The organism is Burkholderia sp. LMU1-1-1.1 (assembly GCF_040675865.1).
Classification (GTDB): domain Bacteria; phylum Pseudomonadota; class Gammaproteobacteria; order Burkholderiales; family Burkholderiaceae_D; genus Rugamonas.
In genome coordinates this window covers 170,725-226,521 of record NZ_JBEGHG010000004.1, presented here as the reverse complement: position 1 = coordinate 226,521, position 55,797 = coordinate 170,725, and the positions used below count along the sequence as shown (strand labels likewise).

Below are 55,797 nucleotides of genomic sequence, written 5' to 3'. Positions count from 1 at the left end.
AGCTCGAAAGACTCGATAGTATGAGGCGATGTGGAGGGCGCTGCCAGCGCCACACCGCAGTTGTAGCCCATAAGCAACAAAGGCGTTCCACTCTCTAAACCTTGCGCGATACGCAAAATTTATCGATTGGAACGCCTTGTTGCACCGCCGGCGGCGGCGCGGTTGCGCTTACAGCTTGCCGTTCAGGGTGACGAAGATCTGGCGCGGCGCGCCGGTCAGCAGGGTCTGCGCGGTGCCGTTCGGATCGCGGGCCTGGAAGCCGTTGGTGCCGATCGTGCTGATGTATTCCTTGTCGAGCAGGTTGGTCACGTTCACCTGCAGCGACAGTTCCTTGAGCATGCCCAGCGACTTCATCTTGTAGCCGGCCGACAGGTTGGCCAGCCAGAACGACGGCACGCCGTTGTCGTTCATGTAGGTGTAGTAGCGCTTGCCGGTGAGCTTGCCGCCCAGGCGGGCGAACCAGCTGCCGGTCTCGTACGAGGCCTCGGTGCTGAACAGGTTGCGCGGCGCGTTGACCACGGTCTTGCCGCTGACCGGCACCAGGGTGCTGCCGTCCATGTAGTCCGACTTGTACTTGGAATCGTTGAAGGTGTACGAGTTGAACCAGCTGATTTCGCGGTTCAGTTTCCACACGGCGATCGCCTCCACGCCCTTGGTGTCGACCTTGCCGACGTTGACGAAGGTCGACGGGCAGCCGACGATGCCGGCGCAGGTGGCCACGCTCAGTTGACGGTCGTCGAAGCGGGCGTTGTAGACCGCCAGCGAACCCTGGATGCCGGCGCGCTTGAAGCGGTAGCCGAGGTCGACGTTGGTCGAGGTTTCCGGCTTCAGGTTGGCGACGCCGGCGTCATAGGCGGCCTGGGTTTGCGAGAACGGACCGCCGACGCCCGGCTGGTGCGCGCGCATGTTTTTCGAGGCCGAGGCGAACACCTCGTCGTCGGCGCTGAGCGCGTAGTTGACGCCGGCCTGCGGCAGGAAGTTCTTCTCGGCCGACAGCTTGCCGGCGGCGCGGGTGCCGACGATGTTGCGGGCGGCGATGTCGACGCTCATGCTCTTGAAGCCGGCGTTGATCTTGAGCTTGCCGTCCATCAGGCTCAGGCTGTCCTGCACGTAATACTGCGCGGTGGTGGTGATGAAGTTCTGCGCCCAGTCGGTGCGGAACGGGTTGCGCAGGTAATACATCGTGTCGGCCGGGCCGGTGGCGGCGTAGTAGTTGCGGCTGCCCGTGTGGTCGTTGCGCTCGCCCCAGGCGCCGGCGGTGATGGTGTGGTTGCCCAGGTCCCAGGTCAGGTCGGTCGTCACGCCGTGGCGCTTGATCTCGTACTCGGTGGTGCGGACCGAGATCGGGTTGGCGGCGTTGGTGGCGACGTACGGCGTGTACCAGTGGCCCTGGCCTTCGTTCTCGTGGTTGTAGACGGTGGTCTTCAGTTGAAGCGTCGGCGTGAAGTTCAGGTCCAGGGTCAGGCCGCCCAGGGTGTCCTTGCGCAGGCCGCCGGCCGAATAGTAGGCGTCGTCGAGGCTGTTGACGGCGCCGCTGAACTGGCCCTTGGCGGCGTTGACCGCGCGCTGCCAGTCGGGCTGGTAGTTGTCCCACTCGTAGCCGAGGCGGTTGATCATTTCCTTCGACATGTCCTGGTAGTCGACTTCCTTGCGGTCCGAATGGTTGAGGAAGCCGGTCAGGCTGTTCTCGCCGAAGTTGAACACGAAGCGCGAGTTGATCTGGTCCTGGTCCTGGGCGCCCTCGCCCTTGGTCTTGTCGGTGCGCTGGCGGGTGCCGCTGATGAAGGCCTTGACGGCGCCGTTGATCAGGCCGGTGTCGACGCGCACGAAGGTGCGCGAGGTCGAATCGCTGCCCAGGGTTTGCGAGGCGGTCAAACCGAACTCGTCGGTCGGGGCCAGGGTGAAGAATTGCACCGTGCCGCCGAGGTTGCTGGTGGAGGCGGTGCCCAGCGAGCCGGCGCCCTGCGACACCTGGACGCTGCCGATGTTTTCCGACGAGATGGCGCGGCTGATGTGCAGGCCGTTGTTGTTACCGTAGCTCATGTCGCCCAGCGGCACGCCGTCCAAGGTGAAGCCCAGCTGGCTCTGGTTGAAGCCGCGGATGCTGAACGAGGTCGACCACTCGTAGGCGCCGAACGGATCGGCGGACTGGAAGTTCACGCCCGGCAGCTTGTCGAGCACTTTCAACGGGCTGGTGCCCGGCAGCGCCTCGGCCAGATCGGCCTTGTTGATGTTCTGGACCTGGCGCGACTGGCCCCGGCCGGTGATTTCCACCGTTTGCATCGGACCGGCCAAGGCGCCGGCGGCGGCTGCGCTGTCGGCTGCGTCGGCGGCGGCATCGGCCGCGTAAGCCTGGAAGGCCAGTGCTTGCAGGACCACCAGGCACAAAGGTTTCAGAGGGAAGCGCTGTTGCATGAGTGTTCTTCTTTCTTGCGGTTAGTGGAATGATCAACTCGCAAGATTGTAGGAACAGCATGTGACGTTACGATGACGGCGACATGACATCTGGATGACATGACAACAATTTGCGTAGGGAATCGGGTAAGCTGCCATTTTGGTGTGATTTGGAGGCTGCCATGTTGCGGATGATCACGTTGCTTGGAGCGTTGCTGACCGCGTCGCTGGCGCCGCCGGCGCTGGCCTTCGAGCGCCCCTTCCCGCCCGACGTGTTGCGCGGCAAGATGACGCCGGGGTATTTTCCCGACGTGGGCATCGACGGCAAGGCGCGCAAGCTATCGCCTTCCGCGCGCATTTTCAATCAAGAGAATACGATCGACATGCCGAGCTCCGTGCGCGGTAAAGATATCGTGGTCAACTACACCGTCGACGCCATGGGCGAGATCGACCGGATCTGGATACTGACCGGCGACGAGGCGGCGCGGAAGATACCGACGGCGGCGGAGGCCGCCGCGGCGGCCAAGTCAGGAAGCCGATAGCTGCCGCTCGCCGGCAAAGCGCAGCAGTTCGTCGGCCGGGATCGGGCGGGAAAAATGGTAGCCCTGCAGATAGTGGCAACCCATGGTTTCCAGGATCGCCGCCTGGCCGGCGGTCTCGACGCCCTCCGCCACCAGTTGCAGCCCCAGGCTGTGTCCCATGGCGATGATGGCGTTCACCAGGCTATTGCTGCGCTCGCTGTGCTCGATATCCATGACGAAGGCGCGGTCGATCTTCAGCGTGTTCAGTTGGAACCGGGTCAGGTAGCTGAGCGAGGAATAACCGGTGCCGAAGTCGTCGAGCGAAATGCTGACGCCCAGGGCGCGCAAGCGCCGCAGCACCGCGCTCACCTGGCCGCCGTCGTCGATCAGCACCCGCTCCGTCAACTCGAGCTCCAGCCGGTGGCCGTCGAGGCCGTTGCTGGCGAGCGCCCGCTCCACCAGGGTCACAAAGGCCGGGTCCGCCAACTGCCAGGCCGAGACGTTGATGCTGATCGTCAAACCGTCCAGCGGCCCGTCGCGCCATCGCGCCATCTGGCGGCAGGCCTCGTCGAGCACCCAGGTGCCGATGGCGACGATCATGCCGCTGTCCTCGGCGACCGGGATGAAGCGGTCCGGCGGCATCCACCCCAGTTCGGCGCTATGCCAGCGCAGCAGCGCCTCCACCTTGGTCAGCTTGCCGGTGCGGGCGTCGACGATGGCCTGGTACAGCAGCTTGAACTCGCCGGCCTCGATGGCGCCGCGCAAGGCGCCGTCGATCACCAGCGCATCCTTGGCGGCGGCGTTCATGGCGTCGTTGAAAAACCGCAGCTCGCCCCGCCCGGCTTTCTTGGCCTCGTACATGGCGATGTCGGCGTTGCGTATCAGCATATCGCTATCGCTTCCGTGCAATGGATAGCAAGCCACGCCGACGCTGGCGGACACGGCGATCGCGTGGTGGAACAGCTCGAAGCGGCCGGCCATGGCGCCGATGACGCGCTCGCCGCACTGCGTGGCCATCTGCGCGGCCGCGCCCGGCGCCAGATCGGGAATGACGATGATGAACTCGTCGCCGCCGAAGCGGGCCAGCATGTCGTTCGGGCGCAGCACGCCATGCAGGCGGCGGGCGGTCTGACGCAGCAATTCGTCGCCGATGGCATGACCGAAGGAATCGTTGACCCGCTTGAACTTGTCCAGGTCGAGGAACAGCACCGCGCATTCGCGCCCGGCCGCCGCCCCGCGCGCGACCTCCTGCGCCAGCGACGCCGACAGCGCGTGGCGGTTGAAAAAGCCGGTCACCGGATCGATGCGCGCGGCCCGGTACAGCATGTCGTCCTTTTTCTTGCGCTCGCTGATGTCGAGCAGCTGGACCAGGCAATACAGGCGGCCGCGCTCGACATAGGGCGAACCCATCATCTCCACCGGCAACCGTGTGCCATTGTTTAATCTAAACGTTGCCGTTTCGGTCATCGGGTACTGAACGTCCTTGGCGTCGAAGCGTTGGAAATATTCGTCGGCCATGGCCGGCGTGAGGTCCGGCAGCAGCTGGCATACATGCTTGCCGATCAGGTCGGAGGCGCTGTCGAAACCCAGCAGGCGGGCGCAGCGTTCGTTGGCGACATGGACATAGCCGCGCCGGTCGCGTATCAAAAAACCATGACTCAGGCTGTCGATGGTGCGCACGTAGCGCTGCTGGATCTCGTCCTGGACCGCATAGATCAGACCGAGCATCGACAGCGTTTTGAGGATCGAGGTGCCGGCGAACCAGAGCACATACAGTTCCGGCCCCAGGGTGATGGAAGAGACGACATTGAATATGCCGCGCGCCACCAGCGTATATCCCAGCCAGCGGTAACGCTGTTGCGCGCGGATTAATTCCGCGCCCATCCACAACATCACGAGACCGATAACCGACGCGGTGGCGGGTGCCACTATGTGATAAAACGCATTCCACAGCAGATAAAATACGCCGGTTAATACGGCCGCGACGATCAATATCCAGCGCAAATGACGCCGGCGCAAATAACCGAGAAAATACTGGGTCCCGCCCCAATAACCAATCATTCCCACGGTCAGCATCAGCGCGCATATAAACAGGCGGATTTGATGTGGCAGTAATTCCGCGCCTTTGAACCAGGTGATCAAACCAGCCATTATCGCCACCTGGCCCACGCCCCAGAACAAGGCATGTTTCTCTTTACGCTGCGATAGCCAGAGAAAGATAAGCAAGGCGCTCAGAATGGCATCCGCCGCCAGGGCCGCGGCCATCGTCGACTCGCTCAAGTAATTGCCGGGTTCCATGCTCATTATTCCCACTGATCGGCGCGCCACATCTGGGCAACTTTCAGCATTGTATGCGAACCGTTGGCGAATACGTTCTCAATGGAAATAAATTTACAACTAGATGAAGTTACATACCAAAAAAACTACGCGATCCAAGGGGATCGGTGTGGTTTTCATGCCAAAAATCGGCATGATCCCGCCATTTTCCAGCTTGAGCCCATGCGCACAGTTATAGAAACAATGTGCACGCCAATACCCACATCACCACGGCGATCACGCCATCCAATATTTGCCAGGCGCGCGGACGGGCGAATACCGGTATCAAAAACCGCGCGCCAAAACCCAGGCTGCAAAACCATATAACCGAGGCCAGCATCGCCCCCACGGCAAAATACATCCGTCCATCGCCTATTTGCTGGCCACCTATGGAGCCCAGCAACACAACCGTATCGAGATAAACATGCGGATTCAATAAACTAAAAGCCAGCATCGCCGCAACCACCGCATACCGGCTGGTGGCGGGTTTATCCTCGCCGGTTTCCATCGCGGCCGGATTCAACGCGGAACGCGCCGCCCTCAGCCCGTACCAGAATAAGAAGCCGGCACCGGCGACTTTAATCCAAAGCAGTAGCGCGGGCGCCTCGACAATTAACTTCCCCATGCCGGCGACGCCGGCGCCGATCAGCATCACGTCGCAAACGATGCAAATGGCGATGCAGGTCAGCACATATTCGCGCTTCAAAGCCTGCCGCAACAAATAAGCGTTTTGCGATCCGATGGCGACGATCAGTCCGCCGCCCAGCCCCATACCTTTTAAAAATGCCGTCACTTCCATGCGTCCTCCCCGGGTTCAAGAACGACAGCTTAGACGGCGCCGAAAGATAAGTATAATTAATATTACTGACCAAATATTAGGAACGCTAATGAGCCGAATCGACTATCGCGGACTGGCGGCGCTGGACGCCGTGATCGACTATGGAAGTTTCGACAAGGCCGCCGCAGCGCTGTCGATCACCCAGTCGGCGGTGTCCCAGCGCCTGCGCATGCTGGAAAACAGCGCCGGCGAGTTGCTGATCGTGCGCAGCCAGCCGCCGGTGGCGACCGAGGCCGGCCAGCGGCTGATCGCCCATTACCGTCAGGTGCAACTGCTGGAAGCCGCCTTGACCGAATTCCGGCACGCCGGTCCCGGCGCCCCGGCCCGGCCGGAAATCGCCATCGCCATCAATGCCGACAGCGCCGCCACCTGGCTGCAGGAAGCGGTGGCTCCGTTGATGGCTTCGGGAGACTGCATGTTGCAGATCCGTCTCGACGACCAGGACCACACGATGACGATGCTGCGCGAAGGCCGGGTTTTCGGCTGCGTTACCAGCGAAACGGCGCAGGTGGCCGGCACTTCGGCCACGCCGCTGGGGGCGATGCGGTATCTGTGCGTCGCCAGTCCCGCCTTCGCCGCGCGCTGGTTCCCGGACGGATTTACCGCCGAGGCGGTGCGGCAGGCGCCCGCTTTGTACTTCGACCGCAAGGACGCGCTGCAAACGCGCTTTATCGCCCAGCAAACCGGCCATACGGGACGGGTGCCGCACCATTCCTTATCCAGTTCGGAAGGTTTCGTGCGCTTTCTGGAAGCGGGATTCGCTTATGGCATGCTGCCGCTGCTGCAGTGCGACGCGCAACTGAAGGCGGGAACATTGGTGGATCTGGCGCCGGGCCACGTGCTGGACGTGCCGCTGACGTGGCACACCTGGGATATCCAGACGCCATTTACCCGCACGCTGTCGGACAATATCGTCGCGGCCGCGCGCAAATGGCTGCTCTAGCCTAGGCTTTGCCCGCCCGCGCGTCCAAGGCGTCGAACTCCTGGCGCGCGCGCGCTTCCCACTCCGCCGGGTCCGGCTGATGCGGATGCGTGATATCCGCCGGCGGCAGCGACTCCAAGGTGCCGGTGCGTTTATAGAGCATCACGTTGGTCCAGGCGACCGTGCCGGCCGGGAAATAATGCAGCAAGGTGAAAGCGGGATGCTTGAGCGCGTAGGTGGTCGTCACCACCAGCGCGCCCTCCTGCAGCTCGCGCGCCAGTTTGTCGGCAAGCGCGTCCATCAGCGGGCCGAAACAGGTGCTGTACAAGAACACCAGGCTGGCGCCGCGCACGTCCACCTTGAACATGTCGCTTTCGACAAAGGCGATCCGCGATGCCAGGTCGAGCAGATGGCTGCCGGTGGTGGCGTCGCCGAAAGGCAGGGTCAACGGGGCATCGGGCGTCAGCGGCGTCGGCAGGTGCGCCACGCCGCGCTCGGCCAGCACCAGCAGATTGTGCAACCGCTGCAAGGCCATGCGATGGCGGTAGCCCATGCATTCGACACCGATGCAGCGCTGGAACGGAAACGCCAGCGCCGCCGACATCACCACCTTGCCCAGTCCGCTACCGAGATCGACCATGACGCCGCCGGGGCGCACCGACGGCGCGATCGCGTCGAACAGGTTATCGAGCTCGTAGCGGGCGAACTCCCCATAGATCAGGCCGCCGTCTTCGATCAGCCAGGCGCGGATCTCATCATCGCCGATGTGTTGCAGATCGCGGAAACCGGGCGGCGCCGGTTGTTTGGGCAGCATGCCGTGCGGCTGTATGCTCGCCGGCAAAGTGCCGATCATCACGCCCAGATGCGGGCGCAGGCGCTGCAACAGGTAATCGCGGCGTGATTTGTCCTCCAGGCAGGCGCGCAGCGCGTAGCCGACCTCGATGAAACCGAGAAAATGCGAATCGGGCATCAGGTCCAGCAGCGGCCGCACGTGCTTTTCGCCGCCTTGTATGCTTTGAAACAGCGCTTCAAAGATATCGGCGGGCTGCTTGAAGCTGGCGACCGGTGTGACCGGCCCGTCTTCGGTGCGGAAAACTGGCGGCATCGTATGACTGTTCATCGGCGGCTTCAGGTGGGTGAATCTCATCAGTATTTTAGAACAGATCGATCCCGCGTGTGGTCACTATCTCAATAGTTTCAGCTTGACCATGAATGAAACAGGTGTCAGCCCCGCAGGCCGACCAGCAGCCTGGCCACATCCTCGTGCGCGGCCTGCCAGCCGGACGCGGCCAGCGCGGGCGCGCAGACCGGGCACGCCTCGAACGGATTGCAGTCGTGCGGCAATTCCTGATACAGCTTGCCGATCACCGATTTGCCGACATAGGAGTCGACCGAGGCCGGCTTGGCCTTCGGCGCGGCGGCGGCCTTGGCGGGAACGAAATCGGCGCCGCCCGGCGGCAGCCAGCGTTCGAACGCCTCGGTCGGCTTACCGTCCGGCACGTACCACGATTTGCGTTCGCCATTCCAACGGGCGCCCAGCGCCTTGGCCTCGTCTTTTTCCGCAAACGGAACTTTAAGAAACATCATCTTCGCTACTCCGCTATGGGAAGGCGCCATTTTACCGCCTGCCACGCGCGCCATGTTGACCGCGCGGCGCAACGGCGCTATAGTCGCCAAAATACTTGCCAAAGGCAACCAAATAGCAACCTTGTGGAGTGACATGGATCAGCATATGCGGCAACAGGCCGAAGTGGTACGGCAATTCAACCGTTTTTACACCGTGCATCTGGGATTGTTGCGCGGGCGCTACCTCGACACCGACTACTCGCTCAGCGAAAGCCGGATGATGTACGAGCTGTCGCAAAGTCCGGGCTGCACCGCCAACCATCTGCGAACCAAGCTCGGCCTGGACGCCGGCTACCTGAGCCGCATGGTGCGCTCACTGACCGAACGCGGACTGATCGAGGGAGTGCGATCGGCGCAGGACAAGCGCGCCACCTTGCTGAGCCTGACCGCCAAAGGCCAGGCCGTGATCGCCGACATCAATCACCGCGTCTCGTCGGAAACGGTGCGCATGCTGGACCAGCTGGGCGAGGCGCAACGCGCGGAGCTGCTGGCGGCGATGAGCAAGGTGCGGGAAATCCTGTCGCCACCGTCCACCCGCCTGGTGCGCGCCACCGCCGCGCAACTGGACGACGCGCGCCACCTGCTGTACGAATACTTCGACGTCATCGGCGTGGTGCTGCGCGACGACGACGATGCCATCCGCGCCTTCCTCGATGACGCCAGCTCGGCGATGTGGATCGCGTACGTGGACGGCGTCCCGGCCGGTTGCGTGGCGATGCGGCCGCTGCCCGGTGTCGACACAACCGGCGCCGGGGGCGGCGCGGTCGAATGCAAGCGCCTCTATGTTGCCGACCGCTTCCGCCGGCGCGGCCTGTCGCAGGCGTTGATGCGGGCGCTGGAAGACCACGCCGCGCAGGCCGGCCACAGCGCCGTGTATCTGGACACCAAGGACGACCTGCACGCGGCGATCAGGCTGTACGATCAGCTGGGCTACGAGCGCTGCGAACGCTACAACGACAATCCGCAGGCGACCATCTTCATGCGCAAGCGGCTGGGCTGAGCATCGGCCGGCTTCACTTGGCGACGGCGCGCGCCAGGTAATCGCCGACGTACGGCATCGCGGAGACCTTTTGAATGATGCCCGCGCGAACCTGGGCCATGTGCGCTTGCAAGGCGTCCCTGTCCATCGCGGCGACAAACGGATCGTCGACCTTCGGCACCACGCCCAGCCCCAGCAACATCGAGATGAACGACGGATCGCCGAAACCGTCCTGGTCGTAGATGACCACCCTGCCGGTTTCGCGGAACAGCTCGATCTGGTGCCTCACGCTGTCCGGGATCGGCATGTTGGCGCAGTAACGCCAGAACTCGGTGTCGGTGCGCTGGGTCAGCTTGTAATGCATGATGATGAAATCGCGCACGGACTCGTAGCGATACGCCATGTAGCGATTGAACTCGGCGGTCGATTCGGGCAGGAAATCGCGATCGGGGAAACACTCGATCAACTTGCCCACCGCGTTCTCGATCAGGTTGATGCTGGTCGATTCCAGCGGCTCGATGAAACCGGCCGCCAGGCCGAGGGCCACGCAGTTCTTTATCCACGACTTGCGGCGGCGCCCGGTCACGAAGCGCAGTTGCCGGGGGTCGTCGAGCGGCGCGCCGTCGAGGCCGTCGATCAGCACGCGGGCCGCCTCGTCGTCGGTGGTGAAGGCGTTGCTGTAGACGTGGCCGTTGCCGGTACGGTGCTGCAACGGAATGCGCCACTGCCAGCCGGCGGGTTTGGCGGTAGCGGTGGTGAACGGTTCCAGCTTTTCGGCCTTGGCACACAGCATCGCCAGCGCGCTGTTGCACGGCAGCTGGTCGCTCCAGTCGTCATAGCCGGCCTTGAGCGCGCCCTCGATCAGCAAGCCGCGGAAGCCCGAGCAATCGATGAAGAAATCGCCATCGATGCGGCGGCCGTCCTTCAACTTGACGGCGGCGATGTAGCCGTCCTCCGGCCTGAGCTCGACATCGTTGATGGTCGCCTCGATGCGCGTCACGCCGCGCGCGATGGCATACTCGCGCAGATGGATCGCGTAGAGGGCGGCGTCGAAATGGAAGCCGTAGGAATACGGATCGTCGGGGTTGGCCGGCGCGAAGCGGTGGTTACGCGCCATCACCGTCGATATCGACCAGTTCTCATACGAGGGAATGTTCTTGTCGACGCGCGCCAGATGCAGCCAGTGCATGTGCGGCGAACGGCCCGCTATCTTCGGCCCGAAGTCGCCGAAGCCGTGGAAGAAACGGTTGCCGATATAGCCCCAATCCTTGAATTCGATCCCCAGTTTGAACGAGGCCTGGGTTTTGCGGAGGAATTCGGCGTGGTCCAGGCCCAGCGCGGCGTTGAAATAACGGATGGTCGGCAGGGTCGCCTCGCCGACCCCGACGGTGGCGATGTCGGGCGACTCGATCAGCACGATCTCGCAGTCCTTGCCGAGCCGCTGGGCCAGGGGCGCGGCCGCCATCCATCCTGCGGTGCCGCCGCCCACGATCACTATCTTCCTCAACCTTCTGTCCGTCATATCGTCTCCTGGGTCTGGACAGTCGAACGCTGTCTCGCAGGAAAGTATAACAATGACTTCGTCGACAATAGCCGGGCTGGGCAAAATCAGCAGGTCAAAACGTCAAAATCGTAATTGCCGGCACAACAAATGAACGCGGGATGCAAGCGACTGTGAGAAAATGGCGCCCAACAATTGACGATTCGACTAGCGCCCATCATGCCCACGATTGAACCCCTGACACTGACCTTGGCGGAACTGGCCGCCCGCTGGAATATGACGGCAAAACAAGTTCTGGAATACGCCCCGGCGCATGGCTTGCCGATGTATTTTTACTTCGACGGCCTGGTGTTCAACTTCGGCGACAAATGGCACCGCGCCAACGGCGACGCCAGCGTCGCCCAAGACCTGGACTCGCACCAGACCCGCGCCGCCGCGATCGAGATCGACCTGCAACGGCAGACCTTGCACAAGCGCGGCCTGCTGAAACTGACGCAATGGGAAGAGGCGCTCAGCGACGACGAGCTAAGCCATCAGCAAGCGGAATCCGACCGCCTGACGGAGGAGATCGTCCGGCTGACGGCGCTGCTCAAGCAACGAAGCGAAGACCGCCAGAACCATGTGCGCAACGGCCTGTTGCGCGCCGCGCCGAGGACCTTGCACGAAATCGCCGAGCACGGCAAAACGCGCTTCCCGCAATTCGCCTTCATGCCACACACGCCGCCGGGCGGCGAGGTGGAGGAAAAGGTCACCGCCGGCGCCGTGATCGCGATGGAGGACGGCTTCCCGCTGAAGGAACTGCTGACGGAGGACGACCTCGTGATCTCGATGCTGGACATCAAGATCGCCGAGGAAGCCGGCCATCATAAATCCAAAAACTGACCTACAACACGATCCGCTTCTGCTCGCGGGCCGACTTGTAAATCGCCTCGATGATGCGCATGTCGCGCAAGCCCTCTTCTCCGGGAACGATGGGCTCGCGGTTGTCGATCACGCAAGTCGACATGTGGTCGAGCTGGCCAGCCCACTGGGTCTTGCCCGGCCCCGGCGGCGGCGTGATCTCGTTGCTTCGGCCATTTCCCACCCACATGCGATGGCCGCTATAAGAGGTCCCCGGCTCCAGCTCGATGCGGCCCTTGTCGCCCATCAGCAGGATATGGTTTTGATTCGCGCTGTACATCGACATGCATGAACCGATCACGCCGGAAGGAAACTCCAGCTGGAACTCGATCATGTCCTCGACCTCGCGGAAACGCGGATCGGAGCGATCCGTGGTCTCCTTGGCGTACACGGCGACAGGCTCCTCGCCGGTCATGTAGCGCGCCGCCTGCAGCGCATAGATACCGATATCCATCAGCGAACCGCCACCCGACATCGCCTTCTTCAAGCGCCACGATGACGTCCCGCCCGTCGTGAAACCATGCTCGGAACGGAAATAGCGCAGCTTGCCGATCTCGCCCGCGCGCGCCCGGCGGATCGCCTCCAGGTTGTACGGCTCGAAGTGGCTGCGGTAGCCGATCATCAATTTCTTGCCCGCCTTTTTGCAGGCCGCGATCATCGTCTCGCACTCGGCGGCGGACAAGGCCATCGGCTTCTCGCACAGGATGTGTTTGCCGGCGGCGGCGCCACGGACCGTGTATTCCTTGTGCATGAAAACGGGCAGGCAAATGTAGATGACATCGACCTCGGGATTGTCCTTCAGCTTGTCGTAGCTGTTGTAATCGTAGATGCCGCTTTCCGGTACGCCGTACTCGGCCGCCACGCGCTTGGCCTTGGCGGGATCGCCGCTGACCAGCGCGACCAGCTTGCTGTGCTGGCAGTTTTTGAACTGGGGAATGATGATGCCAAGGCCGTAACCACCCAGGCCGACAATCGCATAACCGAGCTTGCGTTCGGGCGTCGCGGCCCACACCGGAGCGCCGACCGCCGTCGCCGCCAGAGCGCCGCCAGCGGCAAGAACAAGACTACGCCGATCCAGATCTATCATCCCGTTTCTCCTCATTAGCGTTAATTGGCGTTTATTTTGAACGGCAATTTTAGTATAGAAGCAACGCGCGCGATTGGATGGGAGCGGAAAAATTCCGGCCTGTCCGGCGTGGTTCTCAGCGAGCGGATGCCAGCAACGAAACGAACATCGACCCCGAGAACGCCAGCAGCACGCCGGCCGCGATGCGATGCACCAGCGGTTGGCGCGGCGTCGCGCTCGGGTAGGCCAGCACGGCCGAACCCATCGCGATCCACAGCGCGGCGATCGGCAGCAACAGGCTACTGAACAGCAAGTAAGCCTGCGACAGCGCGGCGGCGCCATCGGCCAGCGGAGGAAACACCACGGTGGCGAAGAAGAACGCCTTCGGATTCAGCAAGGTCACGAAGAACAGCTCGCGCGGACCGATGGCCGCGCTGCCGGCGGCGCCGGCCTGGGGCGCGGTGCGCCACAATTTGATGGCCGAGTAAGCGATGTAGGTCGCCGCGCAAGCCCGCGCCACGGTGGGCGCCCAAGGCGCGATGGCGGCGGCCAGCGCCAGGAATGCGCACCAGACGCTGATCGCGATCATGTACCCGCCCCACTCCGCAGCGATCAACCGCAGCGACCGGCGGAAGCCATCGCGGCTGCCCGCCAGGAACAGCAGCGTGTTGGTGGGACCCGGCGTCAACAACACGGCGGCGATGGTCAACGCCATCAATGTGGTGCCGTGCGGCGCGAGTTGCGACAGTGAAGGGAAATTCATCGGTTATCCTTTTTGTGGAGTGCGCTTGCGGCGGTAATTTTGCCATGTATGCAACTAGATGCCCAGCGAAATATACGCTGGATGAACTGCCGTCGGAATGAGCGTATATTTATAGTTCACAGAATCAGGTCGTCGCAAAAGGATAGGTCATTCATGAGTAAGTTCATCCGTAATGTCGGAACGGTCGCCGCGTTTCTGCTGTCCTGCGCCAGCGCCTCGGCTGCGGCGACGGTCACTTACATCAATCCGGAAAAGATGACGGATGTGCCGCGCTTTTCTTCCGACCGCGAATCGATGGAAATGATTTTCCGTGAGCACCTGAATCTGCTGGCGTCCCAGCTGCCGGCGGGACAGGAATTGAAGGTCGAATTTATCGATATCGACCTGGCCGGCGATGTGTTCCCGAGGGTACCGGTGCGCGATATCCGCGTGATGAAAGGCCAGGCGGACTGGCCCAGGATGCATCTGCGCTACAGCATCGAGCAGGACGGCAAAGTGCTGCGCAGCGGCGACCGCGAGTTGTCCGATCCGAACTACCTGATGGGTTCGCGCAGCTATAACCAGGATCTGTACGGGCACGACAAACAAATGCTCGATGACTGGTTCAGGAAAGAAATCATGCCGGCACGCTAAGGGGCGGCACTCGGCTGCTAGATGGTGATACGTAAAAAAGCGCGCTGGAGCGGGCCGACTCCTACATAAGTCCAAACTTCTTCAGCAGGCCAGGCAGTATCTGCGCAAGTATGATGGCGGTGACAACCCATAAAATAATGGTTGTCTTGGCCTCGGCGAGGTCCGACTTGGTCGCGGAAGTGGCCTTTAGGATTCCAAGGTCCAACTTTATCGCGGCAAGCTCGGTTTCAAGTTTCTCAATGCGCTTTTCCATCCGCCCATGATCCCCGCTGCCTGATACCTTGTCAATCGGGTACCAATGGCCGCAACGCAGTCATGTGACGCTCCGCGATCCCTTTAAAGTCATCCGATATTCGGGAATCGTTCAGTACGTCGCGCCAAAATTGAATCGCCATGTCGAGGCACTTGGATAGATGCCGCAATTCCAACCGGCCCAGGTAGTTTGCCGTCCACTCGCGCGCCACAATCTCGCCGTGGGCATTGGGACGGTAGAGCATTGGCAGCATGTCATAGGCATCAAGCAGACGATGTTTTCGCTCGAACGTCCAGGCGACGGCGATGTTTCCATGATGCTTATCGGTGTTGCCGATGAGCGCGCCGAAAAGGTCGAGGATCTCGACCGTCACGATGTCTTTCTCGGCCAGTTCGCCAAGACGGCCAAGCTCCCGCGCGACGGCGGTCCAACTTTGATCCATCATCCCGAGGTCGCCGTCCAATGCGGAAAAGGTAGCCATCGGACGCCGCCCTTTTAATCCCACTCGGTCGAATCGGACAACCTCCAGGAAAACGCGCTCTTTAAATTCCAGGATCGAGGTTTTGGCTGCGGCGATACCATTGCGGGCGAGAACTTGTAAGGCGAGATGTTCACATACAAGTAAATCTCCCCAACGTCGCCCGGAAGGCATATCGAGCGGCGGAGAGAATTTGACGATGACATGTTCGATCAACCCGCCATTAGCGTCGCGTCGAATCACCGCAGTAAATTTAGGCTGCTCGCCGCCGGCTGACGACCCTGGGGCCTCCCCTTGCATGGACTCTTCGGCCATCCCTGGATAGCGTTGGGCGCGCTCTTCATCCGATATGACGGAACGTTCTTCGACTGCGGATGACTCGATATACCGCGCATACGATTCGTTCCCGAGAATGAGGTCACCAACGGCGTTCTCGCTACGCCTTGAGACGTACTTGAGAACTTGCTCATCGGTCCAATGCAAAATATCCGCAGGCAGATCCAGATCCCTGTGCCTTCCGGGCTCCATACGGCCCAAAAACCCTTGGGGACGGAGATCGCGCACAAAAAACGGCAAGCCTTGGTACACGTCGTAGCTTGTCCCCTCAAGCGGCATCATGGCGTAGAACTCACCTTGAAGAACATCGAGATATCCTATGGGCTCAGGCCGCCCCTCTTCGGAAACACGAAATACGGGGATAGGGGCATGGACTCCCTGGACGAAGCGCCGCAATCCATACAGTCGTGCCTTACTCGCGCCAAGTGCGACACCGTCTCGGACGGCCGCCCATAGACGGGAGAAGGTCGGCTGACTGACATCCAATTCTTTCAGGATGACGGCCGTTTTACTGGGCCCCCGCTGCAGGAGACTGAGCAGCTTGGCCAGGTTGTCTGCTTTAGCCACAATATAGGACGGTAGTGAATAGGAATATTTAGCAGATTCCCATAGTAGCGAACCGCTTTTTGAATGCCATAATGAATAGCATCACGAATAGAACAATCGTATCATAGCATTGCTATGGAAGTCTCAACCGATGTCGAAGCAGCTGATGGAAAGGGGTTTCAAAGCCACAAATAAAAAAGGGTTAGCGCGATCGCCAACCCTTTGTGTCCCTGCATTGTGTCACTACCGAATTTGGTGGCCTCCCGTGAGTCGAACACGGCACCAACGGATTATGAGTCAAACCAAGCTAACCACAGATCACCTGTAGTGCCTGGACTTTACAGGAAATCTCATCACCAGAGAACACCTGGGATGACTCGTATCAACATGATGGTTCCGGCAAAATTCCAGCAGCTTATTCGTTAGTAGAATTTCTCGACAACAAATGGGCAATAGTCCTCGTCGTCATTCGAGTAAGTTCCATCGCCCAAGCGAATATCCATGTTGACCGCCGGCGCGCCGGCTTCGTACCTTATGTGAAAAGGCTGTCGCCTCAAAGCTTCTCGTACTTCCGCAGCCTGAGACGGAGGAAGTGCCGCATACAATTCATTGAGACGAGCCTCGTCGAAGTCCAACGTTGCAGCAAGCCATGTCTCATCCATAAGCACGCTTACGCAGATCGTATAAAGGCCATCTTCGACTTTCGCAATCAATGGAACACCCATCGGAAGAAACGAAAGGACCTGCTCAGACCTATATCCCATCTTCCACATGTATAGGCCCATGTCGGGCTTGAAGCGAAACACATGAGGCTTGGTAAATGCTCTGGGACTTAGTAGCTGCTCGACCTCCACAAACTTACGCTCCAAGTCAATCAATTCCAACACAAGCAGTGGCTCAATTCTGCTTACGTCGAAGATGCTGAGCTGCCGGCCGTTGCAGAGTGCGTATCTAGATGCCCGAACTTCAGGGTGGATTGCGTAGCTAAAAGCCTGCTCAGGGTTCCGCCCTTTTAAAATATTTTCGCCAGGTGCCTTTGCGTCTAGAATCCAGCGGTGATCGGCCGACGCATGTAGAAGGTAATCTGGAATGATTTTAACGTCAAACCGCTTCGAACCAATGTATACAAAGGGATGGGGCAACCCCTTACTCCGAACGATTTTCGCCGGGCCTCCAGCACTATAGCCCAGCGCACGAAGCAGCGGCACAACCAGTTCTTCGCGTACCGAGTCCTCTTTGAAGTCAGGATCATCAAGCAGCGTAAAATCAAAATTCTCGAACATGACATCCTTAACGTTATCCTGCACTCAAGCTACAGGGTCCACAAAATACTCGTCACTAGGCACTTCAAAGCGGCCGTCAAAGGCACTTCGGCCGAGCCGAACAACGCCGTAAAAATTTAAGAACGCCTCAACTGCCATGGCCGCGAATATCTTGACAGTCGCGGATAACAAATCGTGCTTTTTCGTCAAGTTAACGAGCGCCGGGTAATCGCCACCATTGATAACCTCGCCTATTGCTTCCACCGGCCATTCTGCTTTCACCCTGGCGGCGATGTCTACCAGCTCCGCTAGGTGCGACTTTGCGCCGAGATAGAAGTGAGTGTCATCAGTGGTCCAGGTGCCTAGGGTGGCATGTGGCCGTAATGTGAACGGCCGTCGGGTCAGCTGCACGGCTTTTACTTTCGATAGATTGGCATATATATCTGTCCGGTATAAAGCGATACGGTGAGGTTCTTCGCTGTTGAACTGAGAGAGCTCTGCTTGTTGTCTATTGATTCCCACACTAGCAGGGCTTGACTAAGAATACTTCTACCTAGCGAAACACATCTTTTAAATCTGTACAAACATATCGATTCAGATTAGCAGAAAGTTCAGCACAGGCCATCGCGAGCAGCGCACCAATATATCGCCGAATGTGCCGCCGGCAAAAGCGTTAGCGCTCTGGCGCGCAACTACGCAATACTGCGCGCCGATGCTCCCGGCATCATGAAACTTTTCTTCGCACTTAGCCCAGAAAAATTCCGTCCAAAGTGGTCGTAAGGCTTTTCCATTCCTGAGGAATTCCATCTACGGGGAGAAAATCACGCTCCTTGCTTAGCGGCGTAAAAACTCTAGGAACCTTCGCGGTAACAGAGCATAGCAACCGCATATTTGAAGGCGCATCTAAGTTCACGCACTTCACGGTTACCTGAAGGTCGCATTCCGGGTTACCTAGAAGCGTGCCCAAGTCTTGCGCGTAATACTTCGGGCAATATCCTAAAAACCAAGACGGCGTTCCGGTTCGCATGGCGACCGCCTGCTCATCAAACTCATTCTGGGGGTCCCTCATGAGATAAATACGCTCCCCCTTCTCCAACATGCCGATACGCTCTACTGCTGGCAAAGGCAGGTGCGATAAGCTCCGAGCGAAGAATTCCAAATAATATTGGCCCTGTTTCGATACCGCAGGTGGCTGGAATAATTCAATTGAATCAGTTCCTCTAATGCCTCCCGTAAGAGCAAGAATAGCCATCGGATCCTCATCCATATCGGACAAGCCCAGCCATCTTAAATAATCCTTGAACTCAGGCCGCGACTTACTAATCAATCTATTTGCAAACAACGGAAATAGGCGAGGAGACTCATAAACTGCCTCAACACTTTGCATACCGCTAAATTGACGGAAGTCCTTGGCGCGGAAAATACCCTGCGTATAGGAAAATGCATACGTACCGCCGTTATGCTCTAGCTTTGCTACCGGAATCCACTCCTTGGAATCAGGTTGCTGCCACGCGACAAAAAGAGTGCTCATGATTCTACCTAACAATTAACCTATTGATATTTACCCTCAGCAATTTTGCTGTAAATTCCCGCGCCACATCAGTCATTAACTGGCCGGGAACCCGGTTTATTATGTCAGCTATCTGGTCATCGCCAATACTTACCAAACGCTCTATCCAAACATCACCCGCGTGAGCATCCTCTTTATGAGCAAGTTGAAAAAGGTCGTGAGTCCGATATGCTTTAACCTTAGCATCCCCCGCAGCGTGCGGGTAGAACGCGGAGCGAGCTCTCGCCGCATAGGCTTCTAGCGAGGCCCCTTTATCCTTGGTACTGAGCATCACCTTGCGCCGCTCATCAGTTTCGTTCCGTGCTAAGCCTGAACCGTGGTCATAGGAAGCGGAGAGGAAGAGTCGCCCTCCACTGCTCACCACGCCCCAGTTTTCAGAATGCCGGTCTTGGTTTGCGATCCAAGCGTCAAAAAGAAGGTATCCCACAAACACACCTAAGGCCGAGTCTACGCCATTCACGGGCGAATACGTCTGTGGTGGCGCAATAATGTCAGCATGCTTTTTTAGCAACTGAAATGCGCGACTAGCGATGTGGCTTCGCTGTTCGTAGTATCGCAAATTCTCGTCGCCGCGCGCAACCGTTACCTTGCCTTCAATCAACTCATTCCCGTGAATTAAGCGGTCGCCTCTCATAACGAGAGAGGGAGAGATAATGCCATTGCGGCCATTCCATTCTGCTAGGTCATAGTGAGCATGCGGAATACCCAACAGTTCGGCCAACTCAGCGGAAATTTTTTCTGCCCAATTTTCGCCGGTCCCTGGACGCCCTTCTTTGAAAAGGGTACGGCGCCGTTGAGCGTCCAAGTACCAGAACTTGAACTTTGTGCCCATTTGCTCGGATAACTCAGCCGCGTCAAGTGGCACAATTAGGATAGGAAACATTTGGCAGCCTTGGACGTAAGGAAAGCAGAGTTATAGGAGAAACCTACACAGCGCCCACATGGAGACTTGAGCCAAGAAAAAAGGACTTAGATTTTCACCTAAGTCCTTGTTATTGGTGGGCCTCCCGTGAGTCGAACACGGCACCAACGGATTATGAGTCCGCTGCTCTAACCAAGCATGAGCTAGAGGCCCAGGGTGTTGCAGATGCGCTGGGAACCGGCTAGCCCCTCCGACACGCGCTCGCTTTTAAAACGAACTCGCGAGCATAAGGGCTAGCACCGGCGCTAGTCAAGCCTTAGTTGCCTTCTAAGAAGCTTTTCAGCTTATCGGAACGGCTAGGATGACGCAGCTTGCGCAGGGCCTTGGCTTCGATCTGACGGATGCGCTCGCGGGTGACGTCGAACTGCTTGCCGACCTCCTCCAGCGTGTGGTCAGTCGACATTTCGATGCCGAAACGCATGCGCAGCACCTTGGCTTCGCGCGGCGTCAGCGAGTCGAGCACATCCTTGACCACGCCGCGCATCGAGGCGTGCAGCGCCGCGTCGGACGGCGCCAGCGTGTTGTTGTCCTCGATGAAGTCGCCCAGATGCGAATCGTCGTCGTCGCCGATCGGCGTCTCCATCGAAATCGGTTCCTTGGCGATCTTCATGATCTTGCGGATCTTGTCCTCCGGCATCTCCATCTTGATGGCCAACGTCGCCGGATCGGGCTCGGCGCCGGTTTCCTGCAGAATCTGGCGGGAAATCCGGTTCATCTTGTTGATGGTCTCGATCATGTGCACCGGAATACGGATGGTGCGCGCCTGGTCGGCGATCGAGCGCGTGATGGCCTGACGGATCCACCACGTCGCATAGGTCGAGAACTTGTAGCCGCGGCGGTATTCGAACTTGTCGACCGCCTTCATCAGACCGATATTGCCTTCCTGGATCAGGTCGAGGAATTGCAAGCCGCGATTGGTGTACTTCTTGGCGATCGAGATCACCAGGCGCAAGTTGGCCTCGGTCATTTCGCGCTTGGCCTTGCGCGCCTTCATTTCACCGGCCGCCATCTGACGGTTGATGTTGCGCAGGTCCGGCAGCGGCAGCACGACGCGCGCTTGCAGGTCGATCAGGCGCTGTTGCAGTTCCTTAATCGTCGGAATGTTGCGGCCGAGGATGGCGCTGTAGGCGTGGCCGGCGTTGACTTCGCCGTCGACCCAGTCCAGATTGGTTTCATTGCCCGGGAAGACCTTGATGAAGTGGGCGCGCGGCATGCCGCACTTGTTGACGGCGACGTCGAGGATCTGCTTTTCGATGTGGCGCACTTCGTCGACCTGGCCGCGCAAGGTGTCGCACAGTTTTTCGACGACCTTGGCGGTGAAGCGAATGCCCAGCAGCTCGAACGAGATCGCTTCCTGGGCCTTGATGTAGGCCTTGGAGTTGTAGCCTTCCTTCTCGAAGGCGCGGCGCATCTTGTCGAATTGGGTGGAGATGACGTCGAACTTGTCGAGCGCGGCGTTCTTCAACGCTTCGAGCTGTTCGGCCGAGAAACCGGCGGCGCCGGAGGCGCTCGCTTCTTCCTCTTCCTCTTCTTCCTCTTCTTCCTCTTCCTCTTCCTCGTCGTCCTCCTCGGCCGGCGCGGCCACGACCGGCGCGGCGGCGACCTCGTCGCTGTCATCGACCAGGCCGTCGACGATCTCGTCGATCTTGATCTCGTCGGCGCGGATGCGGTCGGAGGCGGCGATGATCTCGGCGATCGTCACCGGGCAGGCGGAGATGGCCTGGATCATGTCCTTGAGGCCGTCTTCGATGCGCTTGGCGATTTCGATTTCGCCCTCGCGCGTCAGCAGCTCGACCGACCCCATCTCGCGCATATACATGCGGACCGGGTCGGTGGTGCGGCCGAAGTCGGAATCGACGGTCGACAGCGCGGCCTCGGCGGCGGCTTCGGCCTCGTCGTCGCTGGTGACGGTGGCCACGTTGTCCGACAGCAGCAGGGTCTCGGCGTCCGGCGCGTGCTCGTAGACGGCGATGCCCATGTCGTTGAAGGTGCCGATGATGCCCTCGATCGCTTCCGGATCGACGATGTTCTCCGGCAGGTGGTCGTTGATCTCGGCGTACGTGAGGAAGCCGCGTTCCTTGCCGAACTTGATCAGGGTCTTGAGCTTCTGGCGGCGGCGTTCGAGCTCTTCCTCGGTCGCTTCGGTGTCCGACGAGAAAGCATCCTTGAGCAGCGCCTTTTCCTTGGCCTTGCGGTCCTTGGCCTTGGCCTTGTCCACCGCCTTCAGTTCGGCGCGTTCGACCGCGTTCAGCGCGGCGACTTCGTCATTTTCTGGCTGGAATTCTTTCGGCTTGCGCCCGCGCCGGCCCGGCACTTTGACCGATGGCAGCACGTAGCCCGAGGTATCGATGGCCGCGAGGGTGGCGGCGTCCGTGGTCTGGCTGACCGCGGGCGGGTTGCCGCTGGCGACGCGCGTTTCCGACTTGTCCGCTGTCTTGGCGGATTGGGCGGTCACTTTGCTCGGCTTTGCAGCCGCTTTGGATTCAGGTTTCTTGATTGGCACAGGCGCTTTCGATTACACAACGACTTGCTTATTTAGGATAAAGTTTCTTGCGGTTCAATTTGTTTGGAACCTACGTCTTCGAACTTGCCGACACCAGTTCGACAATACTACGACTTACTTACACCCGGTCAGACCGATCGACGTCAACAGAACTCCACCGCTGTCGGCAAAATTCTACTGCATCCGGACACGTGCGTGGGGGCAAGAAACCATGACTAGGTTAGACAGCAAACAGAAAGTCCGCTGATAGCGTCCCACTGGAGGTTCGCCGACTAAACCAAAGCTGGCCCTGGCCGCCGACACTGCGTCTTTCCATGTCGATCAAGAGCCTAACTTACTGAAAACAAACACACTCTGAACAAAAAACGATGCCAAAAGACACAACACTTAGCGTTTTATTATAGCACGCCACTTTTCAATATCCAGAGGGAAGAGCCCCGGTTCCCCCTCCGGAAACATGACAGAAACATGACACTCCAAAACGCCCGGCAACTCCTCCACGCCGCACCGCAACATTATCGGTTCGCCAACTCCGCCTGGGCTTCGCGCAACAGCTGGTCTTGCTGCGAAGTCAACTCCCGATAACGCACGCCAATCTCGTCGGACGACAGGCCGGCGGCGAACAACTGACTCAATTCCTGCTTCAACGCGTCATTCTTGACCTGGCGGATCGCGCCGCGCAGGAACGCCCGCACTGCATCAAAATCGGACTCGGACTCCTGCACCACTTCGGCGATGATGCCGTCGTACTCGTCGCCCTGCGACTTCAAATGTTGCGCGAACGCCGCAAAACTACCGTTCGGGCCCATCGCCTGCGCCGCAGCCACCAGCTGCGCCAGGCGCTCGGCCGGCTCGGCGCCGAAGAACTCGAACGCCTTCAACGCGGCCGCGTCGATATCGAGCGACAACGGCGGATGCGCCACCAGCAGCCGCACGATCTGCAATTCCAGCCCCACCGGCACCGGACGCCCGGTGCGGGGCGGCGCCTTGCGGGCCACCGCGACCGGCTTGGCCAGTTCGAACAGCACCTCGATCTCGGACGGCGTGGTCTGCGTCAACTGCGCCAGCCCGCGCACGATCTGCAGGCGCAACGCCGTTGGCGTCATCGACTGCAGCAAGGGCTTGGCGTCGAACTGGGCGCGGGCCCGGCCCTCCGGACTTTGCAAATCATGCTCGCCGACCACTTCCTTGATCAGGAACTGCGACAGCGGCATCGCTTCGTGTATTTCCTGCTCGAACGCTTCCTTGCCATGCGCGCGGACGTAGCTGTCCGGATCGTGCTCGGTCGGCAGGAACAGGAACTTGATGGTCTTGTTGTCCGTCACGTGCGGCAGACAGGCTTCCAGCGCGCGCCGTGCGGCGCGGCGGCCGGCCTTGTCGCCGTCGAAACTGAAAATCACCATGTCGGTCTGACGCAACAGTTTCTGTACATGATGGGTGGTGCAAGCCGTGCCCAGGGTCGCCACCGCTTGCGGGAACCCCATCTGCGCCAGCGCCACCACATCCATATAGCCTTCCGTCACCAGCACGTAACCCGCATCGCGGATCGCCTGGCGCGCCTCGAACAAGCCATACAGTTCGAATCCCTTTGAAAATAAAGGCGTTTCGGGAGAATTCAAGTACTTGGGTTCACCGTGGTCGAGCACCCGGCCGCCAAAGGCGATGACCTGGCCCTTGGTATTTTTAATGGGAAACATGATCCGCTCGCGGAAGCGGTCGTAGCGTTTGCGGTTGCCGCCATCCTCGTCGACCTTGTCGATGACCAGGCCGGCCTCGGCCAGCGCCACCGCCTCGTAGTCGGGGAAGATGCTTTTCAGGCCGTCCCAGCCGGCCGGAGCGTAGCCCAGGCCGAAGCGTGCGGCGATTTCGCCGGTCAGCCCGCGATTCTTCAGGTAGGCGATGGCGTCGGTGGCGCCGCGCAGCTGGGCGCGGTAAAAGTCGCACGCCTGCGTCATCGCGTCCGACAAGGCCAGGCTTTGCGCCTGCATCTGCGCGCGTTGCGCCGGCGGAATCTTGTCGTCTTGCTCAGGCACGACCATGCCGACGTTCTGCGCCAGGTCTTTGACGGCGTCGACAAAGCCCATGCCCGAATATTCGATCAGGAAGCCGATCGAGGTGCCGTGGGCGCCGCAACCGAAGCAATGGTAAAACTGTTTGGTCGGGCTGACCGTGAAGCTGGGCGACTTTTCGCTGTGGAACGGGCACAGGCCCATGAAGTTCGCACCGCCTTTTTTCAGCTGCACGTAGCGTCCGACAACGTCGACGATGTCGACGCGGTTTAACAAATCGGAGATAAAGGATTGTGGGATCACAGGGCTGAACGGTCGGGTAATTTTTCAGACTATACCGCCGCGCCAATCCGGTTTTGATGCGAATCAAGGCACGGCGGAGGTAAAAACGGCGCTGACAGCGCGCCAACATGCGACACGCTGATTATGCCGGGGACAACGCCTTTTTGACCAGTGCCGACACGACGGTCATGTCGGCGCGGCCGGCCAGCTTCGGCTTGACGATGGCCATGACCTTGCCCATGTCCTGCGGACCGGCGGCGCCCGAGGCGGCCACGGCGGCGGTGACTTCGGCGGCGATTTCCTCGTCCGACAGGCCGGCCGGCATGTATGCGGTCAGCACGACCAGCTCGGCTTTTTCGATGTCGGCCAGGTCCTGGCGGCCGCCGGCTTCGAACTGGGTGATCGAATCCTTGCGCTGCTTGATCATTTTCTCCACGATGGCGACGGTCTGTTCGTCGTTGACCTCGATACGCTCGTCGACTTCCTTGCGCTTGATCTCGGCCAGGATCAGGCGGATGGTGGCCAGGCGCGACGCTTCCTTGGCGCGCATCGCGTTTTTCATGTCTTCGGTGATTTGTTCTCTCAGGCCCATGGCGATTTCTTTCAGTAAATTAATGGTGTAGAAATGCGAAAACCCGCTGCGGATGACCGGAGCGGGTATCTTCTAAAACTCAACCCGCGGCGCAAGCGCCATGCTGCCGGGTTGGGTCTGCGTGTAGCAGAATTAGAACAGTTTTTTCGGCAGTTGCTGGCTGCGGATGCGCTTGTAGTGACGCTTCACGGCGGCTGCCAGCTTGCGCTTACGCTCAGCCGTTGGCTTTTCGTAGAACTCGCGTGCGCGCAGTTCGGTCAGCAGACCGGTTTTTTCGATGGTGCGTTTGAAGCGACGCATTGCGACTTCGAACGGCTCGTTTTCTTTAAGGCGAATAGTGGTCATGTAAAAATTCAAACCGTTTGAGGTTATAGGGAGAAAGAGACTATAGCAGCTTTTGCAGCAAAATGGAACCCCACAGGCCGCATGCACGGCCCGTCGTGTGGTTTTCCCTGCAAAAACAATGCGGCATCAGTGACACAACCTGAGGCAATCTTTCTATAACTTCAACGATTGCACAAGCGCCGCTACAGCAGGAACGACCAGTATATCAGACGGACTGGCCCGCCGCCACACCCGATGCCCACGCCCACTGGAAATTGTAGCCGCCCAGCCAGCCGGTCACGTCCACCGCCTCGCCGATGAAGTACAGGCCCGGCACCTTGGTGACCATCATGCTCTGCTGCGACAGTTCGCGGGTATCGACGCCGCCGCGCGTCACTTCGGCCTTTTTGTAGCCTTCCGAACCATTCGGCGTCAGGGTCCACTGGTTGATGGCGGCACCCAGCTTGCGCAGTTGCGCGTCGGGCATGTCCGCCAGGCGGGCGTCCAGCGCGAAACCATGCGCCAGCAGCAAGCCTTCGGCCAGACGCGCTGGCAGCCACTGCGCCAGCACATTGCCCAGCTGCTTCTTGATCGTGCCCTTGCCTTCGATCAGGGTGGCGGCCAGGTCCAGTTCCGGGATCAGGTTGATGACGATGGGCGTGCCCGGTGTCCAGTAGCTGGAAATTTGCAGGATCGCCGGACCGGACAGGCCACGGTGCGTGAACAGCAAGTCCTCGCGGAAGCGCCCGCCGGTCGGGTTGCGGCCCTTGAAGGAACCGGTCTCGACATCGACTTCCAGCGCGATGCCGGCCATTTCCACGAACGGCGCCCAGGCTTGCGGGTCGAAGGTCAGCGGCACCAGCGCCGGACGCGGCTCGACCATGCGCAGTTCGAACTGCTGGGCGATGCGGTAGCCGAAGTCGGTCGCGCCGATCTTCGGGATCGACAGGCCGCCGGTGGCGATCACCACGCTATCGGCTTCGATCGTGCCGCTATCGGTCTGCAGGGCGAAGCCGCCCTCGCCGCCCCGCTCAACGCTCTCGACCTTGCACGGCATCCACCAGTGGACGTCGCCGGCGGCGCATTCGTCCTTGAGCATGTCGATGATCTGTTCGGCCGAGTCGTCGCAGAACAGCTGGCCGCGATGCTTCTCGTGGTAGCCGATGCGGTGCTTCTTGACCAGCGCGACGAAGTCGGCGGCGGTGTAGCGCGACAAGGCGCTCTTGCAGAAGTGGGGATTCTCGGACAGGAAGTTGGCCGGCCCGGCGTTGATGTTGGTGAAGTTGCAGCGCCCGCCGCCGGAGATGCGGATTTTCTCGGCCAGCTTGGTGGCATGGTCGACCAGCACCACGCGCTTGCCGCGCTGGGCCGCCGTCGCCGCGCACATCATGCCGGCCGCGCCCGCGCCGATTACTGCCACATCAAACTTTGCCATTTTGGAATCCAATCAGATAAGGGGCGGTATTGTACGCGAGTCGCGCCGGCCGCCCCCTGCTTCGCCTACTTACTCGATCGGCTCGCTGACCCGTTGGCGCGACTGCAAGGTGCGCGACACCAGCAGGCACTGCGCCACCTGCTCGGCGATCGACGGCGGCACCGGCACGTCGCCGCGCAGCACCGACGCGATCCACTCGGCGGTGGCCGCCGCGCTCTTGTCTTCCGGCAGCAGCGGCAGCTCGCCGACCTGGGTCTGCTTGGGCACCAGGGTCGTGCGCAGGCCGCCGTGGAACCAGTCGATCTGCTGCGCCTTGTTGGCGTTGGCCACCGTTTCACCTTCGGTGCCGCGCATCAGGAAGGCGTCGCCGCGCTCGTGCAGCGCCGACGTGGTGAAGTATTCGCCCAGCATTTCCAGGTATTCGGGGTGGGTGTAGGACACCAGCCGCAGCGCCGGCCCGGCGAACGGCTGCATGATCTTGACCAGCGTGTGGGTCGAATTGCGCACGCCCAGCCGGCGCCGCAGCGACAGCATGTACGCCAGCTTCGGCGCCAGCGCGTCGATGGTGATGAAGGCGACGTGGCCCTTGGCGATCTCCTCCTCCGCCTCGGCGCGGTGCCGCACCGCCGTCACGCCCAGCGCCTCGAACACCTCGGCGCTGGCGACGCGGCCGAGGTCGTGCGCCACGCCGTGCACCAGCACCGGCACGCCTTCGCGCGCCAGCAGCATCGCCAGCAGCGGCGTCAGGTTGGCCATCTTGCGGGCGCCGTTGTAGCTTGGAATACACACCGGCGCGAACTGCCCCGGCGGCGCCGTCAGCGGTGCGAACGAGCCCTCGGCGGCGTCGAGGAAGCCGGCGATCTCCTCCACCGATTCGCCCTTGATGCGCATGGACAGCAAAATGCCGCCCAGCTCCAGGTCGGACACGCGTCCGTCGAGCATGGCTTGATAGAGGTCGTGGGCGTCGTCGCGCGTCATGCTGCGGGCGCCGTTTTTGCCGCGGCCGATCTCCTTGATGAGTCGGGCGGCGAGGAAGGGTTCGGTGTTCGTTATCGTCATGGCACCAAGCTTATACGATTTTGCCGAAATGTGAAAAAACCTTACTGGCGGAACCGGTATTAACTAATTCGGCTACACTATCCATCCCCAGAAAAGAAATATAGTCCAATCATGATTTCCCCAGACATCGAAAATATCAACGTCACCTCGTTCGCGCCGATGCCGTCGCCCGAGGCCCTGCACGGCAAGCTGCCGCTGACCGACAGCGCATCCGAGACCGTCATGAAGGGCCGCGAAGCCCTGCGCAACATCATCGACCGCAAGGACAAGCGCCTGTTCGTGGTGGTCGGCCCGTGCTCGATCCACGACCCGGTCGCCGGGCTGGACTACGCCCGCCGCCTGAAGGCGCTGCAGGCCGAAGTGGCCGACACCATGTTGCTGGTGATGCGCGTGTATTTCGAAAAGCCGCGCACCACCACGGGCTGGAAGGGCTATATCAACGATCCGGACATGGACGACTCGTTCCGCGTCAACGTCGGCATGGAAAAGGCGCGCCAGTTCCTGCTGGACGTCTGCGAGCTGGGCCTGCCGACCGCGACCGAGGCGCTGGACCCGATCTCGCCGCAATACCTGGGCGACCTGATCGCCTGGACCGCGATCGGCGCGCGCACCACCGAATCGCAGACGCACCGCGAGATGTCGTCGGGCCTGTCAACGCCGGTCGGTTTCAAGAACGGCACCGACGGCGACATCAGCATCGCCATCAACGCCATCCTGTCGTCGGCGCATCCGCACTCGTTCCTGGGTATCAATGCGCAAGGCAATGTGTCGATCGTGCGCACGCGCGGCAACGCCTACGGCCACGTGGTGTTGCGCGGCGGCGACGGCCGTCCGAACTACGATTCGGTGTCGATCGCGATCGCCGAGCAAGCGCTGGCCAAGGCCAAGCTGCCGGCCAATCTGGTGGTCGATTGTTCGCATGCCAACAGCTACAAAAAGCCGGAGCTGCAGCCGCTGGTGATGGGCGATGTCATCCATCAAGTCGTGCAAGGCAACCAGTCGCTGGTGGGCGTGATGATCGAATCGAACATCGTCGGCGGCAACCAAAAGATCCCGGCCGATTTGAGCCAGCTGAAGTACGGCTGCTCCGTGACCGACGGCTGCATCGATTGGGAAACCACCGAAAAGATGCTGCGCGAGGCGCATCAACAGTTGTTGAAGCGCCCGTGATGTAGCGCGGGGCCGTCAGCCGAAGGCCATCACCCTGGTGGCCACGCCGAACGATCCCGCCAGCGCCGCCTCGGCCTTGCTGGCCGGGGCGCTCAACTCCTCCAGGTCCAGGTAGACCTTGCAATCCTCGACCTTGACGGAATAGCGCCGCGCGGCGCTCTCGCGTGGCTCGACGTTGACCGTCTCGAGCACGGCGAACACGCTTTCCTCGTCGGTGCGGTACAACGCCACGCCCGGCAACTCCTGCCAAGCCAGTCCACGCGGCACAAGGCGCGCGCCGCTCAGCGGCACATCCTTCACTTTGCAAATCAGCTTCCATTGTCCCGACATAGCGCCCTCCGGCTGTCAACTTACTGTTCCCTCTCTAAGCAAAACTGGTGCCACAGGGCAAATACGTTAAATCCGGGTAAAACCCTGTCCTATTGGCAAACTACGCACCCGGCCGGTGCGGTGCCGGCATCGGCTGGTGCAGCGATGCAAGGTCAACGGGCGCGCTTTCCATTACAATGGCGGATTACACTTTCACCTTGCAGCCCTTTCATGATCGTTCTCGGCGTCGAATCCTCCTGTGACGAAACCGGCCTCGCGCTGTACGACACGCAGCACGGCCTGCTTTCCCACGCCCTGTATTCGCAGGTGACGATGCATGAGGAATACGGCGGCGTGGTGCCGGAACTGGCGTCGCGCGACCACATCCGCCGCGCCATTCCGCTGCTGACGCAGACCCTGGAAGGCGCCGGCAAGTCGCTGGCCGACATCGACGCGATCGCCTATACCCAAGGCCCCGGCCTGGCCGGCGCGCTGCTGGTCGGCTCGTCGGTCGCGTGCAGCCTCGGGCTGGCGCTGGACAAGCCGGTGCTGGGCGTGCACCACCTGGAAGGCCACCTGCTGTCGCCGCTGCTGGCGTCGCAGCCGCCGGAGTTTCCCTTCATCGCGCTGCTGGTGTCGGGCGGCCACACGCAACTGATGCGGGTCGACGGCGTCGGCCAGTACACCCTGCTGGGCGAAACGCTGGACGACGCCGCCGGCGAGGCGTTCGACAAGTCGGCCAAGCTGCTGGGCTTGGGATATCCGGGCGGCCCGGCGATCTCGCGGCTAGCCGAGTTCGGCGATCCGACCGCGTACAAGCTGCCGCGCCCGATGCTGCACACCAAGGATTTCAACTTCAGCTTTTCCGGCCTGAAAACGGCGGTGCTGACGGTCGTGAAGAACCACGACGAGAAAATCATCGCCAATATCTGCGAGCAGGACAAGGCCAACATCGCGCGCGGTTTCGTCGACGCGATCGTGGAGGTGCTGACGGCCAAATGCGTATCGGCGCTCAAGCACACGGGGTTGAAGCGGTTGGTGATTGCCGGCGGGGTCGGGGCCAACTCCCAGCTGCGGGCGTCGCTGAACGAAGCCGCCGCCAAGAAGAAGTTCAAGGTGTACTACCCGGAACTGGAGTTTTGCACCGATAACGGCGCGATGATCGCCTTCGCGGGCGCGATGCGGTTGATGATCAACCCGAACGCGGCCAAACGCGACTATTCGTTCAACGTACGGCCGCGCTGGCCGCTGGACGAGATCAAGGTTGTCTAGGACGAGGCCTGAGCCTTAGCCTTGGGCGAAGGCCATCGAGGCCAGCACGGCCAGACCGACCAGGGGAATCAGGTATTTGCCCTTGGCCTTGCCCAGGGACACGCCACGTGCGGCGATGCGCTCGCTGCGCAGACGGTGTTCGTCCGCCGCCGATTCGTGGACCAGATCCGATTTTGCTTTATCTTCAGTTGCGTTCATAACGTCCTCCTTAAGATTCGATCTTCTTCCTTTCTCAATAGCAATGCAATTGTCGTGCCAAGAAGATTGGACAAAGTTTGTCCTAATCGACCTATTCTAGAGATTTTTGTCTCAAACACACCACACGATACGGCTGGGAAAGCACTAAAACGTGCATTGGCACCAATAGTGTGAGCCGGACATCAAGGCAAGTCATTGAACAGTGATGGGTTCAGTGCTGTGGCGAGAGCAAGTCCTGGCGCGGATAGCCCCAGCCGGGCACGCCCTGCGGACAGGCCGCCGCCGGCACGATATGCAAGGTGGTGAAGTTGCCGCGCGGCGTCAGCGCGAAGCGATAATCCGACAACTCGCCCTTGGTCATGTCCAACCAGGGCGTGCGGCCGAAGCGCAGCCAGGCGTCCACCTGGCAGTTGCTATCCTTCAACGCACGTAGCTGCGCGAGACTCCCCTCCGTCGTCTCGAACTGCATCACCGACGGCGACAGCGCCCGCGCCGATGGCGACTCCACCAGCCCGGCCGGACACGAAAGCGGCGCCAGCCACGTCGGCGCGACGCTCGACACCCCGCGCCGCAAGCGATAACTGCCCGCCGCCTCGTGGCTCTCGACGCTGATATAACTCCAGCACAGCGGCTGCGACGGATACGCGGTCATCACCACATCGAGCACGCGCGACGACGAATCGGCCTGGTACAGCGCCGCGACGATCAGCCGCCGCCCCAGCTGCGAAGCGGCGCCCTGCACCGCGATAAAGCCGACACTGATACCCAGCGCCAGCAGCAGGCCCGCCCTGCCGGTGGCGCCGGCCCGCCACTGCGCCGCCCCGCACGCCAGCGCGATCAGCAACAGCGCGGCCACCGACGGCCCGCCCAGATAGCCTTTCGATGCGAAGAACATCAGCGCCGCGAACAAGCCGGCAAACCCGAGCCAGCGCGCGAAGCGCCAGCGCATGACGAGCGCCATCGGCGTGCCGATCGCCACCCAGAACAGCGGTTCGACGATGAACACCATGTCGCCGAAGAACCAGCGGCCGCTGAACGGATACCACGGATGCACCCCATACGAGTTGGTGTAGTCCATCAACAGATGCAGCGCGAAGCCCGTGGCGATGCTGGCCGCCAGTCCCCAGCGCGCCGTGCGGCTGACCTGGAGCAGCGCCCTCGCCGACGGCCAGCATAACCACAGCAGCGCCGCCAGCAGCAAGGCCTGCGGCAGCGCCAGCAAGGCGGTGTGCGTATGGCCGCGGTGGTGCAGCAGATAGCCCAGCGGATCGGGCAGCAGGCGGGTCAGGAACAGGTCCAGGTCGGGAAAATTGCTGGCCAGCGCGCAGGAGACCAGCAGCAAACGGTGCCGCACGCGCTGCGAAGTCTCGTCCGCTTCGCGCGGCAGGCTGCGGTGTACCAGTTCTCCAACGCCGAAACCGATGATGCTGTGGGTAATATTGTCCATGTATCTATTCGATATCGAGCAGTTGCTGCAACCGGCGCGGGTAGTGGTTGAGGAAGTCGCGCGTGATGGCGAAATGCTCGGTGTCCTCGTAAGCCACTTCGGTGATGCCGCTGCCGTCGAACAACAGTATCTTGGCGTTCGGATAGGACAGCAGGATGGGCGAGTGCGTGGCGATGATGAATTGCGAATCGTCCCGCACCAGTTGATGGATGGCGCTCAGCGCCGCCAATTGGCGGTTGGGCGACAGCGCCGCCTCCGGTTCGTCCAGCAAATATAGGCCATTGCCCCGAAACTTCTCCAGCAGCACGGCCATGAAAGCTTCACCGTGCGAGCGCGCGTGCAGCGATTCCGAGCTGGCCGATGTGCGGCCAAAGATCTCGTCCATGCGGGTGGCGACGTTGTGGAAGCTTTCGGCGCGGAAGAAATACCGGTCGCGCGGCGTCTTGAAGCTCTTTGAAAGGCGCAACGATTGATGCAAAGGCGCCGCCTCCAGCGCGGTGTTGAGGCTGATGTTACGGCTTCCGCCATCGATGCCGAACCCCAGTGCCAGCGCGATCGATTCAAGCATGGTCGATTTGCCGGCGCCGTTCTCGCCGATGAAAAACGTCACATCCGGATGAAAGCTGATCGATTCCAGCTCCCGCACCGACGGCACGTTGTACGGATGCCGATCCCAGTCGACATCGTCGCCAAACTGCGCCGTGATCCTTTGCAGATACGGCTTGGCCGACAACGCCACCGGCTAGCGCTGCACGTCCACGCCGCGCCAGAACGCGATGTGGTCCTTGATCTGCGCCGCCTTTTCCGACGGCTGCGGGTAGTACCAGGCGGCGTTCTCGTTGTCCTTGCCGTCGACGCTGACGGTGTAATAGCTGGCCAGGCCCTTCCACGGGCAGCGGCTGGTGTGGTCGCTGGGCTTCAGGTACTCGGACTTGACAGCCGATGGCGGGAAATAGACGTTGTTCTCGACGATTTCGACTTCGTCGTCGCTCGCTTGCGCGATAACGGCGCCGTTCCAGGTGGCGGTGGGCATCAGGGAATTCCTTTCAGTGTCGTTCAAGGACCGCGCCTTCGACGCGGTTGCGGCCGGCGTGCTTGGCGCGGTACATCGCGGCGTCGGCCTGGCGCAACAGGCTCTCGGCGTCGGCGATTTCCATGTGGTCGAACGCGCCCACGCCGAAGCTGGCCGTCACCGGCAGCGGCCGCGCGCCGGCGTAATGCAGCTGCGCCTCGATCTTGACGCGCAAGGTCTCGGCGAACTTCAACGCCCCTTCCAGCGGCGTGTTGGGCAGGATCACGCACAGTTCCTCGCCGCCGTAGCGGCCGGCGATGTCGATCACGCGCACGCTCTCGCGCAACAGGCGGCCGACGCCGGCCAGCACCTGGTCGCCGGCGGAGTGGCCGTGCTCATCGTTGATGCGCTTGAAGTGGTCCAGATCGATCATCACCGCCGACAGCGGCGAGCGGAAGCGCTTGGCGCGCGCCGCCTCGAAGCGCAGCCGCTGCAGCAGCGAGCGGCGGTTGTGCAGGCCGGTCAGCTCGTCGGTGGTGGCCAGCAGCTCGAGCTCGCGCACGGCGTCGCCCAGGGTGCGTTCGCTGGCCCGCAATTCGATCAGCGCCATCACCTGGCGCCCCAGCCGCGCCAGGATCGAGCGCTGCTCCGCGTCCAGGCCGCCCGGCTTGGTGTCCATCACGCACAAGGTGCCTATGGCGAAGCCGTCCGACGACGTCAGCGCCACGCTGCTGTACATGCGCATGTGCGGCGCGTTGACGGTCAGCGCCATGCGCGCGGTGCGGCAGTCCTCGGTCAGGTCGGGAATCTCGGTGGCGGCCTCGCCCAGCACCGCCAGCGAGCAGTAGCTCTCGCCGCGCGGCAGCTCGCCCATATGCATGCCGGCGCAGGATTTGATCCACACCCGGTCGGCGTCGACCAGCGACACGAAGGCGTAGGGGACGTTGCAGATGCGCGCGGCCAGCTCGGTGAGGAAGCTGAAGTCTTCGCAGGCGGGGGTGTCGAGGATGTCGTAGCGGTGCAGCGCGGCCAACCGGAACTGGTCGGCTGGCGGGCGGGAGGTGGTCAGCGTGTGTACGTTGTCTGCGGCCAGCATAGGGTCCCCGAATAGCGACGTGGTTTTATTATAAGTGGATGCTGCCAATTAATTTTATAACAAAACCACGAGTCAGGGACGGCCTCCCGGCCGTTGACCCGCATATTTTTTAGGATTGTGACATGATCTCGCGCAGCGCCTTTTCGAACACGGCGGCCGGCTGGCCGCCAGAGATCAAATGGCGTTCGTTGATGATCACGGCCGGCACCGAGTTGATGCCGTGGCGCTGGAAGAACTGCTCGCGCTCGCGCACCTCGGCGGCATAGCGGTCCGACTGCAGCACCTCGGCGGCGACGGCCGTGTCCAGGCCCACCTCGCCGGCCACGCGCAGCAGCACCTCGTGCGAGCTGGGATCCTCGCCCAAGGTGAAGTAGGCGGCGAACAGCGCCTCCTTCAGCGCGCGCTGCTTGCCTTCGCCCTCCCCCTCGGCCCAATGCAGCAGGCGGTGGGCGTCGAAGGTGTTGTAGATGCGGCTACGCTTGTGCATGGCGAAATCGAAGCCCACCTCGGCGCCGCGCGCGCGGATCATGTTGCGCGCCTGGTCCTGCTGCTCCGGGGTGGAGCCGTATTTCTCGGTCAGGTGCTCGTCGATGTTCTGGCCTTCGGGGGCCATTTTGGGATTGAGTTCGAACGGCTGGAAATGCAGGCTGACGTCGGCCTCGTCGCCGATGCTGTCCAGCGCTTGTTCCAGCGACTTGAGGCCGATCGCGCACCACGGGCAGGAAACGTCGGAGACGAAATCGATTTTGACGGGAGTGCTCATGCGGGGACCTTTGCTGAAAGTGATAAGTCAGCATATAGCGGCGCTCGTCCCGAATTCAAGCGCCGGGCCCTCGAAGACTTTATTTTTTGGCCTTGACGGCGTCTTTGCTCTTGCTGCCGATGCGGCTTTCCTTGCCTGCGATCAAGTTCGAGATGTTGTTACGATGACGGAAAATCAACAACACGCACATGATGAACACGGCGGCCAGTTGCGGATCGAAGCCGAACAGCAAGCCGTAATAGAACGGCGCGAACAGCGCCGCCACCAGCGCCGCCAGCGACGAGTAGCGGAATGCGAACGCCACCGCCAGCCAGGTCACGAAGGTCGCCAGGCCCAGCCACGGGTTCAGGCCCAGCAGCACGCCCAGCGCGGTCGCCACGCCCTTGCCGCCGACAAAGCGGAAGAACACCGGCCACAGGTGGCCCAGAAACACCGCGATCGCCACCAACGCGATGGTGGCGTCGCCGATCTGCAACTGTTGATCAAAACGCATCGCCAGCCAGACCGCCAGCCAGCCCTTGGCGCCGTCGCCGATCAGGGTGACGACGGCCGCCGCCTTGTTACCGCTGCGCAAGACGTTGGTGGCGCCGGGGTTTTTGGAACCGTAGGTGCGGGGATCGGCGATGCCGAACAACTTGCTCGTAATCACGGCAAACGAGATCGAGCCCAGCAGATAAGCGGCCACGGTCATCCAAACTGTATTCATTGTTTCCTCAAAAAGTGTGACGTCCCCACTGGGGAGCCAAGAATATACACTGCCAGCGCTCAGTCGGCCAGAGCGCAGTGGACGGGCTTGGCCCCCAGCAGGTCGACCAGCACTTGCGGCGCGATGCCGACCAGGTATCCCTTCCTGCCGCCATTGATATAAATGGTTTCCAGCGCAAGGATGCTATCCTCGACATACACCGGCAGCGCCTTGCGGGTGCCGAACGGCGACGTGCCGCCGATCTGGTAGCCGCTGTGGCGCGTGGCCACGTCCGGCTTGCAGGGCTCGACCGACTTGCAGCCGATGCCGCGCGCCAGGTTCTTGGTCGACACCTTGCAGTCGCCGTGCATCAGCACGATCAAGGGTTTGGCGGCTTCGTCCTGCATCACCAGGGTCTTGACGACGTGGTGTTCGTCCACGCCCAGCTCGCGCGAGGACACGCTGGTGCCGCCGTGCTCCTCGTAGTCGTAGGGATGCTCGGTGAAAGGGACCTTGTGCTTGCGCAGAAACTGCGTCGCCGGGGTCTCGGAGATGTGCTCTTTTTTGGCCATGCGTGATACGCTGTTCGTGAAGGTTGTCGTCTACAGGAGTTTCTCATTATGCAGCAGGAAATTCGCTTTGCCACTTTCAATGTTTGCAATCTTTCCCAGCCTGGGGCGAAATTGTACGACAACTTGGCGCCGCTCACGCCGGCCGAATACCAGGCCAAGGTGCTGTGGACTGCCCAGCAGCTCGACCAGCTCGACGCCGACGTCATCGGTTTGCAGGAAGTGTTTTCGATGGCCGCGCTGCGCGACGTGCTGGCCAACAGCCGCCGCTACCGCGAGGCGTCGCTGTCGGGCTTCGATCCGGCGCCCGATCCGCTGACCGGCGAGCCACGCCTGACGCCGCAGGTGGCGCTGATCTCGCGCCTGCCGCTGGCGGCGCCGGCCCACGCCTACCAGCTGTTCCCCGACGGTGTCGCCATGCCCGAGGGCAACCGCGACGCCGACCGCTTCGCCCGCGCGCCGCTGCACGCGCAGGTGGTGCTGCCCGACGAGCGCGTCATCGACGTGCTGGTGATCCACCTCAAATCCAAGCGTCCCGACTACCGCCACGGCGACCCCGGCGACGAGGCCATGCTGTACGCGCACGCCAACCTGCGCTCGTTGATACGGCGCGGCACCGAGGCGGTGGCGCTGCGCGCGCTGCTGAGCCAGATGGACCGCGACGGCCGCCGCCCGCGCATCGTGCTGGGCGACTTCAACGACACCGCCGACGCCGTCACCACCACCATCGTCATGGGGTCGGGCTGCGTGGGGCTGGCCGACGAGGAGCTGAGCGGACGGCTGTTCGACAGCAACCAGATCCAGCGCGGCCGCGACCGTTTGCGCCATGTCGGCTACACCAACATCCACGAGGGCCATTACATGACCATCGACCATGTGCTGGTGTCGGAGGAATTCAATCCGGCGTCGCGTTTCGCGGTGGGCGAGGTGATGGACGTGACGTATCTGAACGACCACCTGTTGCAGGCCAAGCCGGAGGCGTCGGACCACGGGCAGGTGGTGGTGCGGGTGCGCATGTATGACGAGCGCCGGGGCCGCGAGCGGACGACGGAGATGTGATCAGCCGTCGCCGCCATCCAGCAAGCCGCCCAAGCCGTCCAGGCTGCCGCCGTGGCGGGCGTGGCGCCCCTGATACTGGTCGCAGCCGTGTTCGCGCAGGAACCGCAGCTGCGCCTCGGTCTGCACGCCCTCGGCCAGCACCGTCAACCCCAGGCTGTGCGCCATCGCGATGATGGCGTTGACCACCGGCGCGTGCACCACCGCGTCGCCATCACCTTCGCCGATGCCGCTGACGAACGATAAATCGATCTTCAGCTTGTCCAGCGGATATTCCTTCAAATGCCCGACCCGCGTGTAGCCGGTGCCGAAGTCGTCCAGCGCCAGCCGCACGCCCAGCGCCCGCAGCGCGCCCAGGGTGGCGGCCGCGCCGGCGCTGTGCTTCATCAGCATGGCCTCGGTCAGCTCCAGCTGCAGCAGCGCCGGCGGCAGGCCGGACGCCTCCAGCGCCGCGCGCACCTTGTCGACCAGGTTCTTTTGCAAAAACTGCGTCTGCGATAAATTGACGCCCACCACCAGCGGATGGCCGGCGTCGCGCCAGCGCCGTCCCGCCAGGCAGGCTTGCTCCAGCACCCACTCGCCGATCCGCACCATCAGCCCGCTGTCCTCGGCGACGCCGATAAAGCGCTCGGGCCGCAGCAGGCCCAGGGTCGGATGGCGCCAGCGTATCAACGCCTCGGCCCCCAGCGGCTTGCCGCTGGCGATGTCGACCTCGGCCTCGTACTCCAGCGTGAATTGCCGGTCGGTCAGCGCGCGCCGCAGCTCGTTCTCGAACGCCACGCGCTCGGCGATCTGCGCGTTCATTTCCGGACTGAAGAACTGGTAGCCGTTCCTGCCGCTTTCCTTGACGTGGTACATCGCCAGATCGGCGTTTTTCATCAGGGTCTCGATGTCGGCGCCGTCGCCGGGAAAGATGCTGACGCCGATCGACGTGCTCACGTGCAGCCGGTGCGGTTCCAGCACGAACTCCTGGGCGATGGCCTGCTGGATGGTGGCCGCCACGTGCGCCGCCTGCTCGATGCCGCCGATGTCGGCCAGGATGACGACGAACTCGTCGCCGCCCTGGCGGCTGACCGTGTCGACCCCGCGCACGCACTTGACCAGCCGCGCCGCCACCTCCTTGAGCAGCAGGTCGCCGACATGGTGGCCGAGCGTGTCGTTGATGTACTTGAAGCGGTCCAGGTCGAGGAACAGGATGGCGGCCATGCGGTGGTTGCGCCGGGCCGCCGCCAGCGCCAGGCTCATGCGGTCGAACAACAGCACGCGGTTCGGCAGGTCGGTCAGGAAATCGTGCTCGGCCAGATGGCGGGTGCGCGCCTCGGTGCGGCGGCGGTCGGCCAGGTCGGACATCAGCGCCAGGTACATCGTCAGTTGCTCGTTGCGGCGCTCGGAAATATCGCGGATCGCCGTGTACAGCAGCGCCCCGTCCTCGTGCGCAACGGCGGTCATCAGTATCTCGGCCCAGAACTGGCGGCCCCGGCGGCCGACGCAGCACCATTCGAAGCGGTGGTTGCCGTCGCCGTGCGCGCGCGCCGCCCGCTCGCGCAGCAGCGGCGCCGACAGCGCGCCCTCGGCCTGTTGCAGCGGCGAGAAATCGGCCAGCTCCTGGCCGAGCATGTCCGCCGGATCGTCGCATTCGAACATGGCCAGCGCGGCCGGATTGGCGCCGACGACGCGCCCGTCACGCATCAGCACGACGGCGTCACTGGTGTTTTCGTACATCAGGTGGAAGTCGACTGACACATGGCCCTCTTTTGGCGTTCGCGCCTTCGCAGGCCTTCGCCATTCTTGCGCCTGCGGCGGAAGCGCCATTGACTTGTCTCAAACACGCTTGATCCCGGTTTTAAGCATTTCAGCCGCGCTTTTGCGCCACTCGTCGCATTTCGATGGCGATCGCCCTTGCAAATTCATAAAGTGCCAACATGCGCGGTCCCTCCGGCGCCACAACATTCGCAGAAGAACGATATGAAAATTGAAACCTTGCCCCCCGCCTCCATGCCTACCGTGCGTAACAAAAGCTGGCGCAAGCCGGTCGCCGTCCTGATCGTGCTGGGCCTGGCGGCCGGCGGCTGGACCGTCATGCGCGGCAACCAGGGCGCGACGACGCCTCCGGCGGCGCAGGCCGAGGGCAAGAAAGAGAAGAAACAGGAAGTCTTCGAACTGGCCAGCGGCGACGTCGCGGCCATCGATGCCAGATCATTGGCGGTCAGCTTGCCCTTATCCGGCTCGCTGGCGCCCCTGAGTTCGGCCACCATCAAGTCCAAGATCTCGGGCGTGGTGGAGGCCACCACGGTGCAGGAAGGCATGGCCGTCAGCGCCGGCCAGGTGCTGGCGCGCATCGACCAGGCCGACCTGCGCGCGCGCCTGCAACAGCAGCAGGCCATGCTCGACGAAGCCCAGGCCAAGCTGTCGATGGCGACCAAGAACGAAGCCAACAGCCAGGCATTGCTGTCGCAAAAATACATCTCGCAAAACGCCTTCGACTCGACGCAGAACACGGTCGCGCTGGCGCGCGCCAACGTCAAGTCGGCCGCCGCGATGGTCGAGATCGCCCGTATCGCGCTCAACGACGGCATCATCAAGGCGCCGATCAGCGGCGTGGTCAGCAAACGCCATGTGCAGGCCGGCGAGAAGCTGGCGCCGGACATGCCGATCTACAGCATCGTCAACCTGTCGGAACTGACCTTGGAGGCGCAGGTGCCGGCGTCCGAAATCCCGCGCGTGAAGGTGGGCCAGGACGTGCGCTTCAAGGTCGACGGTTTCCAGAAACGCGAGTTCGAGGGCAAGGTGGCGCGCATCAATCCGGCCACCGAGGCCGGTTCGCGCTCGATGCTGGTCTACATCGCCGTGCGCAACGACGACGGCGCGCTGCGCGCCGGCATGTTCGCCAAGGGCAGCATCGTCACCGACCGCTCGGGCGTCGCGCCCATCGTGCCGATGACGGCGCTGCGCGACGACCAGGGCAAGCAGGTGGTCTACAAGATCGAGAACGGCAAGGTGGTGGCGCAGCCGGTCACCCTGGGCTTGCGCAACGACGACGAGGGCTACGCCGAGGTCACCGACGGCCTCGACAAGGGCGCCAACGTCATCGTCTCCAAACTCAACGCCGTCAAGCCGGGCGCGCAGGTCAAGCTGCCCGCGACCGCCACCCCGACCGGGGGGGCAACCTTGGCCAAAGCGGCCATGCTGGCGAAGGGCTAACCATGTGGATCACTAAAACCAGTATCCAGAACCCGGTGTTCGCCACCATGGTGATGGTGGCGCTCGTGGTGCTGGGCATGTTCTCGTACCGCGAACTGGGCATGGAAGCGATGCCCAACGTCGACATTCCCGGCGCGATGATCGAGGTCAATTATCCGGGCGCGTCGCCGGAGGCGGTCGAGAACGACATCACGCGGCCGATCGAGGAAGTGGTCAACACCGTCAGCGGCATCAAGACCCTGCGCGCCAACTCGTGGGAGGGACGCGGCGCCGTCTACGTCGATTTCGAGCTGTCGACCAATATGGACAAGGCGATGCAGGACATCCGCGACAAGGTCGCGCAGGTGCGCCCGCGCTTCCCCAAGGAAGCGAAGGACCCGTTCATCGTCCGCTTCGAGGGCGAGAACAGCCGCCCCATCGCCCAGATCGGCCTGACCGCTACCGCCCACACCCTGCGCGAATTGTCGACCATGGCCGACCAGGTCATCGGCAAGCGCTTCCAGGGCGTGGCCGGCGTCGGCCAAGTGCGCCTGAACGGCATGGCCGCGCGCCAGATCCTGATCAGCCTGCGTCCCAACGACCTGACCGCGCAAGCCATCGGCGTCGACGAGGTCATCGCCGCGATCCAGGCCACCAACACCAACCTGCCGGCCGGCTCGATCAGCTTCGCCGGCAACGAGCAGCTGGTGCGCGTCGAAAACAAGATGAAGGAGGCGCGCGACTTCAACAAGATCATCGTCGCCCGCCGCGCCAACGGCCCGGTCTACCTGGAACAGGTGGCGACCGTGATCGACGGCGCCCAGGAAGAGATGTCGATCTCACGCCTGAGCGGCCAGCGCGCCGTCACCATCGACATCACCAAGGTGCAGGACGCCAACGTGGTCGAGGTCGGCACGCGCATCCAGAAGGTGGTCGCCGAGCTGCAGAAATCGCTACCGTCGGACATCACCTTAACCCTGCTCAACGACGAATCGGTCAAGGTGAAAAGCCAGCTCGACAACGTCAAGCGCACCATCATCGAAGGCGCCGTGCTGACGATGGTCATCGTGTTCTTCTTCCTGCACTCGTGGCGCTCGACCATCATCACCGGACTGACGTTGCCGATCTCGGTCATGGCCAGCTTCATCGCGATGAAGGTGTTCGGCTTCACCCTGAACTTCCTGACCCTGATGGCACTGTCGCTGTGCATCGGCCTGCTGATCGACGACGCCATCGTGGTGCGCGAGAACATCGTGCGCCACCTCGGCATGGGCAAGAACCACCGCAAGGCGGCCGAGGACGGCACCAACGAGATCGGCCTGGCCGTCATGGCCACCACCTTCGCCATCGTCGCCGTGTTCATTCCGGTGGCCTTCATGCAGGGCATCATCGGCCGCTTCTTCCTGCAGTTCGGCATCACCGTCGCGGTGGCGGTGATGGTGTCGCTGTTCGTCAGCTTCACGCTCGACCCGATGCTGTCGTCGGTGTGGCCCGATCCGGTCAAGGACCGCTTCAAGTACGTGCCGTGGCTGGGCCGCCTGATGCACTGGCTCGAAGGCGGCGTCGACCGGCTGCACGTGGTGTACGGAAAAATCCTGGGCCTGGCGCTGCGCTGGCGCAAGCTGACCCTGGCGTTCGCCTTCGCGCTGTTCGCCGGCAGCCTGATGCTGGTGCCGATGATCGGCGGCGAGATGATGCCGGAGCAGGACAACGGCTGGGTCAACCTGCAGATGAAGACGCCGGTCGGCTCCAGCCTGGAATACAACGACAACAAGGTGCAACAGGTCGAGGCGGCGCTCAAGGAGTTCCCCGAGATCGCCAGCGTCATCGCCGTCGTCGGCACCGAGGACGGCCGCAACACCGCCCGCATCGACATGAAACTGGTCGACCGCAAGACCCACAAGCGGCCGTCGCAAAAAGTCATGGAAGGCAAGATCCGCGAACGCCTGGGCAAGATCGCCGGCATCACGATGTCGGTCGGCTGGAAGCCGATCTTCATCGCCATCCTCGGCACCGACGAAGGCAAGCTCGACACCGTGGCGCACCGCCTGATGGACAAGATGCGTCCGATCAAGGGCCTGGTCGACCTGGAATACAGCCAGGAAGGCGCCAACCCGTCGACCACGGTCAAGATCAACAACGAGCTGGCCAGCGACCTGGGCCTGACGGTGCAGCAGATCGGCACCGCGCTGCGCCCGTTCGTGGCCGGCGACACCACCAGCCACTTCCTCGCCTCCGACGGCCAGAACTACGACGTCAACGTGCAGCTGCCCAAGTCGGGCCGGCAAAAGGTGGCCGACCTGGCCGACCTGTCGCTGGCGTCGAGCAAGCTGGGTCCCGATGGCCGTCCGGTGATGGTGCCGCTGCGCCAGGTGGTCGACTTCGTGCCGTCGTTCAGCCCGCAGGTGCTCAAGCGCCAGGCGCTGCAGCGCCGGGTGGCGATCTACGCCAACACCGAGGGCCGTCCCGGCGGCGACGTCGACGGCGACGTGCGCAAGGCGATGAAGGAGATCGATCTGCCGGACGGCGTGCGCTTCGACGTCGGCGGCAACGCGCAGGAGATGGAAGAAAGCATGACCTCGGCCATGATCGCGCTCGGCATCGCGGTGATCTTCATCTACCTGGTGCTGGCGTCGCAGTTCGGCAGCTTCCTGCAGCCGGTGGCCATCATGATGTCCTTACCGCTGTCGCTGATCGGCGTGCTGGTGGCGCTGCTGGCGACGGGCAGCACCCTGAATATCTTCTCGGTGATCGGCTTCATCATGCTGATGGGGCTGGTGACCAAGAACGCGATTTTGCTGGTGGACTTCACCAACCAGGCGCAGCGCGAGGGTATGGGGCAGTTCGAGGCCATAATGAGCGCCGGCCAGGTGCGGCTGCGGCCGATTTTGATGACGACGCTGGCGATGGTGTTCGGCATGCTGCCGATGGCGATCGGCCTGGGCGAAGGCGGCGAGACGCAGGCGCCGATGGGCCGCGCGGTGATCGGCGGGGTGATCACGTCGACCATTTTGACGTTGGTGGTGGTGCCGGTGGCGTACACGTATCTGGACAACCTCGGCAAGCGCTGCGTGCGGTACTTCAAGCGCAGGCAGCACGAGGAACATGAGGAAACCATCGAGCACCTGCACGTGGTCCGTAGGGCGGATTAGCGCAGCGTAACCGGCCACGAGCCGCCGACGGCGCATGCATGGCCGATTACGCGCGTCGCGCTAATCCGCCCTACGTGGAACCGTGGTCGGCTTGCTTCGGCTTATTCTTTGGCGGGCTCGGCGCTGGGCTCGCCGCCCTCTTCGTCGTCCTCAACCACTTCGCCCTCCTGGGCCAGGCCCGGGTTGGCCTTCAGCTCGGCCTTGCGCCGGGCTTTTTCATCCGCTTTTTTCTTCTTTTCCAGCTCGCGCTGACGTTTTTCGTACTGGAAGTTTGTCTTCGCCATTTGCTACCTCTTCTCTATCCGGTTGATTACCTGCTCACATTATGACGCAGATACGGCCGATGCAAGTTTTTCAGCCTCGGGGATGATGTTGCGCATGCAGATGCTTCAGGCGTTCCCGTGCGACATGGGTATAGATTTGCGTGGTGGAGATGTCCGAATGACCAAGCAATAACTGCACCACGCGCAAGTCGGCGCCATGGTTGAGCAAATGCGTGGCGAAAGCATGCCGCAAGGTGTGCGGCGACAGCGGCGCCGTGATGCCCGCCTTCAACGCATGTTTTTTTATTACGACCCAGAACATCTGCCGCGTCATCGGGCCGCCGCGTCCGGTGACGAACAGCGCGTCGTCGACCTGGCCGTTCAGGATCAAGCCGCGCGCGTCTTTCACGTAGCGCTCGATCCAGACCCGGGCCTGCTGGCCGAACGGCACCAGCCGCGTTTTGGCGCCCTTGCCGGTGATGCGCAGCACGCCGTCGTTCAGGCTCAGCTCCAGCATCTTGAGGTCCACCAGCTCAGACACGCGCAGGCCGCTGGCGTACATCAGCTCCAGCATGGTGCGCTCGCGCAGGCCCAGCGGCGTGTTGACGTTGGGCGCCGCCAGCAGCGCCTCAACTTGAATTTCGCTCAACGTGTGGACGAAGCGGTGCGGCTGCTTGGCCGATACCAGTTTCAGGCTGGGATCGTCCGTGATGCGGCGCTGGCGCAGCAGCAACTGGTAGAAGCGCTTGATCACCGACAAGCGCCGGTTGGACGAGGTGGCCTTGCCGCTGTCCTCGTGGCGCGCGGCGATATAGCCCTGGATATCGTGCGTGGCCACGGCCGCCAGCCCGGCCACGTTCGGCCGCTGCGACTCCAGCCAGCGGGCGAACAGGCGCATGTCGCGCCGGTAGGCCTCCAGCGTGTTTTTCGACAGGCCGTCCTCCAGCCACAGGCTGTCGCAGAACTCGTCGATCAGAGCAGTGTTGTCTGTTGCCATGCGTACTCGCTCGAACCTTCGTGGGCCAGCAACCAGCGCTTGATGCCCAGCAGGTAGCCATTGGGATCGTCGCTGTTGGCAAAGCCGCCCAGGCCGGCGGCGGAGGTGACGCGGTGGCACGGCACCACGACAGGAAACCAGTTGGCGCCGCAGGCCTGCCCCACCGCGCGCGGCGCCGAACCGATGTGCCTGGCCAGCTCGCCGTAGGTGCGCACGCTGCCGCGCGGGATGGAGCTGATGGCGCCCCACACCATCTTCTGGAAGTCGGTGCCGGCCTGCTTGAGCGGCAGGTCGAAGCGGTAATCGGCATCGTCGCAGTACGCTTGCAGCTGGGCAACAGCCATCGCCGCCGTCGCGTCCCCGGCGGCCTTTGCATCAAAATGGGGCGGCAGGTAACACAGCTCAGTGATCAGACCACTTGCGGTGCGCACTCCAATTTTCCCGAATGGCAATTCCACGATGGCAGAAAAAAATTCACGCTGCTGTTGTATATTCGTCACAGTTGATGCACCAAAAAAGGTCTTCATTGATCTCGGCCGTTTTTCGCAACGCACCATCATGTTGCGTGCCCGCGACAACCTTTTGTTGTGGAAGTCGCGAAAGTGGTCCGGCGGCGGCGCCAAGGTTTTCGCGCCACGCCCGCATTGTAAAACGCCGGGCGAAAAAAAACGCACCTGACGGTGCGTTTTTAAACCTGCTTCACGTTCCCGGTCGTTTGCGTGTCCCCGTAGCGCGCTTGTGGCGGCCTGCAGCGACTATCACAACGACATTCTGTAAAACGTGTGTCTCCTCGATCGATTGCCGGTATTAAGTACCGTTTCTATCACACTCCCCACCTACAATTCCTTGCTCTTGCTACCGAACCAAATTTGCTTATTCGGGAACCCCTGAGAGCGACGCCATCATAACGCATCTTTTTCGGTTTTTCCCGTTTTTTTCAGGTTGCAGCGCAGCGTTACTTTAAGAGTAAATTAAATTTGGGAGCCACAAAGAAATTTGTGGTACATATGTGACCAAGATCAAGAAGCCCAGCATTGTCAGCAACCATGGCCACACGGCAACGGTCAATTCTGTTATGCCCATCTTGGTGATGCCCGAGGCCACGTACAGGTTCAGGCCGACCGGCGGATGGCACATCCCCACTTCCATGTTGACCACGATCAAGATCCCGAAGTGCACCGGATCGATGCCCAGCTTCATCGCCACCGGGAACAGGATGGGCGCCATGATCAGCACGATCGACGACGGCTCCATCACATTACCGGCCAACAGCAGCAGGATGTTGGTCACCAGCAGGAAGGTGATCACGCCCAGGCCCTGGCCGGTGATCCATTCCGCCATCGCCTGCGGGATGTTTTCGCTGGTCATCAGGAACGAGAACAGGATGGCGTTGGTGATGATGTAGAGCAGCATCGCCGACATCGCCGCCGAATCCAGCAGCACCTTGCCCACCTGCGAGATCTTCAAATCCTTGTAGACGAACACGGCGATGATGAACGCGTACACCGCCGCCATCGCCGCCGCCTCGGTCGGCGTGAACGTGCCGGTATAAATCCCGCCCATGACGATGACAATCAGCAGCAGGCCCCAGGCGCTCTTGCGGAAGGTCGACCAGCGCTCGCCCCAGCCGGCCTTGGGCATGCGCGGATAGCCGTGCTTGCGCGCCAGATACCAGGTGGTCAGGCCGAGGAAGAACGCCAGCATGATGCCAGGCACCACACCGGCCATGAACAGTTTGCCGACCGAGGTGTTGGTGGTGACCGAATACATCACCATCACGATCGACGGCGGGATCAGGATGCCCAGCGCGCCGGAGGTGGTGATGACGCCGGCGCCGAACGCTTTCGGATAGCCCTGGCGCACCATCGCCGGCAGGATGATCGAGCCGATCGCCACCACGGTGGCGGGCGACGAACCGGACACGGCCGCGAACAGCGCGCAGGCCAGCACGCCGGCCAGGGCCAGGCCGCCATGCCAGTGGCCGACCATCGAGCTGGCGAAGTTGATCATGCGCCGCGCGACACCGCCATGGGTGAGGAAGTTGCCCGCCAAAATAAAGAACGGGATGGCCATGATCTCGAATTTCTCGATGCCGGTGAACAGCTTGAGGGCCACCGTGTCGATCGGCACCTCGGTCATGGTGAACAGGAAGGTCAGCACCGTCAGGCCGAGCGAGATGGAGATCGGCATGCCGGTCAACATCAGCGCCAGCAGCAGCACGAAGATAATCATGGCGTTCATGCGTTCGCTCCTTTTTCAGCCTTCAATTCGTCTTCCAGTCCCTCGACGTGCGAGTGGTCGTGCTTGGGCAGTTCGCCGGTCTTGACGAAGGCCACCAGCACCTGCAGGAAGCGGAAGCACATCAGGTAGGAACCGAGCGGCACGGCCAGGTAGACGATCCACATCGGCAGCTCCAGATCGGCCGAGGTCTGGTCGGTCTGCGCCATGTGATGGACGAAGTTGGCGCCCAGGGTGCCGATGATGCCGGTGAACAGCGCGCCGGCCAGCAGGCCGAAGACGATGAATTTATTGCGCCACGGGGTGCTCATGCGGTTGATGATGACGTCGACGCCGACGTGGATGCCGGTGCGCACGCCGTAGGCCGCGCCGAACTTGGCCATCCAGACGAACATATAGATGCAGGCTTCCTGCGCCCAGCTGGTATTGAGTTGAATCAGGTAGTCCTGCAGGCCGGGAATCGGCAGCCCGGACAGGTAGCGATGGACGACCGATACGAAGATCAGAACGGTCGCCGCGCCCATGAGGGTCGCGATGATCCATTCTTCGAGTTTATCGAGGAATTTCATGGAGGGATCCTTCAGTGAGGAATTGTGGACGGGGCGGCGAGCGCCGCCCCGCCGGGCGAGCTTTATTTTGCCGCTTCTTTGTTGATGGCCGAGATCAGGTCTTTACCGATTCGGCTTTCCATCGATTGCTGTACCGGCAGCAGGGCCTTGCGCCACTCCGCCTGTTCTTTCACGCTCAGGGTGTAGATCTCGGTCTTGCCGGTCTTCTTGATCGCCTCGAGCGCCAGATCGTTGTCGCGCTGGGCGATGGCCTTCTCGAACGTGGTCGCTTCCTTCATCGCCTTGTCGAGCGCGGTGCGGATGTCCGGCGGCAGGCCGTCCCAGAACTTCTTGTTGACGATGACGGCGTAGCCCAGGTAGCCGTGGTTGGACACGGTCACGTACTTCTGCACTTCATGCATCTTCTGGGTGTACATGTTCGACGGCGGATTCTCGGTGCCGTCGACCACGCCGGTCTGCAGCGCCTGATACACTTCCGAGAACGCCAGCACCTGCGGGTTGGCGCCCAGCGCGCGCATCTGCGCGTCCAGCACTTTGGACGACTGGATGCGCAGCTTCAGGCCTTTGAAGTCGGCCGGCACGCGCAGCGGCTTGTTGGCCGACATGACCTTGAAGCCGTTGTCCCAGAACGCCAGGCCGGTGATGCCCTTCGGCTCCAGCTTCTTCATCAGGCCCTTGCCGATTTCGCCTTCGGTGACGTTGTACAGCGCGGTCTTGGACGGGAAGATGAACGGCAGGTCGAAGGCTTCGAATTCCTTCACGCCCAGCGGGCCGAACTTGGCCAGCGACGGCGCCAGCATCTGCACGGCGCCCAGCTGCAGCGCTTCGAGTTCCTCTTTATCCTTGTAAAGTTGGCTGTTCGGATAGACCTCGACCTTGACGCGGCCGTTGGTGGCCTTCTCGGCCAATTGCTTGAAGCGCTCGGCCGCCTGCCCCTTCGGAGTGTCGGTCGCCACCACGTGGCTGAATTTAATGACGACGGGAGCTTGCGCGTAGGCGTTAAAGCTCAATGCTGCGCTCAGCACGAGCAGTGCGTGTTTCAGTTTCATGAAGTCTCCAGGGGGTGTGAAAGTACACTATTATTGTAGTTTGATAGATTCTTCAGGACAACGCCGCATTATTCAATTGTGGAAAACCACAATGACCCTTTTCCGCCAACGCTATACCCTGAGCGCCCATGACAAACCCGCATTCCCAGCCGCTTGCAGCCCGACGTCCCGGCGCCAACTCGACGCTGCGCTGGCTGCTGCCGATCGTGCTGGTGTTGTTTTTTCTGGCGATTTTAATCTGGCTGCCGTGGCAGGCGCGCCAGATGGAGAGCAACGAGCGCCAGGAACAGCTGATCGCCGACACGCTGTGGGTTGAGCAAACGATACGTTTTCAATTGGGCAGGGACGAGGAAAGCCTGGCCGCGCTGGCGCAGGAGATCGGCATCGGGCGCCTGACGCCGGAACAGGGCCACGACCGTCTGGGCCGGATACTCAAGAACGGCAAGGAGCTGCTGCGGGTGGTCTGGCTGCGGCCGGACGGATCGCTGGTGGCGACCAGCGACCCGCAAGCGGCCCCGGTGGTGCTGACGGCCGCCTCGCGCGCGACCATGGAGCTGACCCGCAAGACCCGCAACGCCATGTACACGCAGCCCGAAGTGCAGGAGGCCAACCCCGCCGCCGCCCCGTCCGAAGTGCTGATGGATTACCACGTGCCGCTGTTCAGCGGCGCCAACTACCTCGGCGACCTGGTCGCCACCTATAAAACCAGCGCGCTGCTCGACGAAATGGTGCCGTGGTGGTTCGCGCAGGACAACCAGGTCACGCTGGTCGACCGCGACGACAAGGTGCTGGCGCGGCGCGCGGCGGCCGGTCCGGGCCATGGCGTCTATACCCACAAGCGCGCGCTCGACCTGCCCGGGGCCTCGGTGCGGCTGGTGACGGACAGCGTCAAGAGCGCGCCCAAGCTGCTGCCCAATTTGCTGGTCGGCTCGGTCATCGTGCTGTCGCTGGGATTGTTATGGAGCCTGGTGGCGCTGTGGGGCCACATCTCGCGGCGCCTGGCCGCCGAGGGCGCGTTGCGCCAGCAGATGTCGTTCCGCACCGCGATGGAGAACTCGCTGGTGACCGGCTTGCGCGCGCGCGACCTCGAAGGCCGCATCACCTACGTCAATCCGGCGTTCTGCCAGATCGTCGGCTACCCGGCCGAGGACATCGTCGGCCGCCTGCCGCCGATGCCCTACTGGGCGCCGGAGGCGATGGAGGAATACCAGACCCGCTTCGCCTCGGTCCTGGCGGGCAAGGTCACGCCGCAGTTCGAAACCTTCTTCCTGCGCCCCGACGGCCAGCGCGTGCCGGTGCTGGTGTTCGAGGCGCCGCTGGTGGACAACCACGGCAAGCAGACCGGCTGGATGGGCTCCATCCTCGACATCTCCGACCGCAAGCGCGTGGAGGAACTGAACCGCCAGCAGGAGGAGAAGCTGCAGGCCAGCGCGCGCCTGGCGACGATGGGCGAAATCGCCTCGATGCTGGCGCATGAACTGAACCAGCCGCTGGCCGCCATCTCCAGCTACACCACCGGCGCGCTCAATGTGCTGGGACGGGCGCAGGACAAGGGCGGCACGGTCGACGCCGGGCTGCTCAAACCGGCGTTGGAGCAGGCCAGCGCGCAGGCGCAGCGGGCCGGCCAGATCATCCGCAGCGTGCACGAATTCGTCAAGAAGCGCGAGCCGCTGCGCCAGTCGGTCGGCATCCAGTCGCTGCTCGACGGCATCCAGGCGCTGATCGAGCTGCAGGCGCGCCAAAGCTACGTCTCCTACCAGACCAACATCCCCGAGGATCTGCCGGCGGTGCTGGCCGACCGCGTGATGATCGAGCAAGTGCTGCTGAACCTGACCCGCAACGCCATCGAGGCGATGCAGCACATTCCGCCGCAGCGGCGCATGCTCAACGTGGTGGCGGAGTATGATGCGGCCACGGCGCAGGTGAGCGTGGCGGTGATCGACCAGGGGCACGGCATTCCGGACGAGGTGGCCCAGCGCCTGTTCTCGCCCTTTTTCTCGACCAAGGCCGAGGGGATGGGCATGGGATTGAACATCTGCCGGACTGCGATAGAATTCCACGGGGGCTCGCTCACTTACAGCCCCAATCCGCAAGGCGGAACCATATTTACGTTCGTGCTGCCGGCGGTGACGGTGGCCACGGAACAGGAGACCTGAGAAATGCTGCACATCGTCGATGACGAAGCGGTCGTACGCGACTCGCTGACCTGGCTGGCCACTTCGCGCGGGATAGCGTCGCGCGCCTACGAGGGCGCGCTGCAGTTCCTGCAGCAGGTGGAGATGGGCGAATTCGACGCCGACGGCGACTGCGTGCTGCTCGACGTGCGCATGCCGGACATGAACGGCGTGGCGGTGTTCGACCAGCTGGCCGCGCGCGGACTGACGCAGCGCATGCCGGTGATTTTCCTGACGGGCCACGGCGACGTGCCGATGGCGGTCGACACCCTGAAGCGCGGCGCCTTCGATTTCTTCGAGAAGCCGTTCAACGACAACCAGTTGATGGACCGGGTGCAGGAAGGGCTGGCCGGTTCGCGCAAGGCCGGCGAGATGGCGGCCGTGCACGCGCGCCTGGCCACCTTGTCGGTGAGGGAGCGCGAAGTGCTGGACCTGATCCTGGCGGGAAAAATGAACAAGGTGGTGGCCGACCAGCTGGGCATCAGCATGCGCACGGTGGAGGTTCACCGCGCGCACATCTTCGACAAGATGCAGGTTAAAACAGCGGTCGAGCTGGCGGGCTTGCTGAAATAAAACCGCATCAACTTGCTTGATTTCCCTCATCTCGCCGCCTAACATGGGATGACATGATCGTCCGATGATCACATGGGACGAAAATAAACGGCCAGAAAACTTACGGAAACACGACATCGATTTTGCCGATCTGGAAGCCATTTTTGACTATCCAATGCTGTCCAAGGAGGACAGCGACGCGGGTCACCATGAAATACGATTAAAAAGCCTGGGCCTGTTTCGCGGGGACGTTGTCGTCATGATCTGGACACCACGTGCCGACAACGCGCGCATCATTTCTTGCAGATACGGTGACGAACATGAAATGCAAAAGTACTTTAGAGCCCTATTTCGCCCAAGAACAAATTGACGCGGCAATTGCCAGGGCCCCCAATTGGGTTGACGACCCGGATTCGCCTTACGATCCAAACGATGCAGCAGCGGTAGAGGCCTACTGGTCAAAGGCCAAGATCACGCTGCCAGGCGAACACCCGTTCCAAAAAATTCCCAAGAAAACGGGCACCTGACGCGCATCACCCCTTCTGCGTGGCGATCCACTCGTCCACCACCTTCTCCAGCACCGACAACGGCACATCGCCCGTCTGCAGCACCGTGTTGTGGAAAGCCTTGATCGAGAACTTGTCGCCCAACGCCCGCTCCGCCTTCGCGCGCAGATCGAGGATGCGGATCATGCCGATCTTGTACGCGCACGCCTGCCCCGGCATCACCACATAGCGCTCCACTTCCGACGCCGGAATGCCGTAGTCGATGCCCTGCTGGCGCGTCCACTTCATCGCGTGCAGGCCGGTATCGACCACCAGCCGCTTGGCGCGGAACAGCTCCGCGTCGAGCTGCCCCAAACGTCCAACGGTATCGCCGTCATACCACTTGTTTTCCGACGCCAGCTGCTCCGCATACAGCGCCCAGCCCTCGACATACGCCGATCCCGAACCGAACACGCGATCGCGGCGATAACGTGGCAAGCCCATATTCTCCTGCTGCAGCGCGATCTGGAAGTGGTGACCCGGCACCGCCTCGTGATACACCAAGGTGCGCATGCCGACGATGCGGAAATCCGGTCCCGGCATCGGCGCCCAGAAAACGCCCGGCAGCGTGCCATCCTTGGCCGGCGCCGAGTAATGCGCGGCCGCCGTTTTCTCCGTGAACGCCGGCTCGCGCTTGACCACCACCGGCGCCTTCGGCGTCACATCGAACAAATCTTTCGCGCGCGCTTCGGCGTCGCGCATCAGCGCGTCGTAGCGCGCCAGCATCGCCGGACGCGGGTCGGCCTCCTTCGGCTGCGAATCGGCCTCCAGCTTGACCATGCGCTCCTTGATGCCGCCATCCTTGTAACCCAACGACGCCAGCAAACCATCCATCTCCTTCTCGATGCGCGCCACTTCCTTCAGACCGATGTCGTGGATCTGCTGCGGCGTGTAGTCGGTGGTGGTCATGCGGCGCAGCGCGAGCGCGTAGGCCTTGTCGCCGTTCGGCAAGCGCCACAGGCCGGCGTCGTCGGTGGTGCGCGGCAGCTGTTCCCGCAGCAGCGTGCGGGTGCGCTCGAACGCCGGCAGGATGGCCTGCTTGACGGTCGCCGTGGCCTCCGCGGTGAACTTGGCCTGCCGCTCCGGCGAGACATCTTTCAACGCCGCCATGCGCTGAACCAGCGAGGCGACCAGCACGTTCTTCTCCGCGCCGCCATCGAGGAAGCGGTCCAGCTGCCCGATCGACGATTGCGTGATAAAGGTCGGCATCAGGAAGCCACGGCCGGCGGCGCCCTGCGCCCGCGCGATGCCGGTGTCGATCTTGCCGGCGACGGACTTCAAGCGCGCCAGATAGTTTTCGACGTCGCGCTCGTTGCGGATCGGATGCTGCTGCGACAGGAAGTTCACGATCTGCACATGCAGGCCGGTGAACTGGTTGAACACGAACTGGTGATCCTCGAATTCCACCGCGTCGACCACGCCCTGCAGGTTCCAGGCGATGGCGGCGGCGCTGGCGCGCTGCTGCGGCGTCAACGCCTTCTGGTCGATCGCCGCCAGCTGCTTCAGCGAGGCCTTGGCCTTGGCCACCTGGTCTTTGCGGTATGCCGGCGTGTTGGGCGTCAGCGCGCGGTCCAGCACGTCCTGCTCCTTGCCGCTGAAGTACTGCTTCTGCGTGGCCTGTTCCGGGTCGCTGCGCACCTTGGCGTCGGCGACCTTGTCGGCCCATGCGTCGAAGCTGACCGCCTGCGCGGCGAGGGAGAAGGAGGCGCCGGCGAGCAGCGCTATGAACCTGGTTGAAGTTTGCATGGGCATCGGCCTATTAAAGGAGAATAACCGCACGAGTGTAGCCCAATCGGGCCGGCCGGACCAGTGCTCAGGCTTGGGTTGCGAAGCCTTCGGTGTGACAGGCCAAAGCCCATTCGACATGCTCGCGCACCAGCGCAGACGGGTGCTGCAGGCGCGCCGTGAGCGCGCCGACGATCTCCACGTCGCCCCTGGCGCCGGCCGCCGCCGCGTTGCCCAGGCCTACCGCCAGATTACGCAGCCAGCGCTCATGGCCGATGCGGCGTATCGGGCTGCCCTCCATCTTGCGGTTGAAGTCCTCCTCGCTCCAGCCGAACAACTCGACCATGGAGGCGCTGCCCAGTCCATGGCGAACGTCGAAATCGGACAGCACCGCGCGCTGCGCGAACTTGTTCCACGGGCAGGCGGTCTGGCAGTCGTCGCAGCCGTACACCCGGTTGCCGATCAACGGCCGCAGTTCGAGCGGGATCGCGCTTTTCAGTTCGATGGTCAGGTAGGACACGCAGCGCCGGGCGTCGAGCCGGCCCGGCCCCAGGATCGCCTGCGTCGGGCAGATGTCGATGCACGCCGAACACTGGCCGCAGTGGGCGCCGGTCGGCGCATCGACCGGCAGCGGCAAGTCGACCAGGAACTCGCCCATGAAGAACATCGAGCCGGCGGTGCGGCTCAACAGCAAGGTATGCTTGCCGCGCCAGCCCAGGCCCGCCTTCTCTGCCAGCGGCAGCTCCATCAGCGGCGCCGAATCGGTGAACACGCGGTAGCCGAAGTCGCCGATTTCCGCCTTGACCTTGTCGGCCAGCTGCTGCAGGCGCGCGCGCAGCACCTTGTGATAGTCCCTGCCGCGCGCGTAGACCGAGATGACGGCGGCGCCGGGATCGCCCAGCCGGCGCCGTTCGCGCTCGCGCCAATCATCCCCTTCCGGGGCCGCCTCCAGGCCGGTTTCCGCCTCCCTCGGCAGATAGTTCATGCGCGCGCTGATCACGCGCACCGTACCGGGCACCAGTTCGGCGGGGCGGGCGCGCAGCATGCCGTGGGCGGCCATGTAGTCCATTTCACCATGCATGCCGGCGTCCAGCCACGCCCGCAGTCCCGCCTCGGCATGACTGAGGTCGATGTCGGTGATGCGGATTTCGGCGAAGCCCAGCTCCACACCCCAGCGCTTGATGCTGAGGGCGAGTTCGGCTAAATTGGATTCTGGCAAGGACATCAGTGGTTTGAGAGGGACGCGGGCGGTTACAATGGCTAGCGATTCAACCAACATGACATTCTATTCGATGCAGCACTTCACAGCCCATCTCCACGACGAAGCCGCGACCGCCGCCCTGGGCTCGGCCCTGGCGCGCGCGCTGGCGCCGGGACTGACGATCTACCTGCACGGCGACCTGGGGGCAGGCAAGACCGCCCTCACCCGCGCCCTGCTGCACGCGGCGGGCCACGCCGGCACCGTCAAAAGCCCGACCTACACCTTGTCGGAACCATATCGAATTGAACTGGGCGGCCGCGCCGTGGGCGTCATCCATTTCGACCTTTACCGCATGGGCAGCCCCGAGGAATTCCTCGACGCCGGCTTCCGTGAAGACTTCAACGGGGACAACATCTGCATCGTCGAATGGCCCGAAAAGGCCGACCGCGTGCTGCCGCCGCCCGATATCGACCTGTATCTGACCGTGGCCGGCAACGGCCGTGATGTAGAATTGCAGGCGTCCACCGCCCTGGGTAACTCATGCC

At 62.2% G+C, this 55,797-nt stretch carries 55 protein-coding genes and 1 tRNA gene (2 of these 56 cut by a window edge); 17 read left to right on the top strand and 39 right to left on the bottom strand.

What is annotated here, in order from left to right; all coding sequences use genetic code 11:
- Positions 1-168: 168 nt before the first annotated feature.
- On the bottom strand, positions 169-2,415 hold the full coding sequence (locus tag MRBLMU1_RS05805) for a TonB-dependent receptor (protein WP_363498361.1): 2,247 nt from the start codon (positions 2,413-2,415) through the stop codon (positions 169-171).
- A 161-nt stretch (positions 2,416-2,576) separates the two neighbouring features.
- Between MRBLMU1_RS05805 and MRBLMU1_RS05800 the strand changes: the two genes are divergently transcribed.
- A complete protein-coding gene (locus MRBLMU1_RS05800) occupies positions 2,577-2,936 on the top strand; it encodes a hypothetical protein (RefSeq protein WP_363498358.1) in 360 nt (119 codons plus the stop codon).
- Here MRBLMU1_RS05800 and MRBLMU1_RS05795 read toward each other — a convergent pair.
- Positions 2,922-4,799: a putative bifunctional diguanylate cyclase/phosphodiesterase gene (locus tag MRBLMU1_RS05795; RefSeq protein ID WP_363498355.1), complete on the bottom strand. Its 1,878-nt coding sequence runs from the start codon at positions 4,797-4,799 to the stop codon at positions 2,922-2,924. The two genes, MRBLMU1_RS05800 and MRBLMU1_RS05795, sit on opposite strands and share 15 nt — an antisense overlap.
- Before the next feature lie 625 nt (positions 4,800-5,424).
- Positions 5,425-6,030 carry a LysE/ArgO family amino acid transporter gene (locus tag MRBLMU1_RS05790; protein WP_363498352.1) on the bottom strand — a complete coding sequence of 202 codons (606 nt, stop codon included), beginning with the start codon at positions 6,028-6,030 and terminating at the stop codon, positions 5,425-5,427.
- Positions 6,031-6,118: 88 nt separating this feature from the next.
- Between MRBLMU1_RS05790 and MRBLMU1_RS05785 the strand changes: the two genes are divergently transcribed.
- A complete protein-coding gene (locus MRBLMU1_RS05785; protein WP_363498349.1) occupies positions 6,119-7,012 on the top strand; it encodes a LysR family transcriptional regulator ArgP in 894 nt (297 codons plus the stop codon).
- 1 nt (position 7,013) lies between these two features.
- Here MRBLMU1_RS05785 and MRBLMU1_RS05780 read toward each other — a convergent pair whose 3' ends face one another.
- Together MRBLMU1_RS05780 and MRBLMU1_RS05775 are read right to left on the bottom strand one after the other, a co-directional pair.
- Positions 7,014-8,111 carry a histone methylation protein DOT1-like protein gene (locus tag MRBLMU1_RS05780; protein WP_363498346.1) on the bottom strand — a complete coding sequence of 366 codons (1,098 nt, stop codon included), beginning with the start codon at positions 8,109-8,111 and terminating at the stop codon, positions 7,014-7,016.
- A 104-nt stretch (positions 8,112-8,215) separates the two neighbouring features.
- Positions 8,216-8,578 carry a DUF5710 domain-containing protein gene (locus MRBLMU1_RS05775; protein ID WP_363498343.1) on the bottom strand — a complete coding sequence of 121 codons (363 nt, stop codon included), beginning with the start codon at positions 8,576-8,578 and terminating at the stop codon, positions 8,216-8,218.
- A 133-nt stretch (positions 8,579-8,711) separates the two neighbouring features.
- On the opposite strand from MRBLMU1_RS05775, the gene MRBLMU1_RS05770 reads away from it, so the two are divergent.
- Complete coding sequence (locus MRBLMU1_RS05770; RefSeq protein WP_363498340.1) at positions 8,712-9,617, top strand: bifunctional helix-turn-helix transcriptional regulator/GNAT family N-acetyltransferase; 906 nt, start codon at positions 8,712-8,714, stop codon at positions 9,615-9,617.
- Positions 9,618-9,630: 13 nt separating this feature from the next.
- Here the strand turns inward: MRBLMU1_RS05770 and MRBLMU1_RS05765 are convergent, their stop codons facing one another.
- A complete protein-coding gene (locus tag MRBLMU1_RS05765; RefSeq protein WP_363498337.1) occupies positions 9,631-11,118 on the bottom strand; it encodes a tryptophan halogenase family protein in 1,488 nt (495 codons plus the stop codon).
- Positions 11,119-11,316: 198 nt separating this feature from the next.
- Here MRBLMU1_RS05765 and MRBLMU1_RS05760 point away from each other — a divergent pair, with 198 nt between their 5' ends.
- On the top strand, positions 11,317-11,979 hold the full coding sequence (locus MRBLMU1_RS05760; RefSeq protein ID WP_363498334.1) for a hypothetical protein: 663 nt from the start codon (positions 11,317-11,319) through the stop codon (positions 11,977-11,979).
- 1 nt (position 11,980) lies between these two features.
- Here the strand turns inward: MRBLMU1_RS05760 and MRBLMU1_RS05755 are convergent, their stop codons facing one another.
- Together MRBLMU1_RS05755 and MRBLMU1_RS05750 are read right to left on the bottom strand one after the other, a co-directional pair.
- Positions 11,981-13,084, bottom strand: a complete 1,104-nt coding sequence (locus MRBLMU1_RS05755) for a Gfo/Idh/MocA family protein (RefSeq protein WP_363498331.1) — start codon at positions 13,082-13,084, stop codon at positions 11,981-11,983.
- Positions 13,085-13,199: 115 nt separating this feature from the next.
- Entirely contained in the window at positions 13,200-13,826 is a 627-nt protein-coding gene (locus MRBLMU1_RS05750) for a LysE family translocator (protein ID WP_363498328.1), read from the bottom strand.
- Between the two features lie 153 nt (positions 13,827-13,979).
- On the opposite strand from MRBLMU1_RS05750, the gene MRBLMU1_RS05745 reads away from it, so the two are divergent.
- Positions 13,980-14,459 (top strand): DUF3016 domain-containing protein, encoded by a 480-nt coding sequence (locus MRBLMU1_RS05745; protein WP_363498325.1) that lies wholly within the window; start codon positions 13,980-13,982, stop codon positions 14,457-14,459.
- 61 nt (positions 14,460-14,520) lie between these two features.
- Here MRBLMU1_RS05745 and MRBLMU1_RS05740 read toward each other — a convergent pair whose 3' ends face one another.
- From MRBLMU1_RS05740 to ybiB, 13 genes are all read right to left on the bottom strand, one after another.
- Positions 14,521-14,712, bottom strand: coding sequence for a hypothetical protein (locus MRBLMU1_RS05740; RefSeq protein ID WP_363498322.1), 192 nt, complete (start codon positions 14,710-14,712; stop codon positions 14,521-14,523).
- Positions 14,713-14,743: 31 nt separating this feature from the next.
- Positions 14,744-16,093: a type II toxin-antitoxin system HipA family toxin YjjJ gene (yjjJ, locus tag MRBLMU1_RS05735; RefSeq protein ID WP_363498319.1), complete on the bottom strand. Its 1,350-nt coding sequence runs from the start codon at positions 16,091-16,093 to the stop codon at positions 14,744-14,746.
- Positions 16,094-16,494: 401 nt separating this feature from the next.
- On the bottom strand, positions 16,495-17,355 hold the full coding sequence (locus MRBLMU1_RS05730) for a hypothetical protein (RefSeq protein WP_363498316.1): 861 nt from the start codon (positions 17,353-17,355) through the stop codon (positions 16,495-16,497).
- Positions 17,356-17,379: 24 nt separating this feature from the next.
- Positions 17,380-17,856: a hypothetical protein gene (locus tag MRBLMU1_RS05725; RefSeq protein WP_363498314.1), complete on the bottom strand. Its 477-nt coding sequence runs from the start codon at positions 17,854-17,856 to the stop codon at positions 17,380-17,382.
- A 223-nt stretch (positions 17,857-18,079) separates the two neighbouring features.
- Positions 18,080-18,865 carry an HIRAN domain-containing protein gene (locus MRBLMU1_RS05720; RefSeq protein ID WP_363498311.1) on the bottom strand — a complete coding sequence of 262 codons (786 nt, stop codon included), beginning with the start codon at positions 18,863-18,865 and terminating at the stop codon, positions 18,080-18,082.
- 4 nt (positions 18,866-18,869) lie between these two features.
- Positions 18,870-19,787 carry a hypothetical protein gene (locus MRBLMU1_RS05715; protein WP_363498309.1) on the bottom strand — a complete coding sequence of 306 codons (918 nt, stop codon included), beginning with the start codon at positions 19,785-19,787 and terminating at the stop codon, positions 18,870-18,872.
- A gap of 113 nt (positions 19,788-19,900) precedes the next feature.
- Positions 19,901-19,979 (bottom strand) — tRNA-Ile (locus tag MRBLMU1_RS05710).
- 103 nt (positions 19,980-20,082) lie between these two features.
- Positions 20,083-22,329 (bottom strand): RNA polymerase sigma factor RpoD, encoded by a 2,247-nt coding sequence (gene rpoD / locus MRBLMU1_RS05705; RefSeq protein ID WP_414646027.1) that lies wholly within the window; start codon positions 22,327-22,329, stop codon positions 20,083-20,085.
- Between the two features lie 515 nt (positions 22,330-22,844).
- Positions 22,845-24,641, bottom strand: coding sequence for a DNA primase (gene dnaG / locus MRBLMU1_RS05700; RefSeq protein ID WP_363498305.1), 1,797 nt, complete (start codon positions 24,639-24,641; stop codon positions 22,845-22,847).
- Positions 24,642-24,762: 121 nt separating this feature from the next.
- On the bottom strand, positions 24,763-25,212 hold the full coding sequence (locus MRBLMU1_RS05695) for a GatB/YqeY domain-containing protein (protein WP_363498303.1): 450 nt from the start codon (positions 25,210-25,212) through the stop codon (positions 24,763-24,765).
- A 132-nt stretch (positions 25,213-25,344) separates the two neighbouring features.
- Complete coding sequence (rpsU, locus tag MRBLMU1_RS05690; protein WP_008451879.1) at positions 25,345-25,557, bottom strand: 30S ribosomal protein S21; 213 nt, start codon at positions 25,555-25,557, stop codon at positions 25,345-25,347.
- Between the two features lie 205 nt (positions 25,558-25,762).
- Positions 25,763-26,971: an NAD(P)/FAD-dependent oxidoreductase gene (locus MRBLMU1_RS05685; RefSeq protein ID WP_363498295.1), complete on the bottom strand. Its 1,209-nt coding sequence runs from the start codon at positions 26,969-26,971 to the stop codon at positions 25,763-25,765.
- Between the two features lie 69 nt (positions 26,972-27,040).
- Positions 27,041-28,030, bottom strand: a complete 990-nt coding sequence (gene ybiB / locus MRBLMU1_RS05680) for a DNA-binding protein YbiB (protein ID WP_363498292.1) — start codon at positions 28,028-28,030, stop codon at positions 27,041-27,043.
- Between the two features lie 111 nt (positions 28,031-28,141).
- Here ybiB and MRBLMU1_RS05675 point away from each other — a divergent pair, with 111 nt between their 5' ends.
- On the top strand, positions 28,142-29,200 hold the full coding sequence (locus MRBLMU1_RS05675) for a 3-deoxy-7-phosphoheptulonate synthase (RefSeq protein WP_363498289.1): 1,059 nt from the start codon (positions 28,142-28,144) through the stop codon (positions 29,198-29,200).
- Positions 29,201-29,215: 15 nt separating this feature from the next.
- Here MRBLMU1_RS05675 and MRBLMU1_RS05670 read toward each other — a convergent pair whose 3' ends face one another.
- Positions 29,216-29,530, bottom strand: coding sequence for a hypothetical protein (locus MRBLMU1_RS05670; protein ID WP_363498286.1), 315 nt, complete (start codon positions 29,528-29,530; stop codon positions 29,216-29,218).
- A gap of 210 nt (positions 29,531-29,740) precedes the next feature.
- Between MRBLMU1_RS05670 and tsaD the strand changes: the two genes are divergently transcribed.
- A complete protein-coding gene (gene tsaD / locus MRBLMU1_RS05665) occupies positions 29,741-30,781 on the top strand; it encodes a tRNA (adenosine(37)-N6)-threonylcarbamoyltransferase complex transferase subunit TsaD (RefSeq protein ID WP_363498283.1) in 1,041 nt (346 codons plus the stop codon).
- A 15-nt stretch (positions 30,782-30,796) separates the two neighbouring features.
- Here tsaD and MRBLMU1_RS05660 read toward each other — a convergent pair whose 3' ends face one another.
- From MRBLMU1_RS05660 to MRBLMU1_RS05625, 8 genes are all read right to left on the bottom strand, one after another.
- Positions 30,797-30,979, bottom strand: coding sequence for a hypothetical protein (locus MRBLMU1_RS05660; RefSeq protein WP_363498280.1), 183 nt, complete (start codon positions 30,977-30,979; stop codon positions 30,797-30,799).
- A 211-nt stretch (positions 30,980-31,190) separates the two neighbouring features.
- Positions 31,191-32,426, bottom strand: coding sequence for a metal-dependent hydrolase (locus MRBLMU1_RS05655; protein WP_363498278.1), 1,236 nt, complete (start codon positions 32,424-32,426; stop codon positions 31,191-31,193).
- Positions 32,427-32,430: 4 nt separating this feature from the next.
- Positions 32,431-33,165: an AAA family ATPase gene (locus MRBLMU1_RS05650; RefSeq protein WP_363498275.1), complete on the bottom strand. Its 735-nt coding sequence runs from the start codon at positions 33,163-33,165 to the stop codon at positions 32,431-32,433.
- Between the two features lie 3 nt (positions 33,166-33,168).
- Positions 33,169-33,459 carry a DUF427 domain-containing protein gene (locus MRBLMU1_RS05645; protein WP_363498272.1) on the bottom strand — a complete coding sequence of 97 codons (291 nt, stop codon included), beginning with the start codon at positions 33,457-33,459 and terminating at the stop codon, positions 33,169-33,171.
- Between the two features lie 13 nt (positions 33,460-33,472).
- Complete coding sequence (locus MRBLMU1_RS05640) at positions 33,473-34,534, bottom strand: sensor domain-containing diguanylate cyclase (protein WP_363498269.1); 1,062 nt, start codon at positions 34,532-34,534, stop codon at positions 33,473-33,475.
- Positions 34,535-34,643: 109 nt separating this feature from the next.
- The gene (locus tag MRBLMU1_RS05635; RefSeq protein WP_363498266.1) at positions 34,644-35,297 is read right to left on the bottom strand and encodes a DsbA family oxidoreductase; all 654 of its coding nucleotides are present in this window, start codon (positions 35,295-35,297) and stop codon (positions 34,644-34,646) included.
- A 79-nt stretch (positions 35,298-35,376) separates the two neighbouring features.
- Entirely contained in the window at positions 35,377-36,003 is a 627-nt protein-coding gene (gene plsY, locus MRBLMU1_RS05630; protein ID WP_363498263.1) for a glycerol-3-phosphate 1-O-acyltransferase PlsY, read from the bottom strand.
- A 59-nt stretch (positions 36,004-36,062) separates the two neighbouring features.
- Positions 36,063-36,554 carry an aminoacyl-tRNA deacylase gene (locus MRBLMU1_RS05625; protein WP_315213853.1) on the bottom strand — a complete coding sequence of 164 codons (492 nt, stop codon included), beginning with the start codon at positions 36,552-36,554 and terminating at the stop codon, positions 36,063-36,065.
- A 48-nt stretch (positions 36,555-36,602) separates the two neighbouring features.
- On the opposite strand from MRBLMU1_RS05625, the gene MRBLMU1_RS05620 reads away from it, so the two are divergent.
- Positions 36,603-37,610 (top strand): endonuclease/exonuclease/phosphatase family protein, encoded by a 1,008-nt coding sequence (locus MRBLMU1_RS05620; RefSeq protein WP_363498259.1) that lies wholly within the window; start codon positions 36,603-36,605, stop codon positions 37,608-37,610.
- Here MRBLMU1_RS05620 and MRBLMU1_RS05615 read toward each other — a convergent pair whose 3' ends face one another.
- Entirely contained in the window at positions 37,611-39,350 is a 1,740-nt protein-coding gene (locus tag MRBLMU1_RS05615; RefSeq protein ID WP_363498256.1) for a putative bifunctional diguanylate cyclase/phosphodiesterase, read from the bottom strand.
- Between the two features lie 222 nt (positions 39,351-39,572).
- Here MRBLMU1_RS05615 and MRBLMU1_RS05610 point away from each other — a divergent pair, with 222 nt between their 5' ends.
- Positions 39,573-40,808, top strand: coding sequence for an efflux RND transporter periplasmic adaptor subunit (locus tag MRBLMU1_RS05610; RefSeq protein ID WP_363498253.1), 1,236 nt, complete (start codon positions 39,573-39,575; stop codon positions 40,806-40,808).
- A 2-nt stretch (positions 40,809-40,810) separates the two neighbouring features.
- Positions 40,811-43,939: an efflux RND transporter permease subunit gene (locus tag MRBLMU1_RS05605; protein ID WP_363498250.1), complete on the top strand. Its 3,129-nt coding sequence runs from the start codon at positions 40,811-40,813 to the stop codon at positions 43,937-43,939.
- Between the two features lie 101 nt (positions 43,940-44,040).
- Here the strand turns inward: MRBLMU1_RS05605 and MRBLMU1_RS05600 are convergent, their stop codons facing one another.
- The 3 genes from MRBLMU1_RS05600 to MRBLMU1_RS05590 form a co-directional block, all read right to left on the bottom strand.
- Positions 44,041-44,223: a hypothetical protein gene (locus tag MRBLMU1_RS05600; protein WP_315213841.1), complete on the bottom strand. Its 183-nt coding sequence runs from the start codon at positions 44,221-44,223 to the stop codon at positions 44,041-44,043.
- Between the two features lie 70 nt (positions 44,224-44,293).
- The gene (gene xerD, locus MRBLMU1_RS05595; RefSeq protein ID WP_363498246.1) at positions 44,294-45,199 is read right to left on the bottom strand and encodes a site-specific tyrosine recombinase XerD; all 906 of its coding nucleotides are present in this window, start codon (positions 45,197-45,199) and stop codon (positions 44,294-44,296) included.
- Positions 45,175-45,726, bottom strand: coding sequence for a methylated-DNA--[protein]-cysteine S-methyltransferase (locus MRBLMU1_RS05590; protein WP_363498243.1), 552 nt, complete (start codon positions 45,724-45,726; stop codon positions 45,175-45,177). Before MRBLMU1_RS05590 ends, xerD begins: the two co-directional genes overlap by 25 nt.
- On the opposite strand from MRBLMU1_RS05590, the gene MRBLMU1_RS05585 reads away from it, so the two are divergent.
- Positions 45,659-45,877, top strand: a complete 219-nt coding sequence (locus tag MRBLMU1_RS05585; RefSeq protein WP_363498407.1) for a hypothetical protein — start codon at positions 45,659-45,661, stop codon at positions 45,875-45,877. The genes MRBLMU1_RS05590 and MRBLMU1_RS05585 overlap by 68 nt on opposite strands.
- A 282-nt stretch (positions 45,878-46,159) precedes the next feature.
- On the opposite strand, the gene MRBLMU1_RS05580 is transcribed toward MRBLMU1_RS05585, so the two are convergent.
- The 3 genes from MRBLMU1_RS05580 to MRBLMU1_RS05570 all read right to left on the bottom strand — a co-directional run bounded on the left by MRBLMU1_RS05580 (position 46,160) and on the right by MRBLMU1_RS05570 (position 49,055).
- Positions 46,160-47,440, bottom strand: a complete 1,281-nt coding sequence (locus tag MRBLMU1_RS05580) for a TRAP transporter large permease (protein WP_363498240.1) — start codon at positions 47,438-47,440, stop codon at positions 46,160-46,162.
- Positions 47,437-48,006 (bottom strand): TRAP transporter small permease, encoded by a 570-nt coding sequence (locus MRBLMU1_RS05575; protein WP_363498237.1) that lies wholly within the window; start codon positions 48,004-48,006, stop codon positions 47,437-47,439. The genes MRBLMU1_RS05580 and MRBLMU1_RS05575 overlap by 4 nt, the downstream gene beginning before the upstream one ends.
- A gap of 62 nt (positions 48,007-48,068) precedes the next feature.
- A complete protein-coding gene (locus MRBLMU1_RS05570) occupies positions 48,069-49,055 on the bottom strand; it encodes a TRAP transporter substrate-binding protein (RefSeq protein ID WP_363498234.1) in 987 nt (328 codons plus the stop codon).
- Positions 49,056-49,183: 128 nt separating this feature from the next.
- On the opposite strand from MRBLMU1_RS05570, the gene MRBLMU1_RS05565 reads away from it, so the two are divergent.
- The 4 genes from MRBLMU1_RS05565 to MRBLMU1_RS05550 all read left to right on the top strand — a co-directional run bounded on the left by MRBLMU1_RS05565 (position 49,184) and on the right by MRBLMU1_RS05550 (position 52,308).
- Complete coding sequence (locus MRBLMU1_RS05565; protein WP_363498231.1) at positions 49,184-51,211, top strand: sensor histidine kinase; 2,028 nt, start codon at positions 49,184-49,186, stop codon at positions 51,209-51,211.
- A 3-nt stretch (positions 51,212-51,214) separates the two neighbouring features.
- Entirely contained in the window at positions 51,215-51,802 is a 588-nt protein-coding gene (locus tag MRBLMU1_RS05560; protein ID WP_363498228.1) for a response regulator transcription factor, read from the top strand.
- Between the two features lie 64 nt (positions 51,803-51,866).
- Positions 51,867-52,151 carry a BrnT family toxin gene (locus MRBLMU1_RS05555; protein ID WP_363498225.1) on the top strand — a complete coding sequence of 95 codons (285 nt, stop codon included), beginning with the start codon at positions 51,867-51,869 and terminating at the stop codon, positions 52,149-52,151.
- Positions 52,057-52,308, top strand: a complete 252-nt coding sequence (locus tag MRBLMU1_RS05550) for a hypothetical protein (RefSeq protein WP_363498404.1) — start codon at positions 52,057-52,059, stop codon at positions 52,306-52,308. Before MRBLMU1_RS05555 ends, MRBLMU1_RS05550 begins: the two co-directional genes overlap by 95 nt.
- Positions 52,309-52,314: 6 nt before the next feature.
- Here MRBLMU1_RS05550 and MRBLMU1_RS05545 read toward each other — a convergent pair whose 3' ends face one another.
- On the bottom strand, positions 52,315-54,072 hold the full coding sequence (locus MRBLMU1_RS05545) for a DUF885 domain-containing protein (protein ID WP_363498222.1): 1,758 nt from the start codon (positions 54,070-54,072) through the stop codon (positions 52,315-52,317).
- A gap of 67 nt (positions 54,073-54,139) precedes the next feature.
- Positions 54,140-55,276: a tRNA epoxyqueuosine(34) reductase QueG gene (gene queG / locus MRBLMU1_RS05540; protein WP_363498219.1), complete on the bottom strand. Its 1,137-nt coding sequence runs from the start codon at positions 55,274-55,276 to the stop codon at positions 54,140-54,142.
- Positions 55,277-55,343: 67 nt separating this feature from the next.
- Between queG and tsaE the strand changes: the two genes are divergently transcribed.
- Positions 55,344-55,797, top strand: the 5' portion of a protein-coding gene (tsaE, locus tag MRBLMU1_RS05535) for a tRNA (adenosine(37)-N6)-threonylcarbamoyltransferase complex ATPase subunit type 1 TsaE (protein WP_363498401.1). 32 nt of this gene lie beyond the right edge of the window; only the first 454 of its 486 coding nucleotides appear in the window; it begins with the start codon at positions 55,344-55,346; its stop codon lies off the right edge, out of view.
- On the top strand, positions 55,793-55,797 hold the start of the coding sequence (locus MRBLMU1_RS05530; RefSeq protein WP_363498216.1) for an N-acetylmuramoyl-L-alanine amidase. Its footprint extends 1,480 nt past the window's final position; only the first 5 of its 1,485 coding nucleotides appear in the window; the start codon lies at positions 55,793-55,795; its stop codon lies off the right edge, out of view. The genes tsaE and MRBLMU1_RS05530 overlap by 37 nt, the downstream gene beginning before the upstream one ends.

Bases quoted from the DNA above. Each gene is read 5' to 3' on its own strand.
- MRBLMU1_RS05610 (WP_363498253.1), top strand. From the start codon at position 39,573: ATGAAAATTGAAACCTTGCCCCCCGCCTCCATGCCTACCGTGCGTAAC.
- MRBLMU1_RS05770 (WP_363498340.1), top strand. From the start codon at position 8,712: ATGGATCAGCATATGCGGCAACAGGCCGAAGTGGTACGGCAATTCAAC.
- MRBLMU1_RS05600 (WP_315213841.1), bottom strand. From the start codon at position 44,223: ATGGCGAAGACAAACTTCCAGTACGAAAAACGTCAGCGCGAGCTGGAA.
- MRBLMU1_RS05715 (WP_363498309.1), bottom strand. From the start codon at position 19,787: ATGTTTCCTATCCTAATTGTGCCACTTGACGCGGCTGAGTTATCCGAG.
- MRBLMU1_RS05790 (WP_363498352.1), bottom strand. From the start codon at position 6,030: ATGGAAGTGACGGCATTTTTAAAAGGTATGGGGCTGGGCGGCGGACTG.
- MRBLMU1_RS05780 (WP_363498346.1), bottom strand. From the start codon at position 8,111: ATGAACAGTCATACGATGCCGCCAGTTTTCCGCACCGAAGACGGGCCG.
- MRBLMU1_RS05655 (WP_363498278.1), bottom strand. From the start codon at position 32,426: ATGGACAATATTACCCACAGCATCATCGGTTTCGGCGTTGGAGAACTG.
- MRBLMU1_RS05560 (WP_363498228.1), top strand. From the start codon at position 51,215: ATGCTGCACATCGTCGATGACGAAGCGGTCGTACGCGACTCGCTGACC.
- MRBLMU1_RS05695 (WP_363498303.1), bottom strand. From the start codon at position 25,212: ATGGGCCTGAGAGAACAAATCACCGAAGACATGAAAAACGCGATGCGC.
- MRBLMU1_RS05730 (WP_363498316.1), bottom strand. From the start codon at position 17,355: ATGTTCGAGAATTTTGATTTTACGCTGCTTGATGATCCTGACTTCAAA.
- MRBLMU1_RS05585 (WP_363498407.1), top strand. From the start codon at position 45,659: ATGGCAGAAAAAAATTCACGCTGCTGTTGTATATTCGTCACAGTTGAT.
- MRBLMU1_RS05570 (WP_363498234.1), bottom strand. From the start codon at position 49,055: ATGAAACTGAAACACGCACTGCTCGTGCTGAGCGCAGCATTGAGCTTT.
- MRBLMU1_RS05625 (WP_315213853.1), bottom strand. From the start codon at position 36,554: ATGGCCAAAAAAGAGCACATCTCCGAGACCCCGGCGACGCAGTTTCTG.
- MRBLMU1_RS05750 (WP_363498328.1), bottom strand. From the start codon at position 13,826: ATGAATTTCCCTTCACTGTCGCAACTCGCGCCGCACGGCACCACATTG.
- MRBLMU1_RS05565 (WP_363498231.1), top strand. From the start codon at position 49,184: ATGACAAACCCGCATTCCCAGCCGCTTGCAGCCCGACGTCCCGGCGCC.
- MRBLMU1_RS05660 (WP_363498280.1), bottom strand. From the start codon at position 30,979: ATGAACGCAACTGAAGATAAAGCAAAATCGGATCTGGTCCACGAATCG.
- MRBLMU1_RS05675 (WP_363498289.1), top strand. From the start codon at position 28,142: ATGATTTCCCCAGACATCGAAAATATCAACGTCACCTCGTTCGCGCCG.
- MRBLMU1_RS05605 (WP_363498250.1), top strand. From the start codon at position 40,811: ATGTGGATCACTAAAACCAGTATCCAGAACCCGGTGTTCGCCACCATG.
- queG (WP_363498219.1), bottom strand. From the start codon at position 55,276: ATGTCCTTGCCAGAATCCAATTTAGCCGAACTCGCCCTCAGCATCAAG.
- MRBLMU1_RS05580 (WP_363498240.1), bottom strand. From the start codon at position 47,440: ATGAACGCCATGATTATCTTCGTGCTGCTGCTGGCGCTGATGTTGACC.
- tsaD (WP_363498283.1), top strand. From the start codon at position 29,741: ATGATCGTTCTCGGCGTCGAATCCTCCTGTGACGAAACCGGCCTCGCG.
- MRBLMU1_RS05645 (WP_363498272.1), bottom strand. From the start codon at position 33,459: ATGCCCACCGCCACCTGGAACGGCGCCGTTATCGCGCAAGCGAGCGAC.
- MRBLMU1_RS05775 (WP_363498343.1), bottom strand. From the start codon at position 8,578: ATGATGTTTCTTAAAGTTCCGTTTGCGGAAAAAGACGAGGCCAAGGCG.
- MRBLMU1_RS05545 (WP_363498222.1), bottom strand. From the start codon at position 54,072: ATGCAAACTTCAACCAGGTTCATAGCGCTGCTCGCCGGCGCCTCCTTC.
- MRBLMU1_RS05805 (WP_363498361.1), bottom strand. From the start codon at position 2,415: ATGCAACAGCGCTTCCCTCTGAAACCTTTGTGCCTGGTGGTCCTGCAA.
- ybiB (WP_363498292.1), bottom strand. From the start codon at position 28,030: ATGACGATAACGAACACCGAACCCTTCCTCGCCGCCCGACTCATCAAG.
- MRBLMU1_RS05785 (WP_363498349.1), top strand. From the start codon at position 6,119: ATGAGCCGAATCGACTATCGCGGACTGGCGGCGCTGGACGCCGTGATC.
- plsY (WP_363498263.1), bottom strand. From the start codon at position 36,003: ATGAATACAGTTTGGATGACCGTGGCCGCTTATCTGCTGGGCTCGATC.
- MRBLMU1_RS05685 (WP_363498295.1), bottom strand. From the start codon at position 26,971: ATGGCAAAGTTTGATGTGGCAGTAATCGGCGCGGGCGCGGCCGGCATG.
- MRBLMU1_RS05640 (WP_363498269.1), bottom strand. From the start codon at position 34,534: ATGCTGGCCGCAGACAACGTACACACGCTGACCACCTCCCGCCCGCCA.
- rpsU (WP_008451879.1), bottom strand. From the start codon at position 25,557: ATGACCACTATTCGCCTTAAAGAAAACGAGCCGTTCGAAGTCGCAATG.
- MRBLMU1_RS05575 (WP_363498237.1), bottom strand. From the start codon at position 48,006: ATGAAATTCCTCGATAAACTCGAAGAATGGATCATCGCGACCCTCATG.
- MRBLMU1_RS05745 (WP_363498325.1), top strand. From the start codon at position 13,980: ATGAGTAAGTTCATCCGTAATGTCGGAACGGTCGCCGCGTTTCTGCTG.
- MRBLMU1_RS05720 (WP_363498311.1), bottom strand. From the start codon at position 18,865: ATGAGCACTCTTTTTGTCGCGTGGCAGCAACCTGATTCCAAGGAGTGG.
- MRBLMU1_RS05800 (WP_363498358.1), top strand. From the start codon at position 2,577: ATGTTGCGGATGATCACGTTGCTTGGAGCGTTGCTGACCGCGTCGCTG.
- MRBLMU1_RS05670 (WP_363498286.1), bottom strand. From the start codon at position 29,530: ATGTCGGGACAATGGAAGCTGATTTGCAAAGTGAAGGATGTGCCGCTG.
- MRBLMU1_RS05740 (WP_363498322.1), bottom strand. From the start codon at position 14,712: ATGGAAAAGCGCATTGAGAAACTTGAAACCGAGCTTGCCGCGATAAAG.
- MRBLMU1_RS05795 (WP_363498355.1), bottom strand. From the start codon at position 4,799: ATGGGCGCGGAATTAATCCGCGCGCAACAGCGTTACCGCTGGCTGGGA.
- MRBLMU1_RS05620 (WP_363498259.1), top strand. From the start codon at position 36,603: ATGCAGCAGGAAATTCGCTTTGCCACTTTCAATGTTTGCAATCTTTCC.
- MRBLMU1_RS05760 (WP_363498334.1), top strand. From the start codon at position 11,317: ATGCCCACGATTGAACCCCTGACACTGACCTTGGCGGAACTGGCCGCC.
- MRBLMU1_RS05755 (WP_363498331.1), bottom strand. From the start codon at position 13,084: ATGATAGATCTGGATCGGCGTAGTCTTGTTCTTGCCGCTGGCGGCGCT.
- MRBLMU1_RS05635 (WP_363498266.1), bottom strand. From the start codon at position 35,297: ATGAGCACTCCCGTCAAAATCGATTTCGTCTCCGACGTTTCCTGCCCG.
- MRBLMU1_RS05765 (WP_363498337.1), bottom strand. From the start codon at position 11,118: ATGACGGACAGAAGGTTGAGGAAGATAGTGATCGTGGGCGGCGGCACC.
- MRBLMU1_RS05590 (WP_363498243.1), bottom strand. From the start codon at position 45,726: ATGAAGACCTTTTTTGGTGCATCAACTGTGACGAATATACAACAGCAG.
- MRBLMU1_RS05555 (WP_363498225.1), top strand. From the start codon at position 51,867: ATGATCACATGGGACGAAAATAAACGGCCAGAAAACTTACGGAAACAC.
- xerD (WP_363498246.1), bottom strand. From the start codon at position 45,199: ATGGCAACAGACAACACTGCTCTGATCGACGAGTTCTGCGACAGCCTG.